Here is a 44697-nt window from a genome sequence, read left to right on the forward strand (position 1 = left end):
GTGAGCCATTAGCCGTTCTCTGGAAGCGTTCCTCAACCCCAACCCCATAGAACTCAATCACCCGCAGACCAGCATCATAGTCCGCAACATAGGCATAACTGCCGGCTACCGCAACGCCATAGGCAGTGCCTCGGGTATCATAATATCCGACCTCATTGGGATGTGCCGGGTGAAACACATCAATCACCCGCAGACCAACCCAGTCGTCTGCAACATAGGCATAACTGCCGGCTACCGCAACGCCATAGGCATAGCCTGGGGTCCGACAGTATCCGACCTCATTGGGATTTGCCGGGTCAGACACATCAATCACCCGCAGACCACCATAATAGTCCGCAACATAGGCATAACTGCCGGCTACCGCAACGCCAAGGGCATAGTCTGGAGTCCGACAGTATCCTACCTCATTGGGATTTTCCGGGTCAGACACATCAACCACCCGCAGACCAGAATAAAAGTCAGCAACATAGGCATAACTGCCGGCTACCGCAACGCCAAGGGCAGAGCCTGGGGTGTCATAGTATCCGACCTCCTGAGGATGTGCCGGGTGAAACACATCAATCACCCGCAGACCAGAAAACCCGTCAGCAACATAGGCATAACTGCCGGCTACCGCAACGCCAAGGGCAGAGCCTGGGGTGTCATAGTATCCGACCTCCTTGGGATTTGCCGGGTCAGACACATCAATCACCCGCAGACCAGAATAACCGTCAGCAACATAGGCATAACTGCCGGCTACCGCAACGCCAAGGGCAGTGTCCGGGGTATTGCAGGTCCCGAGTCTTGTTGGAGTTGTGGGACTGGTTACATCCCATATCTCAAGACCTGCCTTTCCTCCTGCAATGTAGAGCCGATTTGACTCTTGCGCCAAGCCCCTACCAACGTCGCGGGTGTGAATAGCCTCTGAAAGTTTCACCGGATTTGCGGGATTGCTCACATCAAGCACATAGACCCCACCACCAGAACCAACAAATGCCAGGTGCCGGTTCGGGTCAAGCACCACCGCATTACAATAAGGACCAAATGGCCAGGAGCCTATCTCCCGGCAGTTGAGCGAGTCCAGGGCATAAACATTTGCGGTCAAAACAAAAAAGACCGCAACTATCAGAACACATCTTTTCATTTTACCTCCCTTGGAGTTTATCTAATTATACCCATTTTATGTCATTTGTCAAGAAGAAATGTAACACCGACAGATTGACATTGACAAGGAAGGTTTATTATGTGTTAGTTCTTAGGCTCAATCACCAGCCGGAAGGTGTCTGACCAGTCTGACTCCTTACGGTCAATGTCTTTTGCCTTTGCCCTGATAAAGTAGAGTCCGGTCTGATAGTAAATGTGGGTGCGTTCAATGGTATCCCCGCTCTGGAAGAAATATGACCACTGCGGTTTGGTGGTGTCGCCCCAATCAATGAGATAGGTGATGACATTGTCCTCAGGGTCAATTGAATAAATATGAATCAAAACCGTGTCACCAACATCTGCCCGGTTTCTGCCGAAGATGACCGGCTTTTCCGGCGGCAGGTTTTTACCACAACCGCTTATGACCGAACTTACAATAAAAGTTGACCCGATAAGGAATAAAATAAAACACCTCATCTTGCCCCTTTTCTCATCTGACAATCAGAACCTTTTCTGTCCCCGCCTTTTTCTTTATGAAATAAATACCCGGTTTTAGAGAAGCGATGCCATTTGGTCCAGGATAAAAGTTTAACACCTTTTTACCAGCAATGTCAAAGAGAACCGCAGGGAGGTTCTGAAGGATGAAGGTTGAGGTTAAGGTTGAGGTAGGAAATAGGATATTAGAATTAGTTTCTTCGGTGATGCCAATAAGGCTCACGCTCCAGTTCTCGCCGCCATCAGTTGTTACCACAACCACATCGGTTCCAGCTGCCATCCCTCGGAGCGAGTCGGCAAAGTCAATATCAAAAAGGGTAGAGTCCGCGCCTGAGTTCTGCAAAACCCAGTTGTTGCCACCATCAGAGGTATGGATTATCGTCCCATTCCTGCCGCAAGCCCAGCCGCAAGTCGGACTGACAAACTTTAACGCCCGGAGAAATCTCGCACCTTGAGGAAGATTCTGCTGCACCCAGGAATTGCCGCCATCACTTGTGTGCAGAACGACCGCCCTGAAGTTACGGTCATCACCACCAACAACCCAGCCTGAAAGGGAATCGGCAAAATACACATCATAGAAATCATAGGTGGTGTCCTGGTGCAAGATTACCCAGGAGTCGCCGCCATTGGTCGTTTTGGCAATTATGCCCTGACCACCAAGAAATGTGTCGCCCTGAGGCCAGTGTCCGGCAACAAGAAAGCCATAATTACGGTCAAGAAAGAATACGCCCTGACACTCAAGGGTGTCTCCATGGGGAAAGGGCGGTTTCGGCAGAAAAACCTGCTCCCAGACAGCACCACCATCAGTTGTCCTTAATTGGACATAGTCACCACCTGCTGCCCAGCCAAACATATTATCAACAAACCTGATTCTTGCCGCATGCTTTGGACCACCTAAATTTTTCCTTTCCCAGGTATCGCCACCATTGGTAGTGCGCCAGATTTCGCCGGTCCTGCCGCAGGTCCAGCCTGAATCGGGTGTTAAAAAGAAGACATCAAAGAAGTCGCGGACGGTGAGAATGTTCACCTCATTCCAGGTGATACCAAAATCGCTTGTGTGGTAAATTAGTGTTGTATCCATTGTAACCACCCAGGCATCATTACCACCTGGTGGTGTTGCCACACCGTGGTAAATCAATGCCCAGAGTGGTGATAATAATAAAGAGACACTAAAAATGAGGAACAACCTTCGCATTTACTCTCCCTTTCTTTTTATCTCAAGACAACTACCCTTTTCTCAACAGAGATTTTATTATTTCCAAGAGTATCGGTCAACCGCAAGATATAAACACCAGCAGGCACCCGCTTTCCTTTTTCATCTCTAAGGTCCCAGAATAAACGATTATTAGCACCAGCTGAAAATGTCAATTGCCTGACCTCTCTACCGGTAATATCAAAGACCGAAGAGCGAAGACCGAAGACCGGGGACCGGCTAATATCCAGCCAGACACCTCTGGTGGCTACACTGGGGAAAATCTTAAAGGTAAAAGGAAGGGCTGCGTCCTCTTTCTCACAGATGAATGTGAATGTATCAGGCGGATTGGTTGTCCACTTTATCGCCCGGTGGGGGACAATTTCAGCCGCTGGTGCAGGATACATCCCGGCAAATGTCCATTCCAGTCCATCATCGTGATTTTGACTCTGAATCCCAACTGTGGCAAAGTTATGGCTGTTACCCCAGATGGTATCATCGTTCTGAACAAAAAGGTACTGGCACACAATCGGTCCATCACCGGTAAGGGTCTGATAATATGCCGGGTCGAAAAGAATCGCCTGAAAGGTCTGCTGTTCAGCGACAATGGGATTACGAAATCCATGGATGTGATAGACATTGCTCCATTCAACAATAAAGCGGTGCTGAGGCTCATCATAAAAGTAATACACACCTCCGGCATTCAGCGTATCGGTTCGGAAATCATCCCAGAAAACCGCAACAAATCCATCTGGTCCCTGCGCAGATGGAATGTGCCAGTTATATGGGTCACCAAACCAGGTATTGCCCATCGCAATATAGCCGTTATCACATACCGAGATTGTCTCATAATTTTGTCCGTAAAACCGGAAGGTAAATGGCAACTGGACCTCAACCGCACGGTCGTTACCGATAGTTATTCGTGTGCCTTGCCCGCCCTGATTCGGGTCAATCTCAATCCAGTTAAATTCTGGTCTTTCCTGATAACCAATGTCAGTATCATCGTAGCCATAATAACCATATCGGTCAGGTCCGAACGGCGTTGAGGAAACAGGCTGTCCGATTGTAACAGAAAAACTTATCTGCTGGTTGAATCCTTCTGCGCCAGTCAGGGTTAGATAAAGCAGAAATTTATGCCCGATTGCAACTTCGGCATTGACCTGGACCTTAAAGCGGTCAATGGTATTTGCTGCTGAATCACCAGATGGAATATTACCAAAATATCCTGTTGAATCTAAGACCCTAATCGCTGCTGGGTTTGCAGAGCGCAATATACCGGTAACATTATTGGCATCTCCTTCGCCCCTGTTTAAAACCGTAATCGCAACCTCAACACTTTCTCCCGGGTCAAGAACGCCATTTTGGTCATAAACAGTGTAGCGCCTCCCATCAAAAGTAGGTCCGTGCACATCAATGGTGAAGCCGGAATACCAGATACTGTCCTCGCTGGCAATTCTCAAGCGTAATGGCAGCCTCTGACCGCTTGTGCAGGAAGGGGCGACAGATATCTGAAAAGGTTCAGCAGTCCCCTCCTGACCGGGTGCAAGTGAACCGTAGTTACGGACAGAGTCAGCTACTGAACAAAAGGAATCGAGTGCGCTTAAAACGGCTATGGTATTGTTTGCGGTCTGACTTAGCCCGTAATTCTTTAAAACAACAGAAAGATTGGTCAAATTTCCTGGATTAACAGTGTCAGGTGAATGGCGCAAATGTCCTACAAACACCCCTCTAATTACACCCAAACTGTAACCCAAATGGGGCTTGAGATTCCTGCCAGTTACGGTAACAAACATAGTGTCAGCGGTTGTTGTGGAAATATTGAACCGGGCAAAACCAGCGCGGTCGGTCCGTCGCACTTCCTGAACTTCACCAAGTTTGAATAAGCACACCTGGGCATTTTCAACTGGATTTCCCATTGCATCACGCACATTAACCGAAAAAGAGGTCGTGCCCACTGGATATTCGCTGGGATAGGAAACGACAATCTCCTGCGGAACACCCGTCCACATCTCCATTGCCGGGTCACCAAGGAGATTGTAGACATGAAAATAAATGACAAGGTCTTCAGAATCCGCGCGCAGGGGGAAATTAATCAACTGCTCAAGTTTACCGCAATACATCGCCGGACCCAGGGTAGTAATGCTGCGGTCAAAAATTGCCTGATAAATCCCATAGTCCATACAGTTGTTCCACCTCGTTGAAGTTCCAGTATAGGATGCACCCCAGAATCCCACACCACCTTTGGGCGCAGTTGGCGTTCCTGCTCGCAACCAGGCTTCACCAAAACAGGGGTTTGCCTGATAATTGCCGGTCCCACAATAGAGGCTGGTGATAACTGGTAATTTCCAGCCATTATTGAGATTATAAACATCGCTAATCTGAAACTGGGGATAATTCCAGCCGCTTGCCTGCCCCCAACCTCGACCGTTGATAAACAAAACACCGTTATTCACAGAGGTATCAATCGGTCCGCGACCAGAAGCGGTAGGTGGATAAAAAACGGTATCAACGATGTTGAACCCTTTTGCCAAAAGTTTTTCCCGAATGCGGCGTTTGGTCACGAGCGCGGTAACCGCTGGTGTCCCTCCTTCCTGATAACTTGTCCCGACCATCAGCGCCCGTTTAAACCAAAAGGTATCTTCAGTATAAGGATTGGACTCATAGCCGATAATCTTTGCGACGATGCAGTCAAGTTCAGAAATGTTCGCTGCTGGCAGTCTGCCGACAAAAAGGTCGCTGAGAAAATCTTCACCATCAACAAGGGAATAAGGATGGTCTGTTACACAGGAGGTGGCACCAGGGGTAGGAAAGGCAGGAATCTTGTTTATGGCACCGACAAGTAGAACATATTCAATTTTAGGGCTCCAGTTCTGATACGCCTCGCGAATAAAGTTTCTAATCTGGTCTCGTTGGGTGCCGGTCTCTGAGGTCTTCTTAACCCAAACCTTAAAACCCTTCCGCTCCTTCCACCTTGCCAGAGGTAAAATGTTATCATAAAAATCATCCGGCACGATAATCAGATAACCTCTCAGTCCATCCTCCTGGTGAAGTTTAAAATGCCACGGGCAAATTATTTGTGCCATCCCACCTTTGGTTGCCACTCTGTCAATTGACTGGTTATAATTTATACTAAGTTTGACCTCCTTTTCGCTCCGGATAATTAAAGGCACAACTTCAATTCCAGCGGCAATCATCCTGGTTCCAAATTGCCATTGACATTCATCATCGGTCCGCACCTCTGGTAATCGTTCGCCTAATACCGGCACAAGAACTGCCACCGCCCTTGATGTTTCTGTTGGAACAAATCTAATTTCAATCTGGTCATTGGTGATCAGACCGGCCTGGAGATTAGCAGCAATTAAAAAGAGTAACAATTGGCTCATTTAGAACTCCTTCTTGACGGTAACTATGCCAAGGTCACGGTCAAGAACGAGGAAATAACTGGTTTCAGTTACCACCCCTACCCCATAGGCATAAGGTGTCTTAATCTGTGCCATAAGATAAGGCTCAGAAGGGTTGGCGCAGTTGACAACCGCAACGCCACCTGAACCGCAGGCGATAAAAATCAGACTATCATCTACAGTAACCGAGTTGGCATAGCCATCGAGTGCAATCCTACTCAATTCCCTCAAATTGCCTGGTTCGTGAGCATCAATTACCATCAATCCATCCCGTCCATCAGCCACATATAATCTCGCATCATTTACCGTCACTCCGCGGGCATTCCCAGGCGTGTCAAAACCGCTTAATTGAACCGGCGGAAATGTGTCCAGACGCCAAGCGGCGACACCCAATTGCTCGCAGGCAACAAAACCTCGATGATCAGCTATCACCACACTACGGCAGTTGCGCGGATAATAGTATTGGAATCTGAGATTCGGATAACGGGGGTCAGTTATATTTACGGCGAGAAACTGAGCACCAGCAGCAATATAAGCCCAAGTGTCCTGGACCGCAATATCATACCCATATCCGGGCTGAGGATATTCAAGAACTCCTACAATTTTAAGGCTTTCAGGATTCTGGATATTAACTATCATCAGTTCCTTATACCCGTACGCAATATAGGCGAAACTGTCCTTAACCGCCACCCCCCAGGCAACATTGAGTGAATCCATTATCCGTGCAAGAAATAGCGGTGAGACCGGATTGGTTATATCATATACTGCTAAACCCGCCTGTCCGTCAGCGATATAGGCACGATTTCCCTGAACTGCAATGTCGTGTGGATACCCCTGGGTTTTCAACGAGTTGACGATGATAAACCTCTGAATGACAAAACTCCTTGTTTCCGACCATTCACTCCAGACGCCCTTCTCATTTTGCACCCGCACCCGCCACCAGTAGCTGCCATCGGTTTTCAGATTCACACTTGTAGAATTTTCAGAGGTGCTGTCAGTAACGACAATAGATTTAAATTTGGCATCTTCTGCCACCTCAAGAACATAGATTTCACCATCCGCAACATCCTGCCATAAAAATGTTACCTCTGAGGAGTTGAGAATCGCATTGTCTGCAGGTGCCTCAAGAGAAACTGGTGAAGGTGCAGGCAACGGTCTTATGCAGGTAAGTGTAAAAATCTGAAATAGATAGACAAAAAACCCGAGAAATATTATCAACCACCGCCTCATTTTGCACCTCCCATATTCAATCCTTTTTCCTTTTACTATCCAGCGTTAATGGCAGGTTTACACCCAACGAAACCCGGCTCGCTCGGTATTCCTTTACCTCCTCAACCTCACCATTATATGGCGAATCCACCTCACGCCACTCTAACTCATATTTCAAGACCAGCGTAAAAGGGTTAAGCCGGAAATCACCACCGGCAGCAATTGTCTGGGTCCGGTCAACTCTGCCGTAATGATAAGGGTCAATGGTAATCGGATTATCGGTTGTATATTGCCGATGGCAAAACCTATATCCTGCCTCAACCCCGAACCGGTCAAAAACACGGGGACGGGTAGCAATGGTAATCTCAAAGCGGTGCTCTTGATAAGATATGTCTGGAACCGGTCCTTTTGCCCGCGCAATCTTAAACTGATACTCACCCTGTAAATTTATATTTTTCCTCGGTCTCCATCCTAACTCAACTCCAAGCCGGTGTGCCCTTGTGTCATAATAGTCAAACCTTTTAAGATAGTCATCAATCTCAAACCGGTAATTGGGGGTTATAAGAAGGTTTCCGAAACCGCGGTGAAAATCGATACCAAGAAGATGCTCACCATATCTGCAGGGAAAATAACCTCCTTTTATTTCCGGGTCAGGATAATACCGGATAAGATAGTTTGGCATCCAGATGTAAGAAAAGAAAGATCTGCCCAGTTTACCTGCCTCCTGTTCAATACGGGTATTGATTAAACCATAACTCTTTTCCTGATTAACAACATACTGATGCAGTCTCAGTCTGAGCCTAAACCCGGTATTCCTTGTAAAAACACCTCTCAGGTCAGCGGTAACTTTCAAATCAATATCATCTGCCGAATGATAAGGATAGCGGGCAGGGTTTTCACCGAGACGGAATTTCTGCAAATCCGCAGGCGAGAGATAGAAAATGTTGTTATCATATTCAATATTGGCATCGAATGAACCGTTCCACCGCACCGCTCCTTCAGCAGTAAAAAGAAGAGAGAATGTAATGAGTAGGAAGATTGTTCTTGCTCTCATACCATCAGCCTATAGATAACAAGGAAGCTCTGAAACTATACCGCATTTCCCTCCTCCTGTGACCTCACCCCGAAATAGTACTCGATGTCATAACGAACAACGAGAAAAAGCAGGATGATTATGATTAGCGAAAATGTTATCGCCAGCGGCACCGAGTAGCGCCGTTCATAATAAAGCCTGCCTTTACCAATTGCTGGCAAGGGTATGGGTGCAACCGGCAGGCGATAGTCAAGCGCAACCCGGCTGGGCTTGGCAATATGAATCACCGGACGACGGCTATTGAGAAACTGGGCAATCAGACCGTTGCCAGCACGGGTATGCCGGTCGGTAAAGATTCTTGAAGGCAGGCGTAATAAAGGGTCACCAGAGTTGGTAACAGGCAGACCAACCGCAACCAAAGCCTTGCACCTTGAAAACAGCTCCATTCTCTTTGCCACCCCCTCGGCAATGGATTCCGCAATGAAAATCGGCACCTTTAACGATTCGGCAATGTTCAAAAGCAGTTCCCTGCCTTCTGGTGATATCCCCCTGCCATCATCAGCCTCACCACCCAGGGTTGCGAGCGCAGAACGAAAGTTCCACAGTCCGGAATCGGATAGAACCTTTTCAATCTCAAGCCAGGTGAATCCTGGATAGTTTGCCCCCCACATTCCGGAACTTTGCGCGCTAACAATTAAAGGAAAAACCCCGAGGGTTTTCGCCACTGCGAGAATCTGAATATTTAACGCTGGATAGGTGCCATCCCAGTTTACCGCAACCGTATCACCTGAACGAATCCCTGCCCGATAGAGCATCTCAATCAAAGCGGCACTGAAATTGGGATTGGTTGTTGTCAGCGCATCGCTCAAATCGCTCCTGCCGTAGGTAACCTTCGAAAACTGCAGCCCTATCAATCCGGTACCGTTCGGGTCATTGACACTGTCAATCGGCAAATCAATATTTGTCTGCCGGTAATTGCGCATGATTTCAAAAGCCCTTGCCGAGACCCTCGCGGCATTAACCTTTTCCTCATAAAGCCGGCTCCGAACAGAATGCACCGAACCTGACTCAACAAAGAAAAATAAAAGTGCAATTACTGCGAGCACGGTGATAACCCAGCGGTTTACCTTTCCCTGTCTCCGCCTCATCAGAACGCACCCCCGGAGATGCAGATTATCAGAAGCCGGGTAAGAACCGCGGCAATCATCATCGTGGCAAGCGTCTCCACAACACCCTGCCTTGCCATCCAGTAGGCCGCAAGACCAGGGATAACATAACCGATAACGCTCAAATCCCATCTCACCGAGTTCAGACTAACACTCGGTGCAATCTTGGTAACATAACCAAGCAGGTAACCAACGATTATTCCCAAAAGAAGCATCCTTCTGCCAAACACAATGATAAACCGTGATAGACCCTTGATAATCAGATAGGTGATTAATGCCACTAAGATGGTGGCGACGACCCGCACCGGCTCATTCAATGTCAGGGCAATATAACCAGGCACAACTATGCCACCGGCTGCGAGACCGATTGTCTCGGTCAGGAAAAAGGAAATCAGCATCCCCAGACCAATCGTCTCAATTATCACCCTTTGACCCCCTTTCCAGCAAAGTAGCCAATCAACCGTTCCCCATAGCCAACGGTATTGCCTGTGGCAAAAACCAATTGCCTTTCTTTACTCAGTTTATACACCTGTTCATAAACAACTGCCGGCTCAATCTCCTCACCCAGGTCAAGAATCCTATCCCTTTTTTCGCCCAACTGCAATGCCCGCTGAATAAAGGCGCGCGTCAGACCGCCGGTTACCACTATCCAGTCCTTGTCCCAATTAAATACAAGTTCTGCCAATTGCCGGGAACGGTCAGCACGGTCACGCCGGCAATTCACTAAAACAATTCTATTCTCGCAGCGCCCTTTCACCATCTCCCAGAGTATGCCAATTGAGTCCGGGTCATTGGCAGCAAGGGTGTTGACCACCTCCAGCAGTTTCCCCCGGTCGCGAATTTGATAGATGCGCATCACCCCAGAATCAGGCAGACTCCGCTGCATCCCTTCAAGCGCGGTCCTGCGCTCCACACCCAGGCTTTCACACACCGCCAGTGCCAGGGCAACATTCTCCTTATGCTCAATATAACCAAAGCCCTTCATCTCCTCATCACCCACTGTTTGCGGGTCAGTAACGGTCATATTTACATCTGGTCTTATTCTCTCTTTTAAAACCTTTAAAGGCTCGCCCCTCTCTGCGGTAAAAAAACTGCCCTTCTGGGGAATGGTATTGCTTAACGCCCGGGCAACATCCATCACTGTTGGACCCATCACATCAAGGTGGTCTGCCCTGACATTGGTGATAACACTATGGGTGGGTTTGATGAGCATCCTGTTTTCAATAAACTGGTATTCAGGGACCAAAGCCATACACTCAACAACAAGGGCATTGGCGTTATGTCTTCTTGCCAGCCGGACAATCCGCAACTCCTCAATGATATTTGCCTTTCCCAGCCTCCTTATTGGATACTCCTCATTATCCCCGACAATGAACCTTGGCTTTGTTCCGGTAACCTTGGCAACAACCCGAAACCCACCTGCACGCAGACCAGCAGCAATCAGCCTTGTCACCGATGACTTCCCCCTTGTGCCGTTCACCTGGATGCGAATCGGAATCTGCCTCAGATTGCGCAGGTGCAACTGGTATTCGGCAAACCCGTAGCCGATAAAAAGCAAGAGGACAAAGAGAATTAAAAACATTAACCGATAGCAAAAATTATATTCCCCGTTTTTAAATTGTCAAAAGAGCAATTTACCCCTCTGTCCGCTTCCTATTTGATAACCCCTCTACCGGCATCAGGTTCACTCCCCTTCTTAATCTCCACTTCTACCTGGCTGAGGTTCTGGCAGGTTGCCGTTCAAGCCCTCTTAAAAACCGCCCTTCAGATTAGACCGCAGATAAACCTCAGGGCAACTTATCCTGCCCTTTCCAAAAGAGTCCTGGTTTCAATCGCAGACACCATTTCAAAGACAGCCTTATCAACCCCGCGGAAAATCCCCCACAAAACCGCCTTCCAAGCACCCTCAGAAACAACCTCAGACACCACCTCCAACACCCTGACCAAAACCGCCCGGGGGATAGTTCCCCGGAAAAAAGTGAAATTAGGTTAAGTTAAGAAATTACGAGAGATAACCCAATTTTACCCCTCTGGGTTTTGTGTATTTATATATACACTTAGGAAATTGGCAAAAGAAGAGCCTCTTCTCTTTAGAACCGCGCTTGGAGAAAAACAGCCCCTTGCCTATTCCGGCTGAAAATAAAGTATGTCTGTTATTGCGCCTGTCCTTTTGTTTTTGGGCTTTAAAACCGCCTTAACCCGCATCCCAATCTTCAGCGCCTTGCCATCTAAGTTATCAAGGAGATGAATGATTACTGTTGAGGCGCCATCAAGCCTTACCATTCCCACTGTTATCGGCTTTTCCAAACCCTTGCCATCCAGTCCCTGATGTAACACTGTCCAGGACTCCAACACACCGCTTGACCCAACCTTCACCCACTCCTCAAGCCGTGCCAGGCACCGTTCACAAAAGATTCGTCCCGGAACATACACAATTCCGCAGCGCTCACACTTGGTCCCTGTAAACTCGCCCTTATCCTTAAGCGTTCTCAAGAACCTTTCGCCCGCAATACCCGCGGTATAAAGGCTTTCAACAGGCAGTTCCCCAAACCAGACCTTTATCTCCTTGGTTTTTTCCAATCTTTCCTTTAGTGCCATCATCAACTCCTTGATTTTATAGTGGCTTCCAGTACCGGATATCGGTAATTGCCCCTTCCCGCTCTGCTAAGGGCTTCCATACCGCCTTTACCCTCATCCCAACCCGAACCTTTTCCGGGGCAACATCGCCCAAAAGATGCATTATCCCCATTCCCGGTGATGCGCCATCAATCTCAATCACCGCTGGTATCTGGGGCTCCTTGATCCGCTTCACATCCCAGGTGACATAGCAGAGCGAAAATGTATTTACCGTGCCAGTATCCTTCAGTCTCACCCACTCATCAATATTGCGAAAGCACCACTCACAAACCATCCTTGGAGGCACCATTACCCTCCCACATTTCCCGCACCGCACACCCCATATCACGCCCTCTTTCAAACCTGACAGATACCTGCCGATTGCCACCCCGGCATCCCAGGCGTACTTGGCGTCAGCATTCCAGCGGGTGAAAAGGACCTTACCCTTTTTAATATCATCCTCTTGCAGACCCGTCCCTTCAAATTGCGGCAATTTTTTAAACTCTTTGTTTGCTTTCATCTTCTACTCCTATATTCCCAGGACTACCACTGTCCCTACCTGCATCAAATCCCCCCATGCCTGGGCAACCCCGCGTTTTGCCTTACGGGCAATCTGCCTCTTTCCCGCCTCACCGCGGAGTTGCCAGAAAAGTTCAGCAACCTTCATCAAACCGGCTGCTGCAATAGGATTGCCAACACCCAAGAGCCCACCTGAGGGGCAAACCGGCAGCTCCCCATCCCGGCGAGTAACACCATCAACTGTCAGTTGTGGCGCCTCACCACGACCGCAGAGCATCAACCCCTCAAGATGGTGCAACTCCTTATAATCAAACGGGTCATATGGCTCAGCCACATGAATCTGGTGTCTGGGGTCGGTAATCCCTGCCATTCTGTAAGCCATTCTCGCCGCCTCTTCAACATAGCGCGGATAACACAGATCCCGATTTGTCCAGTAAGCGGTATCCAATGCCCAACCCACACCCTCAATCCACACTGGCTTATCGGTAATCCTTCTGGCGATACTCTCCTCAGCCAAAATAACCGCGACCGCGCCATCAGAAACGGGACTGACATCCAGCCGCTGAACCGGCCAAGCGAGCACCTCTGATTTCAAGATGTCCTCAACCGTTACCGGTGCAGCAATCTGGGCACAGGGATGGTCAATGGCGTTGTTTTTATTCTTCACCGCCACCAGTGCGATATCCTCCTTGCGAAGCCCATAGGTGGTCATATAGCGGTTCATCTCCAAGGCAAATATCCACAGGAGATTGGGTTTTAAAGGGCGCTCAGTGGTATGGTCAAAGATGGTGAGAAAGGCACCCTGAGGATGGGGTTGAAACGAGGACATCTTCTCCTCACACACCACCAGACAGGTGTTGAAAACCCCAGAGGCGATGTGATACCAACCGTGGATTACCGAAAAAACGCCTGTGCCCCCACCCACATAACAGCGCATATAGGGTTTTCCAAAGGCACCGGCACCATCAGCAAGATACTCCCCTTTCATATGGACACCGTCAAAGGTATCCGGAGCGGTGCCTAACACCACGCCGTCAATCTGGTCAAGGGTCATGCCGCAATTCTCAAGCGCCTGTCTTGCGGCATAAAAGGCAAGCTCCTTCCCGGTCTCCTGTGCCCGGCGCACAAACTTCGTCATACCTACACTGACAACCGCTACTCTTCGTCCCATAATATCCCCTCCTTAAATGGACAAAACTCCCACCGCAGCGCTTGCTGTGGGAACACCTCGCCAACTTTGGATTAATGCGGTTCTGACATTGGGCAACTGATTTTTGCCCGCCTGCCCCCTTAACTGCAAAACCGCCCAGAACAAACGGGCAAGCCCATTCGCCTCATATAAATAACCCATACCCAAGGCACCACCAGAAGAGTTAACCGGCAACACCCCGTTTATTTCGCCCTTACCTGATTCAACCCAGGAACCGATTTCGTTAGTGGAAACAAGACGCAGTGTCAGAAGATGCTGCAACTCCTTATAGGAATAGGTATCGTCAACCTCAGCAAAATCTATCTCCTTTGCAGGGGTATTTATGCCGGCTAAATTATAAGCCATTTCCGCCGCCTTAGTTACATATTCCGGGATATCCCAATCGCGTGACTCCAGACCGGCAGAACCGTTGCACCAGCCCATACCGGTTATCCAAATCGGCTTATTTCTCATTGCCGCTGCCCGTTTCTCCGAAGCGAGGACAGCAACAATTGCGCCATCAACCGGTTGTGCGACATCAAGTTCGGTTAATGGTGTTGAAATCATCTTTGCCTTTTGGAAATCAACATCGGTTATCTTTGCCCCCCGCCCAGCAAACTGATTATTCAGGGCATTGCCACGGTTCTTTCTTACAACCCTGTGACAGTGTTCGGATGTCAGACCGTATCGGAACAAGAACCGATTCATCTCCAGCCCAGCGATAAAATGGGTGTTAAGCCCCAAGGGGCGGTTAAATACCGGGTCCTGGGCGCAGGCGGCGATGCCATCCGGTGTCAAGATATTGGATGCCTTCACATGGGCTTCCACTACCGCCACATCAAATTCACCCGTCATTATCTGCAACCAACAGGCGGCGACACCATGGAGCCCGTCACCGGGAATTGTGTGCATCTGTTTCAGTGCGGCACCAAGTTGGTCAGGAACATACTCATCGAAAATACTTGTGCCCTCAACATAATCTTCGGCACAGGTAACAAATGTATCCACATCCCGGCGCGGGTCGATTCCTGCATCTTCGTAAGCCCTTACCGCTGCCTCATACATCAATTCTTTGTATGAGACATCAGGAGAAATTGAGCGAAACTGGGTTGCTCCGATACCGACAACCGCTACCTTCGATTTCATATTTTCCTCCTATGCGCATTTTATAAATAAATCTTGCCCAAAGTTACCAAAGAGATTTCGAAAGTCAACAATTACCAAAGAGATTGATTTTATTTGACCGCAAGGAATTAAAAAATATCTTAATATTGTTATGCGAACAAATATATCCAAATTTCAATCATTATGGCTTCCCCGTGCAGGAAGCCTTAACACCTCAACCACTCTCCGTTTGGCGCTCGAGTGTACCCAGCAACTTAAAATCACACATATCGTCATCGCCTCAACCACAGGCTCAACCGCATTAAAACTCAGCCGCCTTGCCCAGAATGCCTTTAAAATCATCTGCGTAACTCATCAGAGCGGCTTTGCCCAGCCTGGTAAATCTGAACTCTCTCCTTCTATCGAAAGAAAACTTACCACCAGCGGTGTCGTAGTCTTACGCACCACCCATCTCTTTGGTGGGGTTGACCGCGCCATCAGGCGCCAGTTTGGCGGTCTTGGTCCACCAGAAATCATCGCCAACACCTATCGCACATTCGGTGAAGGGACAAAGGTGGCGGTGGAAATAGCGGTAATGGCGCTTGATGCCGGTCTTGTGCCCTATGGCAAGGACATTATCAGCATCGCCGGCTCAAGTAGAGGTGCTGACACCGCGCTGGTGATTCGTCCTGCCCATTCCCATCAATTCTTTGACACCCGTATCAGGCAGATTATCTGCAAACCCTGGTCTTTTTAGCTGGAGGTGAAAAATGACAGAATGCCCATTCTGCCAAATCGTTGCAGGCAGGGCACCCTGCCGCAAGGTTTACGAAGATGAACTCACCCTTGCCTTTTTAGACCTCTACCCCATCTCCCGCGGACACTGCCTCGTAATACCCAAAAGACACATCCAGTGGTTTACGGACATTGAGCCGCAGGACAACCTTGCGGGTCCATTTCTGCGCACCTGCTACACCGTTGCCCGGAAAATAAAACATGCCTTTGAGTGCGAATACATCACAATGCTCTTACGCGGCACGAGGGTTCCCCATGTGCATATGCTCCTCATTCCGACGATTAAAGGCGAGGAAAACCTCCTTGACAAAACCCTTAACCTTCACCACTTCTGTCAGGTACGGCTGAAGCCACAATTTTCTGAAAAGGAACTGGATGAGATTGCCGAGCGCATAAAAAACGCACGGGTATAATCCGGTTTTCCTTGACAGGTATTTTATGAAATTTATATTAAATCAATGAGTATCCGTTGCCGCTGTCCTGGTTGCAATCGGAATGAGACCTATGCCGGCTACTTCTGCGATAAATGCAATTACAACTGGGAGGAGGAGGCATTTCTTGAGCCTGATGGCACCGTAGCAAAGTCCCCTTGCCCCAGATGTCTAAAAATTACACCCGCAGAAACCCTCCGTTGCGGTAACCCTGCCTGTATGACGGTCTGGCCTCCCCCTGAGCCGGTATAAAACCTAAGGCTATTTCACCCAGGGCAGATAAGAAGAAACCTTCAACACCAGACCGAGCACCACAATCGACACCATTGACTGCAATTTCAAAAGTATATTCAGTGACGGTCCGGCAGCATCCTTAAGCGGGTCACCGACAGTATCGCCAACAACACCTGCCTTATGCGCAGCTGAACCCTTACCACCATAATTACCCTTCTCAATGTATTTCTTGGCATTGTCCCAGGCAGCACCAGCATTTGCCATAAAAATGGCGAGGCAGAAGCCGCTTGCCAGTCCGCCAATAAGAAACCCCGCAACCGCCTCCGGTCCTAAAAGCACACCCACAACCACCGGTGCGATTATCGCGGTAAGAGCCGGCGCCAGCATCTCCCTCTGTGCCGCCTTTGTGCAGATGGTAACCGCCCGTGCGTAATCCGGTTTCGCCTTACCCTCCATTAAACCGACAATCTCCTTGAACTGGCGCCGCACCTCATCAGCAATCTTTGATGCGGTCCTGCCCACCGCCTTGAATATTGAAGAGGAAACTGTCATCGGAATAACCGCTCCGGCAAAAATACCGGCAATCAACCTCGGGTTCAAGAGTGACAAATCCAGTGTCCTGGTCAAACCGAGGAAACGTTCGCTGACGATGCGCACCTCATCCCGATAGGCAGCAATCAAAGCCAAAGCGGTCAGGGCTGCGGAACCAATCGCGAAACCCTTCCCTGTCGCTGCGGTCGTATTCCCTAAGGCATCAAGCGCATCAGTTCTCTCGCGGACAATCGGTTCCTGCCCGGTCATCTGGGCAACACCACCGGCGTTATCAGCAACCGGGCCATAGGCGTCAGTTGCAAGTGTAATTCCCAAAGTTGAAAGCATTCCTACTGCGGCAATACCAATGCCGTAAAGCCCAAGTCCAGCAAAGCCGCCGCCGGAAAAATAATAACTGGTAATTATTGCCACCACCACCACCAGAACTATTGGCAAGGTGGACCTCATTCCCACTGAAAGCCCCTCTAAGATAACGGTTGCTGGTGATGTCCTTGCCTCAGCCGCAATCGCCCTGGTTGGTGGATAGGAATCAGAGGTAAAAATTTCTGTAAATAGACCAATCAGGACACCGGCAAGAAGACCGGAAACAATCGCCCAGTAAACCGACCAGAACTGGGGCAAAATTAATTTCGTCACAACAAAACCCAATATAGCGGAAAGAACCGCCGCACCATAAATTCCCCTGCGCAATGCTGCCAATAAAACCCCCTGTTCTGCCTTTTCACCTGCCCGCACAAAGAAACTACCTAAAATTGAGGCAATTATCCCTATACCGGCGAGCACCATTGGCAAAAGCACGCCCGCAACTTCAAACCCGGTATTCTTAAATGCCACCACCGAAAGCGCCATTGATGCGATAATTGAATCAACATAAGACTCATAAAGGTCAGCACCCATACCGGCAGTGTCACCAACATTATCACCGACATTGTCGGCAATAACCGCCGGGTTGCGCGGGTCATCCTCAGGAATTCCCGCCTCAACCTTACCCACCAGGTCCGCACCAACATCTGCCGCCTTGGTAAAGATACCGCCACCAACACGGGCAAAAAGCGCCTGAGAACTGGCGCCAATACCAAAGGCAAGCATCGTTGATGTTATCAACTCCAGTTTGTGAACCAGCGGTTCGTTTGCATAGACCGCATTGAGAATGAGATACCAGATGGAGATGTCAATCAGCCCGAGACCGACAACCACGAGTCCCATCACCATTCCCGAGGAAAAGGCAACCCGCAATCCGGAATTGAGGCTCTGCTTGGCTGCCCAGGTTGTTCTCGCACTGCAGCGCACACCAACAGACATACCGATAAAGCCGGCGAGTCCGGAGAAAAACCCGCCGGTGAGGAAGGCAAAAGGTACAAACGGTGACTGCAGTCTTAAAAGAGCCAGTATTAAAAGCAACACAAAGACAATGGCAAAGAATATTGACACACCCTTGTACTGCTGCTTCAGATAGGCGGTCGCACCTTCCTTTACCGCCTGGGCCACCACCTTCATCGGCTCGGTTCCTTCACTCTTGCGCAGATTATTGACCGCAAGAAACAATGCGAACCCGAGCGCAATAACTGCACTGCCGGGTGCTATCCAGAAAATTGGACTCATTAATTACTCCTTTCCTTTGGGTTTTGCTACAAGACCAGTGAATTTAACACCTTAATTTTCAAAGTCAAGCATTAAAGAATTAGGCTCTGCAAAATTTAGACTTTTCCATTGCCTTCAAAATGTCTTTAGCGATATTATCTATCGCCCCGAACGGTCCGAGCAAATCTTTTGCCTTTTTCAGACCAGTGATCATCTGCGCTCGGTAATCTTTATCCTCAATCAACCGGCAAACGCTCCTAAAAATCGCCTCCGGCTCAGGGTTGATGAACTCGGTAACAATCCTCTCCCCCAGTACAAGATTCGGGATGGAAAAATGTTTAACTCTGATACAAGAGCTGACAACAAAACGGCTAACCCCCGGCAGATGATAGCACACAACCATTGGCACACCCAAGATTGCGGTCTCAGCAGTTGCGGTCCCAGAAACAACAACCGCAGCCTCAGCATAACCAATAACATCATACCTCCCCTTTTCACCAACACGGATGAGCCCTTCGGGCAATTGCTTTGTCCCATCGGCAACCATCACCCCTTGCAACCATTGATACCGCATTTTCAACAACCTGAAAACATCGACAAACAACCCCTCATGATGATCAGTCTCAGCAGGTCTTGAACCGGGCATAAACACGATATATTTCGCCCCTGGCTCAAATCCAATCTGTTTCAGGGTATTTTCCCTTGAACGCACTAAAACCACTTTATCCAGAAATGGATAACCATAATAAACCGCCTCAATGCCGTATCTCTTAAAAAACCCCTGTTCAAATCGAAAAAGACAGAATACCCGGTTAGTTGCCTCTCGCAACAACCTTACACGAAATCTCCCCCATGCCCAGACCTGAGGTGGAGCAAGATAAAAAACCGGCACACCTAAGCGCCGGAACCTTTTACCCAAGAAAAGATTGATCCCAGGATAGGAAACTAAAACCACTCCATCCGGCTGCAAACCCTCTACCTCATCCCAGATTTCTTTCAACAACCGCCCCTTTCTCAATGCGGTGGTCAATCCCTCCCAGATGCCAATAACCTGACCAAAATTTTTGCTGACATCAAAACGCAACATCTCAACAGTTGGATTCAAGACGCCCAACCCCTCTTCAAGGGAATCGGCTAACATCAGCCCAGACCGCTCACCATAACAGATTAAGATTCTCATCTTTAGCCAAACTTAGACACCTTTTCTCTCCCTGTCAACAACTTTCATTTACCCTGCAATTAAAACACCTTTCCATTTCCTTTAATCAATAAAAATTTCCGCCTACTTATTCACCTTGAACCCATTGTCACTGAAAACAAAAAGTCCACTTTGTTACCAATATCTTCAGCCAGACCCCTATCCACCCCCTGGGTCACCCCCTGAGAAATTAAAACCCAGAAATAACTATCGCAAATTCAACACTTAACAACCTAACCGATTGGAAAATGGCACAATATTATAATCCTGTGCGGGTATGTTAAAGCCTGTAAGAATTTAATCACAATTACCAGTTGACTCATTTGCACCGCTGGGTATAATACTTGTAATTTAAATTACACCGGCAAGCCGAGTTCCTGAGGTGGAAACTCAATCTGGCCGGTGAAGGTTGCTGAAAGGAAAGCAAAGGAGCAGAGAATAAAAATAGTTTATGAGCAATAATAAAGAAGTTGTCAATCTAATTGCCCAGATTGCGCGGATAAGAAATGTAGACATCACCTATGTGTGCGAAACCCTGCGCACCAGTATCATTGCGGGGTTAAAGCGCCGCTTTGGTACCAACACAGAAGCCGATGTCACTGTCAATCCGGAGAATGGGGAAATCAGCGTTGCGCTCATAAAAAGGGTGGTGGAACGTGTTAACAATCCCGGCCAAGAGGTAAGCCTTGAAGAGGCACGGACGGTGAAACCTGATGCCCAGCTGGGCGAGACGGTACGTATCCCTTTGCCCCTTGATGAAATCGGGCGTATAGCCATCCGCAAAGCATCGGACGAACTGATGTTGAAACTGCGCGAGGCTGAGCGTGACCGCCTTTACGAGGAGTACAGCCGTAAGAAGGGTGAAATCGTCACCGGCACCATTCAGCGCATCGCCCGCGATGAAATCATTGTCAACCTCGGGCTGATTGAAGCGGTCCTGCCCAACCGCGAACAGCTGAAAACCGACCACTACCGCCAAGGTCTGCCGATAAAAGCCTATGTCCACAAGGTGGAAAAGACGCCCATTGGACCCCGTGTCTATCTCTCCCGCACCCACCCCGAGTTCCTGCGCAAACTGTTAACCCGGGAGGTTCCAGAAATCAAAGAGGGGGTTGTTGAAATAAAAGCCATTGCCCGCGCCCCTGGCTTCCGCTCCAAAGTGGCGGTGGCATCGCTTGATGAAAAGGTTGACCCGGTCGGTGCCTGTGTGGGCTACCGCAAGTCAAGGATTGAAAATGTCATCAAGGAACTGTCTGGTGAAAAGATTGATATCGTTCATTGGAGCCGTGACCTCCAGGTATTCATCACCCGGGCGCTCGGACCGGCAAAGGTATCGGAGATAATCCGTGAAAACGACACCTATATTGTGGTTGTCCCTGATAGTGATTTCTCAATTGCCATTGGCAAAAAGGGGCAGAATGTCTGGCTCGCCAGCCTCTTAACCCAGACCAAGATTGAGGTCCTTAAGGAAACCGACTACCGGAACCGGGTGATTATGAATAAGGCAGCGAAGGTGAGCCTTACCAGTCTCAATCTTGAACCTGACCTCACCGCAAAACTACAAGCCGCGGGTCTTAGCACCGCCTTTGAACTCTTGAACTCCTCTCCCCAAGACCTTGTCAGGATTACCGAACTGCAGCCCGAGGCGGTAGAGACATTGAAAAATGAGGTTCGGGAGAAGGTGTGGGCAAGTTAAAGGTCTTTGAGGCGGCAAAACAGCTAAACCTCTCAAGCGAGGCGCTCCTGGCGGTGTTAAAGGAGCTCAATTTCCCTCCCCGGGGACATACCTCTTATATTACTGAGGAGGAGTTTGAAGCCGCACGACTGCACCTGAAAAAGGAAAAGCACCAGTTCAAGGAATCGATAAAACGCCGGAAATCGGCTGAAGCCACTAAAATGGCATCCCCAAAGATCCCCGAACAGGAAATCAACCAGAGTGTGAAACAGACCCTCGCCAAGGTTTACGGTCGAGAAAGGAAAAAACGCCGGGCACCAACTGACCAAGAAAAACCCACCCCGGTTGCCAAACCATCCGCGGTAAGGGTGACCCCCTATATGACTGTTGCCGAACTTGCCCATGCCCTGAATCTACCTGTGAGCGAGATAATCAAGAAATGTCTCCAACTTGGGCTCAGGGCAACGGTGAACCATCGTCTTGACCTTGATACCATCATCCTAATTGCTGATGAGTTTGGTATTGCGGTTCAAGAAGAGGAGGAGACTATTACACCGGTACCCCGAGGCGAACCCAAACCTCGCCCCCCGGTGGTTGTTGTGATGGGGCATGTTGACCATGGTAAAACCGCCCTTCTTGATTACATTCGCAAGACCAAAGTAGCAGAAAAAGAGTTTGGACGGATCACTCAGCACATTGGTGCGTATGTCGCCTATTACGATGAGAAACCGATAGTATTCCTTGACACCCCTGGACACGAAGCCTTTGCCGCGATGCGTGCCCGGGGCGCCCAGGTAACCGACATCGCGGTTCTGGTAGTGGCAGGGGATGAGGGTGTAATGCCCCAAACCATTGAGGCACTTGACCATGCTCGCGCTGCTGGTGTTCCCATCATTGTGGCAATAACTAAATGCGACCTACCCACCGCCAATCCTGACCGGGTAAAGAGTCAATTAGCACAAAAGGGTCTGCGTGTGGAAGGGTATGGTGGTCATTCAGTTTGTGTGGAAACATCGGCTGTAACAGGTGAAGGGATAGAGGACCTACTGGATGCCATCTGTGTGGTTGGGATGGAGCTTGATCTCAAAGCCCCCTATGATGGTCCAGCACGAGGCGTGGTGCTAGAGGCGAGAGTCGACCGGGGACGAGGTAATGTTGCCACCGTTTTAATCCAAGAAGGGACACTGAAACGTAGCGACCATTTTGTTTGCGGTGCATGTTACGGAAGGGTAAGAGACCTTTTGAACGAATGGAACTCTTCGGTAGAAAACGCCACCCCTTCCATCCCGGTTCAGGTGGTTGGATTTAATGGTTTACCTGAGGCGGGGGACCGTTTTGAGGTCGTTGCTGAGGAACGAATTGCCCGGGAAATTGCCCAGCGCCGCCAGCTGGCGAGTCGGGACCGGAGGCTTAAGGAAAGCAAACCAAAGGTTTCTCTGGAAGCATTGCAGGAAAGAATTGCCAAGGGGGATGTGAAAGAGTTGAAAATTGTCCTTAAGACCGATGTGTCTGGTTCGGCTCAGGCATTGCGTGATGCCCTTGAGGGGCTTTCACTTGACGAAGTGCAGGTGCGAGTAATTCATTGTGGGGTCGGTCCGATTAATCAGAATGACGTATTGTTAGCCCAGGCATCTGAGGCAATAATCGTCGGCTTCCATGTCCGTCCCCTTGCCGATGCGCGCCAGTTAGCCGAAGCCCAAGGGGTTGAGATTCGCACCTATCGAATAATCTATGCAGCCATTGAGGACATCAGAGCGGCAATATTAGGAATGCTAAAACCTGAAAAGAGGGAAGTCACTCTCGGTAGAGCCGAGGTGCGTCAGGTGTTTAGCCTCCCGCGTCAGGGGCTCATTGCCGGTGCATTCATTACCGAAGGTAAGGTTGTCCGTGGCGCCCTGGTTCGTGTAATCCGGGAAAATAAGGAGATTTTTGCGAGTGAAGTAATATCCCTCCGCCGATTCAAGGAGGATGTTAAAGAAGTTACCGCTGGCTACGAATGCGGTATCGGAATTAAAGACATTGCTGACCTCGCGGTAGGAGATGTTCTTGAATTCTATCAGATTGAAGAGATAAAATGAATTAGTTTTTGGGTTTTCGACCTCGGACAATTGGTTCCGCTAACAGATGTATTTAGTAATAATACCGACAGCGATTTATTTCCCTCCCAGGACCATTAACTGAGGATGAATATAGCTCTTTTGGTTATGGACCTATTTTTAGGCGACAGCCTCTCCCTTAAGGACAAGCGACGGATTATGGGTAGTTTAACTCAACGGCTGCGACGTTCCTTTAACATCGCCCTGTGTGAAGTTGAACATCAAGAGCGGTGGCAGCGGTCCAAAATCGCTATTGTCTTAATCAATACCAACTGGCGGATGTTAGAGGAAAGTACCAGCAAAATTATCACGGCAGTGGAGAGGGATGGACGGGTTCAGGTATTAAACACAGAAATGGAACGCCTCCGTTAGCGCAGAAAAATCAAAACCGCCAGCCCTGCTACCCAGCAATACACTCCGAACCAGTAAAAACCCCGGCTCAATACCAACTTCTTTAACAATATCATCATCAAAAATCCCGTACAGGTAGCAACAATAATACCCAATATTACCGGACCGGACGGTAGAATGGAGAAATCCACTTTGATTAATTCATAAACCGCCGCTCCTAATGTTATCGGTAAAGCTAAAAGAAATGAGAAGTCAAACGCCTCCTCACTTGTTAATCCAAGTATCAACCCTAAACCAATTGTCATTCCCGAACGAGAGATTGCTGGCATAATCGCCGCTACCTGTATCAGCCCAATCAGAAGAGCAGTTTTAAGGTCTATCTTCCCCTTTTGTTTCCCGGGGAATCTGGTAAGAAAAACAAAGGTGCCATTGACAAGAAAAAAGGTTCCGACGAGATAAATGTTTTCAAAAACCCTTTCTACTTTATTCTCAAGTAATATGCCGGCGATAACTGCAGGAATCGATGCTAAAATAACAAAGAAAACCAGCTGGAGGTTTCTTGAACGGGCTGAAGGGTCAGGGGCAAAAATTCCCTTGCCGATTTTCTTTAATCGTCCTATTAAAAATAATAAAATCGCCAGTGCCGTTCCTAAATGTAAAGCGGCGGTGAGGTTTAATCTTGAGGATTCTGGAAGTTGCCAAATGTATTGCAAAACCGCCAGATGCCCATCACTGGAAATTGGAAGAATCTCGGTTATTCCCTGAACCATACCAAGAATTGCCCCTTCCAACCAACCCATTCTAAAATTTAGTTTGGAGGCTTAAGTGAATCTTGCCCCGTGAGGGACTTTCCTTAAGAGGCACCGCATAATCAATGCCAACAATCCCCAATCTGGATAAAAACCTACCGCCGACACCGTAGGCGGATATCCAGTTCCTATCTTTAATCCCATATTGGGAAAAAATACAGTTATCAATGAAAATATGGAGGCGCGAATTTTGGGCGAAGTGGTAGCGCAGTTCACAATTCCACCACCCCAATTGGTCTGCGGAAAAACTATTTTCCCGATAACCCCGGACATTCTCCATTCCTCCCACGCGGAAGAGGTCTAACTGGTCCAAAAAAACATCTGAAAAAATCCCACGGAGGGATAAATTGTTCATAAGGGTGAGCTTCTTCGTAAGAGAAACCACCCACGCACCATCGACTTCCACCCAACCCACCATTCCTGAACCACCATTTTGCCCGCTCTGTGTGCCGGTGGCTGTCTCTACTCTAAGATTAATACCTTTCCGCGGATTTAACACTTGGTCATAGGTATCAAAAACAAAACCGGCTCGGATCCATAATCTTTGCTTAGGATTTTGGCTAAGAGTGCGGTCAAAACCTGTCCCAATAACTACCCCCCCTCCATTCCTGACTAACTTCCCTATTAAAGAAAATCTCGTCTGAGAAAATATGGTATCAAAAACATTGTGCTTAATCGCTACGCTTAGACTGAGCGGTGTCCCGAGTATCCATGGTTCAGTATATTCCAAGTGATAACCAACCTCTTCACTTGCGGAATACCACTCACCTTTCAGCCTTCTACCACTACTAAATAGATTAAAAACCTCTACCTTTACCACTCCAAAAAGCATCCGGCTTTCAGGTGCATAACCAACAACACCAAAAACTTCCCCCGACTGAGTTTCCGAAATCCAGAATCTAACTCCATATTGAGAATCCCTCGTTACTATCTCGTGGCTGTCAACACTTATCCACCCACCTTTTTCCAGATTTTCCCGCCACAGCTTCACCTGTCTCGGTGTGTAGTAAACCGCTCCTCGGAAACCACTCTGACGGGTTAACAGTAACCGATACCTTTCACTTTCTTCCTTTGTCCCTGAAAAAGTAATAAAACCAATTTTAACCTTTGGCCCCTCATAGATATTAAAAGAGGGAAAAACCTGCCCTCCACTTTCTCGTAATCCAATGAAACGAACCTCAGCAAATGGAAAACTAAAATCGGCATATTTACTAAGAAGTCTATTTACCCCTTCAGTCAACACTGCGTAATTAAACCCATTCCCCTTTTTAGGCAGAACTGATAATAACTGGGACTCAAGCAGACCGTCATTGCCTATCAATTTCCAACCACCAATTTTAGCCTTCTGATTCGGCTTCACTATGTATTTTACCACCATACCTAAGGAATCAATGGTGGTCTCCACCTCGACTTCAGCCCAGAAAAAACCGTTAGTATATAATATCTCCCTGAGTTTGTCACATCCCTGACGGAGCTGAGTAATGTCTATCGTATCACCAACCTTAAAGCCCACAGAAAGCCCTTTGGGTAAAAATTTTCCTTCTAAGGAAAGTGATAAAACCCGCCATTTCCTATCTAATTCATAACTCTCACCTGCCTCCAAATGGACGCAGAGCCAAAACCATAAACTTATCAGCAGAAGAATTAAAATTAATGACCCCCGGCTAACTGATGAAAAGATACTGACGCCAAGCCTCCGGAATTTCACCCAATGTATTGACGGCAAATGTTACATAATGGGGTGCTTTGGGCTTACGGCGCAAACTCATTTTTGCCTGAGCAGGGGTCCGGCTTCCCTTTTTGGCATTACATTCCGGACAGGCACACACCATATTTTCCCAAGAGTCAGTTCCGCCCAGTGCTTTTGGTATCACATGGTCAGTCGTCATAATCGGATACCGCGCACCACAGTACTGACAGGTATTATTGTCCCGACGCAAGATGTTGCGTTTAGTCAGTGGTACCTCTCGCCGATGGACGCGCACATAGTAATTTAAACGCACCACACTGGGAATCGGGAAATTCATATTAACTGTACGAATCACTAAATCCGAAATTTCAATCGGCTCTGCCTTCCGAGTAAGGACCAAAACTATCGCCCGCTTTAACCGGCACAATGAAAGAGGTTCGTAATTCTGGTTCAAAAGCAAAACTGGACGGTTGAACATCATTTAGGTCTAACGGACAAATAACTCCTTTTCGATCGCGGAAATATTCTTATCAACATACTCCAGTTGGGCTCGTACATAACTTGCCAGCGCTGGGTCACTGAGCGCGCGCTGATAATAACTCTTTGCCTCCTCATAAAGCGTCTTAGCAGTCTTAAGTTTTCCTGTAGGAGTTTGGGTAATATTACTGCCACGTGCCCCATCTGCCTGTTTGCGTCGGTTATCCCCGAGGTCAACATAAGCCTGAAGGAGCGTCGGATCAAGGGCAAGTGCCTTGCGGAGATTGGCATCCGACTGGGAATAATTACCTTGTTCACTCAGCGCCTCACCTTTATAAAGATAGGCAAGGGCAAATGTTGAATCCCGGGCAATAACCTCATCAAACCGAGCAATTGCCGAACGATATTGCCCCTGGCGGGCAAGAATTACCCCCTGGCGCAATTTTGCCTGAAAGTTATTTGGGTCAACCATAAACACTGTATCCAACTGTGCTAATGCGGCTTTGTATTCCTTTAACTCAATAAGGGCATCGGCGAGCTTGGCTCTGAGTGCCGGCACCTGCGAAAAACGGGCAATAAGTGGTTTCAATACATCAACTGCCTCACGGTATCTCCCAACCTTGTACAAAAATTCTCCCCAGAGCCGCTGCACCGTCAGGTCATCGGGAAATCGCCGGAGGGCAATCTGATAGATTGAATCTGCCTTTGCCATCATCCCCTTGCGCACATAAATCCCCGCAATGCCGTTATATAAATCAGCGAGGGTGGAATCTTGGTCCAAACCCTGTTGATAAACATTCAAAGCATCGTCATCCCGTCCCATTTCAAGATATAAATCACCCAGCGCCTCATAAGCCTTTGACTTTTTAGGTTCAAGACTTATAGCCTTCCGATAATATCTTTCCGCCTCAATGGCATCACGCTGCTTGCGATAGATGTTACCAATAGCAATATAGGGGTCGTAATAACTCGAATCGTAGTCAAGTGCCTTCCTGAAATTAGCGAGAGCAGCATCATAATCACCCTGCCCATAATACTGGGCACCAATGCTGTAACTCATTTGTGCAGAATCACGCCGTGCCTGCAACTGCTCTTCGCTGAATTTTGCTACAGTTTGAGTTGGTGCACAACCACCAAAAATTATCCAAACAGCGAGGACGATGACCAGCACCGTCGGTATTATTACCGAAAGTTTTTTTACCATTTTAAAACTCCTTCTAATTTTCAACATCCGCAATTTCAGATATGGAGCCGACGGGATTCGAACCCGTGACCTTTTGACTGCCAGTCAAACGCGCTCCCAACTGCGCCACGGCCCCAGACCTATAATTAATCACTTGCGTAACAACCTTTAGTATAAAGTGTTACCTGATTTCTTCCCCATGTCAAGTCAATCATCCCTTTTTCTTTATTCTTTGCCAAACTACCTCCATCTCTTCAATGGGCACCTCTCCCATCTTTCTGCCTTGCCGATCAAACTCCTTTTCAACCTGCTGAAATCTCTTGCCAAACTTAAGATTGGCATTCTTCAGCGCTCCTTCAGCATCAACATTTAAATGCCGACAAAGGTTCACAACCGCAAATAGCAAATCGCCCACCTCCTCTACAATCTGCTTCCGCCTTCCTCTCCCTTGGGCTTTTTTTGTTTCTACCTTAAGTTCCCTTATCTCTTCTTCTACTTTCGATAGCACTTCATCTGGATTTTTCCAGTCAAAGCCTACCCGTCTACATCTTTCCTGTATCAGTTGCGCCTGTTGTAATGCGGGAAGGGCTGAAGGTATTCCTTCAAGAATCGAACCTCGACCATTTTCATCCTTTATTCTTTCCCAGTTCCTCAAGACCTCATCGGCAGATTTGACCTTAATGTCGCCATAAATATGGGGGTGTCGCTTTTTTAATTTCCCTATCGTCATCTTCAGAACCTCTTTAAGTTTAATACCCTCATCTCGTAAAACCTCAGCGAGAAAAAGTCCGAGAAATAAATAATCCCCCAGTTCCTCAGCGATTGCCTGCTTGTTTCTTTTTCGCAAGGCTTCATCAAGCTCAAAAACCTCGTTTAAAAGCAACGGACGTATAGAATCCTTTGTTTGTTTGCGGTCCCAAGGGCAACGCCGACGCAAGGTCTTCACAACTTTTAATAATTCATCAAACATTAATAAATATAACAAATTCATCTCCTCATTCAAGCATAACGCAAAATCCTTGACTTTGGTGTAAACAATATTAATTTATTATAAAATTTTTGATAAAGGAGCCTAATGATGACATCAAAATGTCTCTTTGAAACCGACCCAGAGGTTTTTGACGCAATCGTCCACGAGACCAACCGTCAGCACTCCAACCTGGAGTTAATTGCCTCGGAAAATTTTTGCTCCGAGGCGGTCCTGGCGGCACTCGGCTCGGTGTTAACCAATAAATACGCCGAAGGCTACCCGAAAAAGCGGTATTATGGTGGTTGCCGTTATGTTGACATCGCTGAGGAACTGGCGATTGAGCGGGCAAAGCAACTTTTCGGTTGTGACCATGTCAATGTCCAGCCCCATTCTGGCACCCAAGCAAACATTGCCGCCTATCTCACCCTTGCCAATCCCGGTGATACCATCATGGGTCTCTCCCTGACACATGGGGGGCATCTTTCTCACGGTCATCCCATTAACTTCTCCGGTCGTTATTTTAAGGTTATTCATTACACCGTAGACCCTAATACCGAGATGCTTGATTACGCTCTTATCAGAAAACTGGCTCTGGAGCACCGACCCCGTGTGATTGTTAGTGGCGCTTCTGCTTATCCGCGCACCATTCATTTTGACCGTTTTCAGGAAATCTGTGATGAGGTAGGAGCAGCTCAGCTTGCTGACATTGCCCATATTGCGGGACTGGTGGCTGCCGGACTTCACCCCTCGCCCGTTCCCTATGCGGATGTGGTTACCACTACTACCCATAAGACATTGCGTGGTCCCCGCGGAGCAATCATTATGTGTAAGTCAAAATATGCTGAAGAACTGGACAAAGTGGTATTTCCGGGAACCCAGGGGGGGCCACTGGAACACTGCATAGCCGCCAAAGCGGTGGCATTTAAGGAGGCTTTGAGCCCAGAGTTCAAGGAGTATCAGCGTCAAACCATTGCTAATTCATTGGCCCTTGCCGATGCCCTTGCACGCCGGGGGTTCCGCCTTTGCTCTGGTGGAACGGACAATCATCTCTTGCTCGTTGACCTGAGACCTAAGGGAATTAAAGGCAGAGATGCCGAAAGGCTTTTAGGAAAGGTAGGAATTACCGTCAACCGCAACACCATCCCATTTGATCCAGAAAAGCCTTTCATTGCCTCGGGAATGAGACTTGGCACCCCGGCGTTGACTACCAGAGGAATGAAGGAACCGGAGATGGAAAAGATTGCCGAGCTAATTGACAGAACAATCGCCGCCGGCGAGGATGAGGAGAAACTGGATAAAATCAAAGCCGAGGTCAAGGAGCTCGTTGAGGCTTTCCCTCTCTATGCCGAACGTCGGGCAGAATATCAGAAAGTGGTAAAGGAGTAAGCTGTGGCAAGACCGATAATCGCCCGCTTGGTAGCAAGAGAAATCCTTGATTCCCGCGGCAACCCGACATTGGAGGTGGACTGTATCCTTGCCAATGGAATAATGGGCAGGGCGTCGGTTCCATCCGGCGCCTCAGTAGGCTCTTTTGAAGCACTGGAATTAAGGGATAAAGACCCTCGCCGTTACTTTGGTAAAGGTGTGCTCAAGGCAATCGCCAATATTCAGGAGATTATCGCACCCCGACTTGTAGGAATGGATGCTACAGACCAGTTTCGGATTGATCAGGCTCTAATTGAGCTCGACGGAACTAAAAACAAATCCAAATTAGGTGCCAACGCCATCTTAGGTGTTTCCCTTGCGGTTTGTCGCGCTGCCGCTGTATGTGCAGGTCTCCCTATCTACCGCCTTTTGGGAGGTGCGGGCACAAGGATGATCCCGACCCCTTTTCTCAATATAATTAATGGCGGTTTACACGCACCAAACAACCTTGATATTCAAGAGTATATGATTGTGCCTGCCGGACTGCCCAATTTTCACGAGGCGATTCGTGCGGCAGCAGAAATTTATCACGCCTTAAAACTTATCCTTGAAGAAAGAAACAAGCCGACCACAGTAGGTGACGAAGGTGGTATGGCCCCTGACTTTGAGAACAACGAAAAACCCCTTGAGGTAATAACTGAGGCGATTGAAAAGGCTGGCTATCACCCGGGCGAGCAGATTTACCTTGCCATTGATGTCGCAGCCAGCAGCCTTTATCAAAACAATGCCTATATCTTTACCAACCCGGAAAAGATGGCGGTCAGTGCCCAAGAACTGATTGAACTTTATACCCGCTGGATTGAGAAATATCCCATCATCTCCATCGAGGATGGCTTGGCAGAGGAGGACTGGAATGGCTGGTACGAACTGACCAGCAAGCTGGGTAACCGAGTTCAACTAATTGGCGACGACATCTTTGTCACCAACATCGAACGCTTGAAAAAAGGAATTCAGCAGGGTGCGGCAAATGCGGTGCTGGTAAAACCAACCCAGATTGGGACGGTTAGTGAAACTATTGACTGTATGAAAGTGGCAATGGAAAATGGCTACCGCGCAATTGTCTCCCACCGTTCCGGTGAAACCGACGACCACTTCATCGCTGACCTGGCAGTGGCGGCAAACTGCGGTCAGATAAAAACCGGCGCGCCCTGCCGGGGTGAAAGAACCGCCAAATACAATCGGCTCATCAGAATCGAAGAAGAGGACCAACTGCCTTATGCTGGACTGAAAACACTCTTGCGATGATTAATAACCAGGGAATAAACCGGCGCTCAAAAATAATTTTGCGACTCACTGCAGTAGTTCTGGCGTTAGGACTCCTGTTCCTACCCGGACCCAATGGTCTGGTGAGCGTCTTAATTAAACTCTATCGCGCTCGTAACTATCAGCTGCAGATTCAAAAACTAAAAGCAAAGGCTGACAGTCTTGAGCAGGAAATAAGGTGGTGGCAGAATCCAGCTTATGCTACAAGAGTTGCCCGTCAGATTTTTACTCATCCAGATACGGTCAAAACCGATACGACTAAATGAAAACTCAAACCTCAGGTAAAAAAACCTGAGGCTGACCGCTTACAGGATGGGGTGTTATAACCGGCTCAACCCCATAAGCCTCTTTTATCAAATTCGCGGTAATTACACCTTCCGGCTTGTCGCAGGCCAACATCCTGCCCTGAGCAAGAAGCAAAATCTTAGAACAGTATTTTGCTGCCTCGTTCAAGTCATGGGAGACAAACACAACCGTTTTGCCCTGATTTTTAAGCTGCAGCAGAATTCGGATAATTGCCAGTTGATGAAACAAATCAAGATGCGAGGTTGCCTCATCTAACAAGATAACCTCGGGTTCCTGTGCCAGTGCCCGGGCAACAATCACCCGCTGTTTTTCACCAGCAGAAATGGAGTTAATACTTTTATCCCTTAACCCGATAATACCGGTTTGAGCCATTACCTCTTCAACCCTTTCCCAATCCAATGCTTTGGGCTGGGCAAATGTCCCTAAAAATGGGTTGCGCCCCATCATCACCACCTCTTCAACCGTCCACTCAAAGGCAAAAAAACTCTCCTGGGGCACAAGCGCGCACACCCTTGCAATCTGCCGCCTGGAAAGCCTATTCAAATCCTTTCCCAACAGTTTTATCCTGCCCCCCTGGGGTTTTAAAATCCCGGCTATCAGTCTTAACAAGGTTGACTTCCCCGAACCGTTAGGTCCGATGACGCCAAAGAACTCACCCTGCTCAATGGTCAAAGAAAACCGGTCAAACAGAACCCTATCCCGGTAACCGAATCTTATCTCCTCAATCTCAATTGCCTTCACACCTTTGTCCTTAAAAGATAGATAAAAAAAGGGACACCAACCAGCGCGGTGATAACCGATAATGGCAGACCGGCAGGGGCAATGGTGCGCACTATCACATCTGCCAAAAGCAACATTCCCGCCCCTAAAAGAAAGGAACCCGGCAAAACAACCCTGTGCCTTGGTCCGAAAACCATCCTTACCAAATGCGGGACGATTAGTCCGATAAAACTTATCGCTCCGGTCCAGGCAACAACCATTCCCACTGCCAGCGAGCCAACCAGAAAAACCATCCTGGTCAGCCTTTGGGCATCAACACCTAAGCTCAGCGCCACCTCCTCATTCAGGGAAATGACATCCAGCTCCCGCGAATGGAAGATAAGCCAGAAACTCCCTGCCAATGCCAAAATCGCGCAGACCAAAAACAGCCAGCCTGACCTGCGGGTAAAAACAACACCTAAATTCCCCATCATCAGATAAACCGCCTCACCCAATGTATGTCTGCCCAAAACCATTAAAAGCATCACCAGACTGGAAAAGAAAAAACTGACAATCACACCGGCAAGAACCAGCCTTGTCACCGTAACCCCTGACTTACTACCCGCTAAAATATAGACCAGACCGATTGCCAAGAGCGCGCCTAAAAATGCCGCAACCGGCAAAAAAAGGCTTGAACCTGAATTAGAAATTACTGCTATTGTTGCCCCAAACGCCGCACCGCTTGCCACACCCAATGTCCAAGGGTCAACTAAGGGGTTACGCAAAAGCCCCTGAAAAGAGCCACCAACAACCGCCAAAACCCCGCCAGCGAGAACCCCGATGCCTATCCTTGGCAACCGGAAATTGAGAATCGGGCTTAAGTTCTTTAAAGAAAAGCCCCCTGGACCGGTAAACACCTCAATTACAATACCAGCAAGAAGGACAAACGCCAGAGCCAGCCAGCCAATTTGCCTTTTATATCCCATTATTGATGCAACAATCGGGCAAGGAGCAAAACCCCATCAACAACCCTTGGTCCTGGTCGGAAGAACAGATCCTCATCCAGTTCTGCATAAATCCTGCCATTTTTTACCGCCCTAATATTTTCCCAGCCAACCCTTTGTTTTACCTCACCTGCCTTAACCCCGGGATGCAAGATCAAAATCACATCAGGGTTTCTCGCTGCCACCATCTCTGGGCTGACAATCGGATAGGGATTGGGAAAATCCCCAAATATATTTCTCCCCCCTGCCCGGCAAATAATATCATTGATAAAAACCCCTTTACCAATACTCATCAAAGGTTGAATCGCAATCTCCACATAGACCCTGGGTGTATCAGAAAAGACCGGCAATGATTCAAGCCTTGTTTTAAGACTCTCAATTACCATTTTTGCCTGCTCCTCGTGGCTGAGGATCCTTCCCACCGATTCCATCTCGGCAAAAACCCCTTCAATATCCTTAGGCTCAGAGACATATACTCTAACTTTAAGTTCCTTGAGCCTTGCAATCAGTTGATTGTGAACCGGTCTTGTGGCAAAAACAACCCCGGGCTTTAGCGCCATAATTCTTTCCAAATCCGGTGCCTGAAAATCACCAACCTTATAAACCCTTTGCGCCGCCAAAGGATAGTCACACTGAGCGGTATTTCCCTTTAAAAGGCTGTCTGCACCAATCGCATAGATGATTTCTGTGATGCTCGGCACCAAGGAAACACAGCCGCTCTTTTCAATCCCGGTTCTACCTCTCCCCTTTTCCCCGCTGCCAGAACAACCAAGCGTCACCAATACCAAAAATAATCCTATCCAAAAATAGTTCTTGGTCCTTGGTTTTGGGTTCCTGGTTTTAAAACTAAAAACCATAAACTACAAACTATGAACTACATATTTGCCTTGTGCGCAAAAACAAGATAAACCGTGTGCGCAACCATTCTGTCAACAGGTCTTGTTCCGGTCTCCCGCAGAAAATATGCCCGCTCAAAAATCTCCTTTGCCCTTATCCGCACAAAACCCTCCCCACCAAGCGCGGAAACAAACCTGCGCATCTGCTCAACCGTTGGCACCAGACCGCAAAGCGGAAACCCTCCTTTCAAAGCCCTCTTTGCCGCACCAACCAGAGTCCAGGGTTCGGGCAAATCAAGAAAGACCGCATCAACCCCCTCCTGTAAAAACCCCTCCTCAGCAGGGTCAGAGACAAAAAACTCGCAATAACCCTCCAGCCCGTAACGCCTGACATTCTCCTGCGCATTCCTGCTGAACTCCGGTCTCCTTTCATAAGAATAGACCCTGCCATCAGGACGGACAAAATTGGCAAGAATCACGGTCAGCGCGCCAGAACCAGAACCAACCTCAATAACCCTTGCCCCGGGAAAAATTAGTGTCTGCAAGAGCGCATAACCGGTATCCTTTGGATAAACAACTGTTGTTGTCCGCTTCACCTTCAAAGCCAGGTCAGCAAGGGTCGGCTTCAAAAGATAAAACCTTGTCCCATACTGGGTCTCAACCCAATCACCAAAATCCTTATTTCTAATCTCGGCAAAATCAAGATTGCCCCGGTGCGTGGAGAAAAGCCCCTTTTCCTGCACCATCACCAGAAACTTCATATTGTCAGAATGGTACAGGAGCACAAAATCACCACTCTTAATCATCGGGCTATTCTAAACCACCTTTCATCTCAGTCAAGTTCCCCTACCCATCTGCCATTCCGACAGAAGACCAGAAACGAAATAGGACTTCGGTTTTCGGTCATTTCTCCTTGGTCTCCTTATCATTCCCGCAAAAGCGGGAACCAATCTCCGCCTGATAAAAAAGGACAAAACCGCAGAAAACTCCGAAAGAATAACAGAATCAAAAACCACCAATGGGGTCATCCCCGGGGTGGGATCTCAAAAACTGATAAATTCGGCTAAGTTATTTATCTTTCAAACTTAACCTGATTTTTCCCGAAATCTTCTTGTATACCTATAAGTATACAAACCCACCTATCCAAAACCCCATTTTTACTTTTCAGGATTCTGGTGTATAATTAAATTAAGGAAAAGAAGAGCAAAAAGGAGGATAGATATCAAAGCAGTTTCCCTTTATTTTGTCCTGAAATCGGGCGGTGAGACAGGGACAAGAAAACTGGTCTTAATAAAATAAAGAGGCATAATGAGACATTTCTTGCCTTTCATTCTCCTTGTTTCTATCTCTCCTGTATTTTCCCAGCAGCGATGGGAGAAGACCTATGGAGGAAACTTTTGGGACAGGGGTTTCTCGGTGCAGCAGACCGTTGATGGCGGTTACATCGTTGTCGGATTTACTATTCCCCTTGGTGTAAATGCCGATACTACTTATGTATATCTTATCAAGACCGACTCTTTTGGTGACACCATCTGGACAAGAAGATTCTCCAGAGGAATTTTTAATATTGGCTCATCGGTCCAACAAACCTTTGATGGCGGCTTCATCATCGCCGGGTTCACAGCCCTCAGGCGTAATTCTTCTAATGATGTCTATCTTGTGAAGACCGACGCCAACGGCGACACAATCTGGACAAGAATCTATGGCGGGACAAATTTTGATGAGGGTTGGTCGGTTCAACAGACTGCTGATGGCGGTTATATCATCGCCGGATTTACCGTGTCCTTTGGCGCAGGAGGGTATAATTTCTATCTTGTCAAGACCGACGCCAACGGCGACACAATCTGGACAAGGACATACGGCGGAACAGAGAACGAATTTGGCTACTCGGTTCAACAGACTGCTGATGATGGCTACATCATCGCCGGATATACCAATTCCTTTGGCGCAGGAGGGGTTGATGTCTTTCTTGTGAAGACCGACGCCAACGGCGACACAATCTGGACAAGGACCTATGGGGGAGAGGAAACGGATGTTGGCTACTCGGTCCAGCAGACTGCTGATGGTGGCTATATCATCGCCGGATTTACCGAATCCTTTGGCGCGGGAATGCGTGATGTCTATCTTATCAAGACCGACTCGTTGGGTGATACGCTCTGGACAAGGACATACGGTGGTGCAACCGGGGATGAGGGTTGGTCAGTTCAACAAACTGCTGATGGTGGCTACATCATTGCGGGATGGAAAGGAGATACTCGGGACAATCCTGATGTCTATCTTATCAAGACCGACTCGTTGGGCTTGGTTTATACGGGTGTGGAAGAACAGGTAACCAAGCCTCTGCCAAATCTCTTGCTTGATGTTTTACCCAACCCGTTCACCAAAACCGCAACCATCCGCTATCAACTTCCCTCTGCCACTCCTGTCCGCATTCTTGCCTTTGACATCACCGGCAGAACCGTCGCCACTCTCTTTGACCAGAACCAGCCTGCTGGCACACACCAACTCATCTGGCAACCAGAAGGTCTTGCTCAAGGCATCTACTTCATCAAACTCCAACTACCCGGCACTTCTCTCACTCAACGCTGCCTGTATTTAACTCAGAGATAATAGAATAACAAAAGACAGGAGACCAAGGACCGGCTTCGGTCTTCTGTCTTCGGTCGCAACAACGGAGTTGTTGCACTCAATATGATTCCTTGACTTTTGCCCCTTCACAAATATTATACCTTCAGTGGCTATTATTTTAGCGTCACTATTGACTCTTGATGTACCCACGACCCTGATTCCGCCACCATTTTCTCACACCCTCGGCTTCACCCGCATCAGCAGTTTCTATCTGAATATGTATTTGGGCGAAGGGTTCAGGGTTGATGAACCTGAAGGGCTATGCTGCGCCAAGATGAAGGAGGAGGAGGACACCACCACCTGGCGCGACGATGCGCTTTTAACCCTATTTGCGGTAAACTCCGGCACCGGTCAGATAGTCTATAATGTCAAACTGACAAAACCAGGCATATTTGGCTCAAAAGGTGCAGGCACAGGTCAGTTCAACCGCCCCCATGGCATCGCCTGCAACGAAAATGGTGATGTCTATGTTGCCGACACCGACAACAACCGACTCGTCCGCCTGCGCTATACTGGTGGTGAACTGAAATGGGTTGGGGTTGTTGACTCCAGTCTCAACCATCCCTATGGGGTGGCGCTTGATTCCAAAGGCAGGGTCTATGTCACCGACACCGATAATGACCGAATTGTGGTTTATGACCAGAACAACACAAAGATTGCTGTCTATCAACCCGGGCTTGAAAAGCCAACCGGTGTTGCGATTTTGGACAACGAGGCACCCTTTAATGACATTGGGCTTGACCTGTTGATGGTTGTTGACCGCTCTGGAACCCGGATCAACCAGTTAAGCCTTTCCGGCGAGATTTTGCGCTCAATTGACTGCCGGCGCATCGGGCTTGATACCGCTAATTTCAACTACTGTGCCTTTGACCGCTATGGTAACCTCTATGTTACCGACCGACTCAACTGCACAATCCATATCTTTGACCCGGGTCTGAAATACATCATCTCCTTTGGCAGGGAGGCAAAGGGTAGCAGCGACCAGCCGGTGTTCAACTCACCAAGAGGGATTGCGATTGGGAGAAAGTTCGGTCAGCTTTTTGTCAGTGAGGCTGATGGCGGTCAGTATTATCTCATTGCGCTTGATGGTTTTCTTATCGGCTGCTTTCCCAAAGAGTTTGACTCTATCCAGCCCGGGACAACCATCGCCATTTATTTAACCCAGCGGGCAGAAATCCTGATTGACATCCTAAATGAACGGAATGAACCAGTTCGAACCCTCACCCCTCCCTATCAACAGGGACCGGGTGAGGTCTTGATTGTGTGGGATGGCAGGGACAATCAAGGTAAACTTGTGCCTCAGGGTGAATACTCAATCAAGGTTACCATCCGTCCCACCTATTCCCGTCCAAGATATACCTTAAAAAAGGAACTTGTAACCCGGGTAACACGACTCCCCGGATAATTTTAGGAGGAATATCAATGAATTTCCAGCAAAAGAAATTTTTCCTCATCCTTGCCCTTTTTTCAACCGCACTCGCTACCAAATATGCCGGTGACTTTGAGGAACTGGGTGCCTCGGCAAGGGCAATTGGTATGGGCGGTGCGGTGGTGGCAGCCAGCGCAGACCCAAGTGCCATCTATTACAACCCTGCGCTCTCTGCACGCCTTAGGCGCCCGAGCGTCCTACTGATGCACTCAGAAGACTTTTCCGGCCTGGTCAAGCACAACTTTATCGGTCTTGCCTTTCCTGATAAACATCAAACCTTTGGCTTTGCCCTTTTGCACAATGGCATTCCTGGGATCAAACTCACCCGTTTGCCCAACCCTGACAGCCCGCCCGGTGAAAACAACCGTCCCTATGTTGATAGAATTGTGAATGCCAATCAACTGGTTGGTTACATCAATTTCGCCCGCATCCTCTCCCCTGCCCTTGCCCTTGGTGCTAATGCCAAAATCATCTATCAAAACCTTGGTGGCACCGCCTCCTGCTTTGGGATGGGGTTTGACTTCGGGATCAACCTCACCCCTTTATCCGATATTGACATCGGCTTGCGCATCCGCAACCTCAGCACCTCGCCCCTTTTCTGGGATACCGGCACCAAGGAGTTTATTACTCCGCGCCCGGCATTGGGTGCAGGCAGGCTTTTCCGTTTCGGCAGGAATAAACTACGCCTCGCCATTGAGGCTGAGGCGGCATTGGAGGAAAAAAGCCTTTTTACCAACCTTGGCTGTGAATACTCATTCCGAGAGATAATTTATGCCCGACTGGGCTCCTATCGCAACAATTTCAGTTTCGGTCTCGGTTTCAGGTTTAAACGTTTTTACCTTGATTACGGCTATGCCACCGGTGTTGCACCTGAGGCAAGGGAACTTGGTAGTCCCCAGCAAATCTCTGGAGGTGTTGAGTTTTAGGTCCAGAATTAGGTAGAAAACTGGTTCATCTTACCGCCCTTTTAATCCCTCTTGTCTATTACTGCCTCCCCTCCCGTTCATTATCGCTGACCCTGATGGCTATCGCTACCGCCGTCTTTCTCATCGTTGACCTGCTTAGACTCAGACTGAACCCGTTTAAGGACATCTTTATTATCCTTTTCGGTTCACTCTTGCGCCGCAAGGAGTTCACCTCCCTTACTGGCGGCAGTTACTTGATGGTAGCATCATTAGTGTGTATGCTCCTTTTTGGCGCCAACAAAGGGGTATTCATTGCCGCCATCTCATTCCTTGCCATTGGTGATACGGTCGCAGCAATTGTGGGACTTTCCTTAGGAAAAATCAGAGTCTTTCGCAAAACCCTCGAAGGCACAGTTGCCGGGCTACTCTCCTGCCTCGGAATTGCCTATTTTGTCTCGATTCTACCCGGTATTGACATGCCGCTGGTTGTTGGTATTATTGGTGCTGTTGCTGCGTCGGTCGTGGAGACCCTGCCATTTGAGATTAATGACAATGTCGTCATCCCGATGTTTTCTGGCACGGTGATGATGATTGTCCTGCAGGTTCTCCGCTGAAGAGAAACTTATGGAAAAGTTGGAAATTTGAAAGGAGGCATAATGAAAATGACCTTTACGATTACTACATTAGGTATCATCACGCTGGCTCTGGGTCTGAATCTGACTCTGCCAGCACTTGATAGCGTCTATTTTTACTACGCTGAGCATAACTATTCACGGGCGTTCGACTTACTCCTGGCCCTTAACAATCAAAGGCTAAACCCGGCACAGCAGTTTGCCCTGCAATTGGAACTTGGGGATTACTACCTGGATAAAACAAAGGATTACCCCCGAGCCGAGTCGATTTACCAAAATTTGCTTATAAACTATCCGAAACACCCTGAGGCTCCAGCAATTATCTACCGTCTGGCACTCTCCCAAGAACTTCAGGAAAATTTTATGGAGGCGGCGAAGAATTACGAGCAGGTTGCCACCCGGTATCTCAAATCACCCTATGCCCAGGATGCCCTTGATGCGATTGAACGCTGCTTTAAGAAAAATTATCAGGAGCGGGTCGCCTATGTCAACGGCTACCCCATCACCCGCATTGAACTGGATGACCGCATCAGCCGCAATCCCGCTGCCTATGAACCCTATGAAAAGAAACTAACACTCTTGGACACGATGATTGACAACCGACTACTTTATGAGGCGGCAAACGCTGCCGGTCTGGCAAATGAACCTCAGGTTGCCAAAACACTTAACGACATCCGCAACCGGCAGATGTTTCAGACCTGGTATGAGCGGTATGTTACTGATAAAGCCGAACCTACGGAAAAGGAACTCCGGGCAAACTATAAGAAAAACATCGCCAAATACACCACCCCGGAAAAGGTCCACGGCTTCCAACTGGTCGTTGCCTCAAAAACCCTGGCTGACTCTCTCCGTGCAGTTCTACTTGCAGATACAGGCAAATGGGACACGATTGTCAAAACCTACTCCATTGCGCCTGACAAGGAACGCAGCGGTGATATGGGGCTTTTTGCCCGCGGCGTTCAGCCCAAACCAATTGAACAGGTCGCATTCAAACTCAAACCCGGTGAAATCAGCATACCCATCGCCATCAATGACACCTTTTATATCATCCGTGTTACCGAGAAAAAACCAAAGGAGGTCAAAACCTTTGACCAAGTAAAAAACCAGATTGCGGTGGAACTGCGCCAGGAAAGGAGCAATCAGATTTATGAAAAGGAGATTGCCCGTCTCAAAAAGGCGGCAAGTGTGATTCAGGACACCCTGGCAATTGACCAGAACAAAGATACCCTCGCAGTTGTCAATGGTGTGCCCATTACCAGCGAGCAACTTGAAGAACGCCTCAACTCCATCCCGCCATTCTTCCGCGGGCAGTTTGAGACCCCTGAAGGCAAACGACGCATCCTTGACCAGTTGATAGTTGAGAAACTCCTCCTGAAGGAGTGTGAAAAGGAAAAAATCTGGCTCAGCAACCGGGTTATTGACCAGCTCCTCAACCGGCGTACCGCTATCCTGATTGACGCCTACCGCAAAAAAGAGACAACCGAAAAGGTTCAACTTGACTCCGCCACCCTTTATGCCGAATACCAAAAGACCATCAATGACTTCAAGGAGCCAACCCGGGTCCGCTGCCGGGAGATGGTAACAAAAACAAGGACAAAGGCAGAACAGCTCCGCACCTGGGCGCTTGCGGGCAGAATTCCGCAGATGATTCACGGCATCGCCCTCTTTGTGTCCGACCCGAACAAGGCGCAGGAACTTGCCCAAAAATTAAAGGAGACAACCAACACCGACTCCCTTGCCTCACTTGGTGCCCTTGCTCCAGCCAACATCCGCCTTCCCAACACACCGGTGCAGAACATTGCGGGGAAGGATATTCCTGACCTCACCCAGCCCTGCAAACTCGCCGGACCATTTACCTCCTCTGAGTTTTGCGCCTTTGCCTTTGCCGACCTCTCCTCAGCAGACCGGCTCTATCAGCCCGAACTGATTACGGTCCAGACCCAGGAGCAACTTCAGAAACTCCTTGCCGAATCCACACTCCCTAGTATTGACTCCTCCCATCTTGGCACCTATGTCAAACTCGCCTCTCCCCTGCCGGCATCATTTGTCAAATCCCTGTTCAAACTAAACCCAGGCGAAGTCAGCGCTCCATTCCAGACCCCAAGCGGCTACCTCATCGTCAAAATAACCCGCAAGGACACCGCCCAGAAGATTGAATTTACCGACCTCATCCGCCGCTTTTCGGTTTCAGGCAGCAAATGGTCAGGCGGCGAAATCTCCTTAACCCGTGATGACAAAGCCCGGGACCAAAAGGTGGTGAGCGCCGCCTATAGCCTGAGCAAAGGGGCTTTCTCTCCTGTTATCAAACTGAACGACACCACCTACACCTTCATCAAAATGGAGGAAAAGAAACCGGCTTATACCCGTCCATTCAGCGAGGTCAAAGGTAAGATAGAAAACAAACTCCGCCGCGAAAAGGAAAAGGAACTCTACGACCAGTTAATCGCCCGCCTGCGGGAAAAGGCAAAGATAGAAATCCTGATGAAGGAGGATGACTTCAAAACCGAAACCACCGAACCCGCAGAGGAACAAAAGTAAAGAGCACAGAGAGTATAAGGGGCGGCAGTTAATGCCGCCCCTTTATCTTCAGCCTATTCTGTTCTGTCAGCACCACCTTCCGGCTCAACTACTTCCCTTCATTCTACTCGCCGGCTTGGCACGGAGCATCTCATAGACCAGATAGCAGTCGTTCCAGAGTTCATCCTTGATTCTGTCACCATCACCCCAGTCCAGTCCAAAAGCCTCCCCAAGGGTCCAACCTTGAATGATGACCCCTTGGTCCGCAGCACTTGTAAAGGCAACAAGCACTACCAAGGCTGTTATCAGCCTTTAGCTCTGTTTCATCTTTACCTCCTGATATTATTTAATTTTTATTAATCTGCCAACGACCGGATAGTCCGCTTCATTAATAATAATCATATACACCCCTACCGGCAGCTCCCTAATGTTTATATCTACGATATGCTCTCTTGGCGGCAGAATTCCGAGGTTAAGCCCAAATCGCCGCCGACCAACAGCATCGACAAAAGCAAGTTGAACCGGTCCAGCCCTATTCAACGCAAATCGTACCGGAACCTGTCTGCAAAAACTGGATATCCATATCCTTGACCAACCCGCTGGACTAACTGATTCACTTACACCGCCAGCGGAGGGACTTTTGGTGTAATAGATGTGCATTGGATCCAAACTCCAAAGAGCAAGGTGCAGCCATTCTCCGCTGCTGACAAGACTTGACCAACACTCGTAGGAGGTTATTTTCTCTGGTGCTGACCAGCCGGTATCAATCCGGACTGAATGAAATACACCGGAGTCCGGATTTGAGGATGTCCATACCACATTCGGACGATTGCGATTATCAATGCAAATTTCCGGGAGAAAAGCATTAGCACCAGGCGGACTCACCCGTTCCGGACCTATCCAGAATCACCCCGCTTTGTGGTGTAAAATATCCCGGCTCCACCTTCCTCCCAGACGATATGGGGAACGGAAAGCGAATCAACCGCTACCTTCTCGTAATATGACTGACGGTGAGGATAGGAATCGGGAAGATGCACATGCCTTGTCCAGGAATCACCATTATAAAATGAGTAGTCAATGCCGTAGGTAACAAAACTCATCCATACCGCATGCAGGTTATTATCACGGTCAGCCGCAAGTGAACCACCCTCCAGGTCCTCGCTGTCCTGAGCAACAAGAATCGGCGTCCAAAAAGAGTCGCCTTCGCTATCATACCGGGAATACCACATCTTTTCTAAGCCGCCAAGTTCACCAAACAGCAGATGGATGCGATTGAGGCTGTCAACGATAATATCATCCGGCACGCTGTTGCGGTCAAAAGCAAGTTTTGGCGTTGACCAGGTATCGCCCAAAAGCCTAGAGTATTTGATCTTGGGCGGACGGACATCCTGAGTGCCCAGCAGCACAAGAGGCACTCCGGCAGTGTCAACTACAATTCTCGTGCGCCATAATTCACCAGGGTCACGAAACACATTCATCGGGATAATCCAGGTGTCACCGGACCGGCGTGAGTACATTATCTTGTAATGCAATGGCGGACCCTCACGCCAAGAGATATGCGGAATGCCATCTCTGGATACTGCCAAATCCGGAATCTGAACCCAGTAGCCCTCTGGTCTTCGGTCAACCCGCTCCGGCGGTGTCCAGGCTGACGCCAGTGAAATAAATAATATCAGCCCGCTCAGTAACAATCTCTTCATTTTGCCTCCTCTTAGTTATTTGTTGAAACCTTTCCTTCAAACTTACGACCTTTTCCCCCTCCCACACCACCCCCAACTCGCCCGGTGTTCTGGTTGTCGTGCTTAAACTTTGGCCAAGGGCTATTGGCAAGAACTCCTGAACCCTGAACTGCATTTAGATAACCATCACCCGAGCCAATAAATATTATTCCATCCATTGCTATCGCTGCAGACCAATCAACACCTCCTCCTATCAAGTAACGCCATTTGAGGGTACCATCCCGAT

General features: G+C 48.5%; 42 protein-coding genes and 1 tRNA gene. 14 read left to right on the forward strand and 29 right to left on the reverse strand.

The features are described 5' to 3' along the window. From ABIK47_02050 to ABIK47_02115, 14 genes are all read right to left on the reverse strand, one after another. Nucleotides 1-1123, reverse strand: a 1123-nt coding sequence (locus tag ABIK47_02050; protein ID MEO0019407.1) for a hypothetical protein, incomplete at its 3' end; no start/stop codon positions are given. 104 nt (nt 1124-1227) lie between these two features. Further along, entirely contained in the window at nt 1228-1599 is a 372-nt protein-coding gene (locus ABIK47_02055) for a hypothetical protein (protein ID MEO0019408.1), read from the reverse strand. Between the two features lie 13 nt (nt 1600-1612). After that, nucleotides 1613-2812: a YCF48-related protein gene (locus tag ABIK47_02060; GenBank protein ID MEO0019409.1), complete on the reverse strand. Its 1200-nt coding sequence runs from the start codon at nt 2810-2812 to the stop codon at nt 1613-1615. 17 nt (nt 2813-2829) lie between these two features. Then, the gene (locus ABIK47_02065; protein ID MEO0019410.1) at nt 2830-6192 is read right to left on the reverse strand and encodes a C25 family cysteine peptidase; all 3363 of its coding nucleotides are present in this window, start codon (nt 6190-6192) and stop codon (nt 2830-2832) included. Continuing rightward, nucleotides 6193-7440 (reverse strand): hypothetical protein, encoded by a 1248-nt coding sequence (locus tag ABIK47_02070; GenBank protein ID MEO0019411.1) that lies wholly within the window; start codon nt 7438-7440, stop codon nt 6193-6195. Nucleotides 7441-7456: 16 nt separating this feature from the next. Beyond that, complete coding sequence (locus ABIK47_02075; GenBank protein MEO0019412.1) at nt 7457-8473, reverse strand: hypothetical protein; 1017 nt, start codon at nt 8471-8473, stop codon at nt 7457-7459. A 35-nt stretch (nt 8474-8508) separates the two neighbouring features. Continuing rightward, the gene (gene pgsW / locus ABIK47_02080; GenBank protein ID MEO0019413.1) at nt 8509-9600 is read right to left on the reverse strand and encodes a poly-gamma-glutamate system protein; all 1092 of its coding nucleotides are present in this window, start codon (nt 9598-9600) and stop codon (nt 8509-8511) included. Next, nucleotides 9600-10043: a poly-gamma-glutamate biosynthesis protein PgsC gene (pgsC, locus tag ABIK47_02085; protein ID MEO0019414.1), complete on the reverse strand. Its 444-nt coding sequence runs from the start codon at nt 10041-10043 to the stop codon at nt 9600-9602. The genes pgsW and pgsC overlap by 1 nt, the downstream gene beginning before the upstream one ends. Next, nucleotides 10040-11200, reverse strand: coding sequence for a poly-gamma-glutamate synthase PgsB (gene pgsB / locus ABIK47_02090; GenBank protein MEO0019415.1), 1161 nt, complete (start codon nt 11198-11200; stop codon nt 10040-10042). Before pgsB ends, pgsC begins: the two co-directional genes overlap by 4 nt. 215 nt (nt 11201-11415) lie before the next feature. Further along, a complete protein-coding gene (locus tag ABIK47_02095; GenBank protein MEO0019416.1) occupies nt 11416-11565 on the reverse strand; it encodes a hypothetical protein in 150 nt (49 codons plus the stop codon). 177 nt (nt 11566-11742) lie between these two features. Beyond that, nucleotides 11743-12216, reverse strand: coding sequence for a Zn-ribbon domain-containing OB-fold protein (locus ABIK47_02100; GenBank protein ID MEO0019417.1), 474 nt, complete (start codon nt 12214-12216; stop codon nt 11743-11745). A gap of 16 nt (nt 12217-12232) precedes the next feature. After that, nucleotides 12233-12754 (reverse strand): Zn-ribbon domain-containing OB-fold protein, encoded by a 522-nt coding sequence (locus ABIK47_02105; protein ID MEO0019418.1) that lies wholly within the window; start codon nt 12752-12754, stop codon nt 12233-12235. 9 nt (nt 12755-12763) lie between these two features. Further along, the gene (locus ABIK47_02110; GenBank protein ID MEO0019419.1) at nt 12764-13924 is read right to left on the reverse strand and encodes a thiolase domain-containing protein; all 1161 of its coding nucleotides are present in this window, start codon (nt 13922-13924) and stop codon (nt 12764-12766) included. A 12-nt stretch (nt 13925-13936) separates the two neighbouring features. Beyond that, the gene (locus tag ABIK47_02115; protein MEO0019420.1) at nt 13937-15088 is read right to left on the reverse strand and encodes an acetyl-CoA acetyltransferase; all 1152 of its coding nucleotides are present in this window, start codon (nt 15086-15088) and stop codon (nt 13937-13939) included. Nucleotides 15089-15218: 130 nt separating this feature from the next. Here ABIK47_02115 and ABIK47_02120 point away from each other — a divergent pair, with 130 nt between their 5' ends. From ABIK47_02120 to ABIK47_02130, 3 genes are read left to right on the forward strand one after another with little or no spacing between them, the layout of a single operon-like run. Beyond that, nucleotides 15219-15803, forward strand: coding sequence for a pyruvate kinase alpha/beta domain-containing protein (locus tag ABIK47_02120; GenBank protein MEO0019421.1), 585 nt, complete (start codon nt 15219-15221; stop codon nt 15801-15803). Nucleotides 15804-15816: 13 nt separating this feature from the next. Further along, entirely contained in the window at nt 15817-16254 is a 438-nt protein-coding gene (locus tag ABIK47_02125; GenBank protein MEO0019422.1) for an HIT family protein, read from the forward strand. A 45-nt stretch (nt 16255-16299) separates the two neighbouring features. Then, entirely contained in the window at nt 16300-16524 is a 225-nt protein-coding gene (locus ABIK47_02130; protein MEO0019423.1) for a hypothetical protein, read from the forward strand. Between the two features lie 9 nt (nt 16525-16533). On the opposite strand, the gene ABIK47_02135 is transcribed toward ABIK47_02130, so the two are convergent. Both ABIK47_02135 and ABIK47_02140 read right to left on the reverse strand, forming a co-directional pair. Further along, nucleotides 16534-18660 carry a sodium-translocating pyrophosphatase gene (locus ABIK47_02135; GenBank protein ID MEO0019424.1) on the reverse strand — a complete coding sequence of 709 codons (2127 nt, stop codon included), beginning with the start codon at nt 18658-18660 and terminating at the stop codon, nt 16534-16536. 79 nt (nt 18661-18739) lie between these two features. Beyond that, nucleotides 18740-19819, reverse strand: a complete 1080-nt coding sequence (locus ABIK47_02140) for a hypothetical protein (protein MEO0019425.1) — start codon at nt 19817-19819, stop codon at nt 18740-18742. Nucleotides 19820-20288: 469 nt separating this feature from the next. Here ABIK47_02140 and nusA point away from each other — a divergent pair, with 469 nt between their 5' ends. From nusA to ABIK47_02155, 3 genes are all read left to right on the forward strand, one after another. Next, on the forward strand, nt 20289-21533 hold the full coding sequence (nusA, locus tag ABIK47_02145) for a transcription termination factor NusA (GenBank protein ID MEO0019426.1): 1245 nt from the start codon (nt 20289-20291) through the stop codon (nt 21531-21533). Continuing rightward, on the forward strand, nt 21521-23590 hold the full coding sequence (infB, locus tag ABIK47_02150) for a translation initiation factor IF-2 (protein MEO0019427.1): 2070 nt from the start codon (nt 21521-21523) through the stop codon (nt 23588-23590). Before nusA ends, infB begins: the two co-directional genes overlap by 13 nt. Before the next feature lie 105 nt (nt 23591-23695). Then, the gene (locus ABIK47_02155; protein ID MEO0019428.1) at nt 23696-23980 is read left to right on the forward strand and encodes a DUF503 domain-containing protein; all 285 of its coding nucleotides are present in this window, start codon (nt 23696-23698) and stop codon (nt 23978-23980) included. Here the strand turns inward: ABIK47_02155 and ABIK47_02160 are convergent. From ABIK47_02160 to mazG, 6 genes are all read right to left on the reverse strand, one after another. Then, complete coding sequence (locus ABIK47_02160; GenBank protein ID MEO0019429.1) at nt 23977-24759, reverse strand: undecaprenyl-diphosphate phosphatase; 783 nt, start codon at nt 24757-24759, stop codon at nt 23977-23979. The two genes, ABIK47_02155 and ABIK47_02160, sit on opposite strands and share 4 nt — an antisense overlap. A gap of 1 nt (nt 24760) precedes the next feature. Then, nucleotides 24761-26371 (reverse strand): BamA/TamA family outer membrane protein, encoded by a 1611-nt coding sequence (locus tag ABIK47_02165; GenBank protein ID MEO0019430.1) that lies wholly within the window; start codon nt 26369-26371, stop codon nt 24761-24763. A 61-nt stretch (nt 26372-26432) separates the two neighbouring features. Next, nucleotides 26433-26939 (reverse strand): HNH endonuclease, encoded by a 507-nt coding sequence (locus tag ABIK47_02170; protein MEO0019431.1) that lies wholly within the window; start codon nt 26937-26939, stop codon nt 26433-26435. Nucleotides 26940-26945: 6 nt separating this feature from the next. Next, nucleotides 26946-28139 (reverse strand): tetratricopeptide repeat protein, encoded by a 1194-nt coding sequence (locus ABIK47_02175; GenBank protein ID MEO0019432.1) that lies wholly within the window; start codon nt 28137-28139, stop codon nt 26946-26948. A 42-nt stretch (nt 28140-28181) separates the two neighbouring features. After that, nucleotides 28182-28254 (reverse strand) — tRNA-Ala (locus tag ABIK47_02180). A gap of 75 nt (nt 28255-28329) precedes the next feature. Then, complete coding sequence (mazG, locus tag ABIK47_02185; protein MEO0019433.1) at nt 28330-29088, reverse strand: nucleoside triphosphate pyrophosphohydrolase; 759 nt, start codon at nt 29086-29088, stop codon at nt 28330-28332. A 105-nt stretch (nt 29089-29193) separates the two neighbouring features. Between mazG and glyA the strand changes: the two genes are divergently transcribed. From glyA to ABIK47_02200, 3 genes are read left to right on the forward strand one after another with little or no spacing between them, the layout of a single operon-like run. Further along, the gene (gene glyA / locus ABIK47_02190) at nt 29194-30474 is read left to right on the forward strand and encodes a serine hydroxymethyltransferase (protein MEO0019434.1); all 1281 of its coding nucleotides are present in this window, start codon (nt 29194-29196) and stop codon (nt 30472-30474) included. 3 nt (nt 30475-30477) lie between these two features. Beyond that, nucleotides 30478-31758, forward strand: coding sequence for a phosphopyruvate hydratase (eno, locus tag ABIK47_02195; GenBank protein MEO0019435.1), 1281 nt, complete (start codon nt 30478-30480; stop codon nt 31756-31758). Beyond that, the gene (locus ABIK47_02200; protein ID MEO0019436.1) at nt 31755-32042 is read left to right on the forward strand and encodes a hypothetical protein; all 288 of its coding nucleotides are present in this window, start codon (nt 31755-31757) and stop codon (nt 32040-32042) included. Before eno ends, ABIK47_02200 begins: the two co-directional genes overlap by 4 nt. Nucleotides 32043-32046: 4 nt before the next feature. Here ABIK47_02200 and ABIK47_02205 read toward each other — a convergent pair whose 3' ends face one another. The 4 genes from ABIK47_02205 to ABIK47_02220 all read right to left on the reverse strand — a co-directional run bounded on the left by ABIK47_02205 (nt 32047) and on the right by ABIK47_02220 (nt 35427). Next, nucleotides 32047-32823, reverse strand: coding sequence for an ABC transporter ATP-binding protein (locus ABIK47_02205; GenBank protein MEO0019437.1), 777 nt, complete (start codon nt 32821-32823; stop codon nt 32047-32049). Then, the gene (locus ABIK47_02210) at nt 32820-33767 is read right to left on the reverse strand and encodes an iron ABC transporter permease (protein ID MEO0019438.1); all 948 of its coding nucleotides are present in this window, start codon (nt 33765-33767) and stop codon (nt 32820-32822) included. Before ABIK47_02210 ends, ABIK47_02205 begins: the two co-directional genes overlap by 4 nt. Further along, a complete protein-coding gene (locus tag ABIK47_02215) occupies nt 33767-34564 on the reverse strand; it encodes a cobalamin-binding protein (protein MEO0019439.1) in 798 nt (265 codons plus the stop codon). Before ABIK47_02215 ends, ABIK47_02210 begins: the two co-directional genes overlap by 1 nt. Nucleotides 34565-34659: 95 nt before the next feature. After that, nucleotides 34660-35427 (reverse strand): tRNA (adenine-N1)-methyltransferase, encoded by a 768-nt coding sequence (locus tag ABIK47_02220; protein ID MEO0019440.1) that lies wholly within the window; start codon nt 35425-35427, stop codon nt 34660-34662. A gap of 502 nt (nt 35428-35929) precedes the next feature. Between ABIK47_02220 and ABIK47_02225 the strand changes: the two genes are divergently transcribed. From ABIK47_02225 to ABIK47_02245, 5 genes are all read left to right on the forward strand, one after another. Further along, nucleotides 35930-37231, forward strand: coding sequence for a T9SS type A sorting domain-containing protein (locus ABIK47_02225; protein ID MEO0019441.1), 1302 nt, complete (start codon nt 35930-35932; stop codon nt 37229-37231). A gap of 124 nt (nt 37232-37355) precedes the next feature. Beyond that, on the forward strand, nt 37356-38654 hold the full coding sequence (locus tag ABIK47_02230) for a FlgD immunoglobulin-like domain containing protein (GenBank protein MEO0019442.1): 1299 nt from the start codon (nt 37356-37358) through the stop codon (nt 38652-38654). 17 nt (nt 38655-38671) lie between these two features. Then, a complete protein-coding gene (locus ABIK47_02235) occupies nt 38672-39604 on the forward strand; it encodes a hypothetical protein (GenBank protein MEO0019443.1) in 933 nt (310 codons plus the stop codon). A 95-nt stretch (nt 39605-39699) separates the two neighbouring features. Continuing rightward, complete coding sequence (locus tag ABIK47_02240; protein ID MEO0019444.1) at nt 39700-40197, forward strand: hypothetical protein; 498 nt, start codon at nt 39700-39702, stop codon at nt 40195-40197. Nucleotides 40198-40239: 42 nt separating this feature from the next. Beyond that, complete coding sequence (locus ABIK47_02245; protein MEO0019445.1) at nt 40240-42753, forward strand: peptidyl-prolyl cis-trans isomerase; 2514 nt, start codon at nt 40240-40242, stop codon at nt 42751-42753. An 84-nt stretch (nt 42754-42837) separates the two neighbouring features. Here the strand turns inward: ABIK47_02245 and ABIK47_02250 are convergent, their stop codons facing one another. The 3 genes from ABIK47_02250 to ABIK47_02260 form a co-directional block, all read right to left on the reverse strand. After that, the gene (locus ABIK47_02250) at nt 42838-43023 is read right to left on the reverse strand and encodes a hypothetical protein (GenBank protein MEO0019446.1); all 186 of its coding nucleotides are present in this window, start codon (nt 43021-43023) and stop codon (nt 42838-42840) included. 605 nt (nt 43024-43628) lie between these two features. Next, nucleotides 43629-44432: a hypothetical protein gene (locus ABIK47_02255; protein ID MEO0019447.1), complete on the reverse strand. Its 804-nt coding sequence runs from the start codon at nt 44430-44432 to the stop codon at nt 43629-43631. 11 nt (nt 44433-44443) lie between these two features. Then, nucleotides 44444-44697: PQQ-binding-like beta-propeller repeat protein (locus ABIK47_02260; GenBank protein MEO0019448.1), on the reverse strand; the 254-nt coding region annotated here is incomplete at its 5' end.

It is taken from the genome of candidate division WOR-3 bacterium (assembly GCA_039801245.1).
In the GTDB taxonomy this organism is placed as follows: domain Bacteria; phylum Hydrothermota; class Tepidihabitantia; order Tepidihabitantales; family Tepidihabitantaceae; genus JAOABP01.

Bases quoted from the DNA above. Each gene is read 5' to 3' on its own strand.
- pgsW (MEO0019413.1), bottom strand. From the start codon at position 9,600: ATGAGGCGGAGACAGGGAAAGGTAAACCGCTGGGTTATCACCGTGCTC.
- nusA (MEO0019426.1), top strand. From the start codon at position 20,289: ATGAGCAATAATAAAGAAGTTGTCAATCTAATTGCCCAGATTGCGCGG.
- mazG (MEO0019433.1), bottom strand. From the start codon at position 29,088: ATGTTTGATGAATTATTAAAAGTTGTGAAGACCTTGCGTCGGCGTTGC.
- ABIK47_02140 (MEO0019425.1), bottom strand. From the start codon at position 19,819: ATGAGAATCTTAATCTGTTATGGTGAGCGGTCTGGGCTGATGTTAGCC.
- ABIK47_02155 (MEO0019428.1), top strand. From the start codon at position 23,696: ATGAATATAGCTCTTTTGGTTATGGACCTATTTTTAGGCGACAGCCTC.
- ABIK47_02055 (MEO0019408.1), bottom strand. From the start codon at position 1,599: ATGAGGTGTTTTATTTTATTCCTTATCGGGTCAACTTTTATTGTAAGT.
- ABIK47_02075 (MEO0019412.1), bottom strand. From the start codon at position 8,473: ATGAGAGCAAGAACAATCTTCCTACTCATTACATTCTCTCTTCTTTTT.
- ABIK47_02160 (MEO0019429.1), bottom strand. From the start codon at position 24,759: ATGGGTTGGTTGGAAGGGGCAATTCTTGGTATGGTTCAGGGAATAACC.
- ABIK47_02220 (MEO0019440.1), bottom strand. From the start codon at position 35,427: ATGATTAAGAGTGGTGATTTTGTGCTCCTGTACCATTCTGACAATATG.
- ABIK47_02130 (MEO0019423.1), top strand. From the start codon at position 16,300: ATGAGTATCCGTTGCCGCTGTCCTGGTTGCAATCGGAATGAGACCTAT.
- ABIK47_02110 (MEO0019419.1), bottom strand. From the start codon at position 13,924: ATGGGACGAAGAGTAGCGGTTGTCAGTGTAGGTATGACGAAGTTTGTG.
- ABIK47_02170 (MEO0019431.1), bottom strand. From the start codon at position 26,939: ATGATGTTCAACCGTCCAGTTTTGCTTTTGAACCAGAATTACGAACCT.
- ABIK47_02245 (MEO0019445.1), top strand. From the start codon at position 40,240: ATGAAAATGACCTTTACGATTACTACATTAGGTATCATCACGCTGGCT.
- ABIK47_02175 (MEO0019432.1), bottom strand. From the start codon at position 28,139: ATGGTAAAAAAACTTTCGGTAATAATACCGACGGTGCTGGTCATCGTC.
- ABIK47_02255 (MEO0019447.1), bottom strand. From the start codon at position 44,432: ATGAAGAGATTGTTACTGAGCGGGCTGATATTATTTATTTCACTGGCG.
- ABIK47_02135 (MEO0019424.1), bottom strand. From the start codon at position 18,660: ATGAGTCCAATTTTCTGGATAGCACCCGGCAGTGCAGTTATTGCGCTC.
- ABIK47_02115 (MEO0019420.1), bottom strand. From the start codon at position 15,088: ATGAAATCGAAGGTAGCGGTTGTCGGTATCGGAGCAACCCAGTTTCGC.
- ABIK47_02125 (MEO0019422.1), top strand. From the start codon at position 15,817: ATGACAGAATGCCCATTCTGCCAAATCGTTGCAGGCAGGGCACCCTGC.
- ABIK47_02100 (MEO0019417.1), bottom strand. From the start codon at position 12,216: ATGGCACTAAAGGAAAGATTGGAAAAAACCAAGGAGATAAAGGTCTGG.
- pgsB (MEO0019415.1), bottom strand. From the start codon at position 11,200: ATGTTTTTAATTCTCTTTGTCCTCTTGCTTTTTATCGGCTACGGGTTT.
- ABIK47_02210 (MEO0019438.1), bottom strand. From the start codon at position 33,767: ATGGGATATAAAAGGCAAATTGGCTGGCTGGCTCTGGCGTTTGTCCTT.
- ABIK47_02105 (MEO0019418.1), bottom strand. From the start codon at position 12,754: ATGAAAGCAAACAAAGAGTTTAAAAAATTGCCGCAATTTGAAGGGACG.
- ABIK47_02225 (MEO0019441.1), top strand. From the start codon at position 35,930: ATGAGACATTTCTTGCCTTTCATTCTCCTTGTTTCTATCTCTCCTGTA.
- ABIK47_02065 (MEO0019410.1), bottom strand. From the start codon at position 6,192: ATGAGCCAATTGTTACTCTTTTTAATTGCTGCTAATCTCCAGGCCGGT.
- ABIK47_02120 (MEO0019421.1), top strand. From the start codon at position 15,219: ATGCGAACAAATATATCCAAATTTCAATCATTATGGCTTCCCCGTGCA.
- glyA (MEO0019434.1), top strand. From the start codon at position 29,194: ATGATGACATCAAAATGTCTCTTTGAAACCGACCCAGAGGTTTTTGAC.
- ABIK47_02060 (MEO0019409.1), bottom strand. From the start codon at position 2,812: ATGCGAAGGTTGTTCCTCATTTTTAGTGTCTCTTTATTATTATCACCA.
- ABIK47_02200 (MEO0019436.1), top strand. From the start codon at position 31,755: ATGATTAATAACCAGGGAATAAACCGGCGCTCAAAAATAATTTTGCGA.
- ABIK47_02235 (MEO0019443.1), top strand. From the start codon at position 38,672: ATGAATTTCCAGCAAAAGAAATTTTTCCTCATCCTTGCCCTTTTTTCA.
- ABIK47_02070 (MEO0019411.1), bottom strand. From the start codon at position 7,440: ATGAGGCGGTGGTTGATAATATTTCTCGGGTTTTTTGTCTATCTATTT.
- ABIK47_02240 (MEO0019444.1), top strand. From the start codon at position 39,700: ATGGCTATCGCTACCGCCGTCTTTCTCATCGTTGACCTGCTTAGACTC.